The sequence below is a fragment of the Ramlibacter sp. genome (assembly GCF_036383835.1).
Taxonomy (GTDB): Bacteria; Pseudomonadota; Gammaproteobacteria; order Burkholderiales; family Burkholderiaceae_C; genus Ramlibacter.
The window spans coordinates 1-47,916 of record NZ_DASVNN010000016.1 but is presented as its reverse complement, the minus strand read 5'-3'; the positions used below and the strand labels follow the sequence as shown (position 1 = coordinate 47,916).

At 69.3% G+C, this 47,916-nt stretch carries 47 protein-coding genes, 1 tRNA gene and 1 riboswitch; of the genes, 22 read left to right on the top strand and 26 right to left on the bottom strand.

Annotation, left to right across the window (positions count from 1 at the left end; all coding sequences use genetic code 11):
- Together dnaE and VF522_RS03120 are read left to right on the top strand one after the other, a co-directional pair.
- On the top strand, positions 1 to 2,296 hold a 2,296-nt coding region (gene dnaE, locus VF522_RS03125; RefSeq protein WP_330906758.1), incomplete at its 5' end, for a DNA polymerase III subunit alpha.
- A gap of 7 nt (positions 2,297 to 2,303) precedes the next feature.
- Positions 2,304 to 3,074 (top strand): PIG-L deacetylase family protein, encoded by a 771-nt coding sequence (locus tag VF522_RS03120; protein WP_330906757.1) that lies wholly within the window; start codon positions 2,304 to 2,306, stop codon positions 3,072 to 3,074.
- A gap of 17 nt (positions 3,075 to 3,091) precedes the next feature.
- Here the strand turns inward: VF522_RS03120 and VF522_RS03115 are convergent, their stop codons facing one another.
- From VF522_RS03115 to ribD, 14 genes are all read right to left on the bottom strand, one after another.
- On the bottom strand, positions 3,092 to 4,090 hold the full coding sequence (locus tag VF522_RS03115) for a Bug family tripartite tricarboxylate transporter substrate binding protein (protein WP_330906756.1): 999 nt from the start codon (positions 4,088 to 4,090) through the stop codon (positions 3,092 to 3,094).
- Complete coding sequence (locus VF522_RS03110; RefSeq protein ID WP_330906755.1) at positions 4,087 to 4,965, bottom strand: TauD/TfdA family dioxygenase; 879 nt, start codon at positions 4,963 to 4,965, stop codon at positions 4,087 to 4,089. The genes VF522_RS03115 and VF522_RS03110 overlap by 4 nt, the downstream gene beginning before the upstream one ends.
- Positions 4,966 to 4,975: 10 nt before the next feature.
- The gene (locus tag VF522_RS03105) at positions 4,976 to 6,106 is read right to left on the bottom strand and encodes an ABC transporter substrate-binding protein (RefSeq protein ID WP_330906754.1); all 1,131 of its coding nucleotides are present in this window, start codon (positions 6,104 to 6,106) and stop codon (positions 4,976 to 4,978) included.
- 271 nt (positions 6,107 to 6,377) lie between these two features.
- Positions 6,378 to 7,091 carry a TauD/TfdA family dioxygenase gene (locus VF522_RS03100; protein WP_330906753.1) on the bottom strand — a complete coding sequence of 238 codons (714 nt, stop codon included), beginning with the start codon at positions 7,089 to 7,091 and terminating at the stop codon, positions 6,378 to 6,380.
- A gap of 115 nt (positions 7,092 to 7,206) precedes the next feature.
- Positions 7,207 to 8,103: a cell envelope integrity protein TolA gene (locus VF522_RS03095; RefSeq protein ID WP_330906752.1), complete on the bottom strand. Its 897-nt coding sequence runs from the start codon at positions 8,101 to 8,103 to the stop codon at positions 7,207 to 7,209.
- Between the two features lie 5 nt (positions 8,104 to 8,108).
- A complete protein-coding gene (locus VF522_RS03090) occupies positions 8,109 to 8,534 on the bottom strand; it encodes a biopolymer transporter ExbD (RefSeq protein ID WP_330906751.1) in 426 nt (141 codons plus the stop codon).
- A 1-nt stretch (position 8,535) separates the two neighbouring features.
- Positions 8,536 to 9,228, bottom strand: a complete 693-nt coding sequence (gene tolQ, locus VF522_RS03085; protein WP_330906750.1) for a protein TolQ — start codon at positions 9,226 to 9,228, stop codon at positions 8,536 to 8,538.
- A gap of 2 nt (positions 9,229 to 9,230) precedes the next feature.
- Positions 9,231 to 9,647 carry a tol-pal system-associated acyl-CoA thioesterase gene (gene ybgC / locus VF522_RS03080; RefSeq protein WP_330906749.1) on the bottom strand — a complete coding sequence of 139 codons (417 nt, stop codon included), beginning with the start codon at positions 9,645 to 9,647 and terminating at the stop codon, positions 9,231 to 9,233.
- On the bottom strand, positions 9,644 to 10,828 hold the full coding sequence (locus VF522_RS03075) for a pyridoxal phosphate-dependent aminotransferase (protein WP_330906748.1): 1,185 nt from the start codon (positions 10,826 to 10,828) through the stop codon (positions 9,644 to 9,646). Before VF522_RS03075 ends, ybgC begins: the two co-directional genes overlap by 4 nt.
- Positions 10,825 to 11,301 (bottom strand): transcription antitermination factor NusB, encoded by a 477-nt coding sequence (gene nusB, locus VF522_RS03070; RefSeq protein WP_330906747.1) that lies wholly within the window; start codon positions 11,299 to 11,301, stop codon positions 10,825 to 10,827. Before nusB ends, VF522_RS03075 begins: the two co-directional genes overlap by 4 nt.
- Positions 11,298 to 11,762 (bottom strand): 6,7-dimethyl-8-ribityllumazine synthase, encoded by a 465-nt coding sequence (gene ribH, locus VF522_RS03065; protein WP_330906746.1) that lies wholly within the window; start codon positions 11,760 to 11,762, stop codon positions 11,298 to 11,300. The genes nusB and ribH overlap by 4 nt, the downstream gene beginning before the upstream one ends.
- Before the next feature lie 12 nt (positions 11,763 to 11,774).
- Entirely contained in the window at positions 11,775 to 12,908 is a 1,134-nt protein-coding gene (gene ribBA, locus VF522_RS03060) for a bifunctional 3,4-dihydroxy-2-butanone-4-phosphate synthase/GTP cyclohydrolase II (RefSeq protein ID WP_330906745.1), read from the bottom strand.
- The gene (locus VF522_RS03055; RefSeq protein WP_330906744.1) at positions 12,905 to 13,534 is read right to left on the bottom strand and encodes a riboflavin synthase; all 630 of its coding nucleotides are present in this window, start codon (positions 13,532 to 13,534) and stop codon (positions 12,905 to 12,907) included. Before VF522_RS03055 ends, ribBA begins: the two co-directional genes overlap by 4 nt.
- 44 nt (positions 13,535 to 13,578) lie before the next feature.
- On the bottom strand, positions 13,579 to 14,700 hold the full coding sequence (gene ribD / locus VF522_RS03050; RefSeq protein ID WP_330906743.1) for a bifunctional diaminohydroxyphosphoribosylaminopyrimidine deaminase/5-amino-6-(5-phosphoribosylamino)uracil reductase RibD: 1,122 nt from the start codon (positions 14,698 to 14,700) through the stop codon (positions 13,579 to 13,581).
- A 140-nt stretch (positions 14,701 to 14,840) separates the two neighbouring features.
- On the opposite strand from ribD, the gene VF522_RS03045 reads away from it, so the two are divergent.
- The 7 genes from VF522_RS03045 to VF522_RS03015 all read left to right on the top strand — a co-directional run bounded on the left by VF522_RS03045 (position 14,841) and on the right by VF522_RS03015 (position 23,458).
- On the top strand, positions 14,841 to 15,287 hold the full coding sequence (locus tag VF522_RS03045) for a type IV pilin protein (protein ID WP_330906742.1): 447 nt from the start codon (positions 14,841 to 14,843) through the stop codon (positions 15,285 to 15,287).
- Positions 15,288 to 15,294: 7 nt separating this feature from the next.
- Positions 15,295 to 15,750: a GspH/FimT family pseudopilin gene (locus VF522_RS03040; RefSeq protein ID WP_330906741.1), complete on the top strand. Its 456-nt coding sequence runs from the start codon at positions 15,295 to 15,297 to the stop codon at positions 15,748 to 15,750.
- The gene (pilV, locus tag VF522_RS03035) at positions 15,747 to 16,346 is read left to right on the top strand and encodes a type IV pilus modification protein PilV (RefSeq protein WP_330906740.1); all 600 of its coding nucleotides are present in this window, start codon (positions 15,747 to 15,749) and stop codon (positions 16,344 to 16,346) included. The genes VF522_RS03040 and pilV overlap by 4 nt, the downstream gene beginning before the upstream one ends.
- A 2-nt stretch (positions 16,347 to 16,348) precedes the next feature.
- Entirely contained in the window at positions 16,349 to 17,503 is a 1,155-nt protein-coding gene (locus VF522_RS03030; RefSeq protein ID WP_330906739.1) for a PilW family protein, read from the top strand.
- Positions 17,500 to 18,033, top strand: a complete 534-nt coding sequence (locus VF522_RS03025; protein ID WP_330906738.1) for a pilus assembly PilX family protein — start codon at positions 17,500 to 17,502, stop codon at positions 18,031 to 18,033. The genes VF522_RS03030 and VF522_RS03025 overlap by 4 nt, the downstream gene beginning before the upstream one ends.
- A 32-nt stretch (positions 18,034 to 18,065) precedes the next feature.
- Complete coding sequence (locus tag VF522_RS03020) at positions 18,066 to 22,790, top strand: hypothetical protein (protein ID WP_330906737.1); 4,725 nt, start codon at positions 18,066 to 18,068, stop codon at positions 22,788 to 22,790.
- A gap of 125 nt (positions 22,791 to 22,915) precedes the next feature.
- Positions 22,916 to 23,458, top strand: coding sequence for a GspH/FimT family pseudopilin (locus tag VF522_RS03015; protein ID WP_330906736.1), 543 nt, complete (start codon positions 22,916 to 22,918; stop codon positions 23,456 to 23,458).
- A 6-nt stretch (positions 23,459 to 23,464) separates the two neighbouring features.
- Here VF522_RS03015 and nrdR read toward each other — a convergent pair whose 3' ends face one another.
- The 3 genes from nrdR to VF522_RS03000 form a co-directional block, all read right to left on the bottom strand.
- Positions 23,465 to 23,914 carry a transcriptional regulator NrdR gene (gene nrdR / locus VF522_RS03010; protein ID WP_330906735.1) on the bottom strand — a complete coding sequence of 150 codons (450 nt, stop codon included), beginning with the start codon at positions 23,912 to 23,914 and terminating at the stop codon, positions 23,465 to 23,467.
- A 96-nt stretch (positions 23,915 to 24,010) separates the two neighbouring features.
- The gene (gene glyA / locus VF522_RS03005; protein WP_330906734.1) at positions 24,011 to 25,255 is read right to left on the bottom strand and encodes a serine hydroxymethyltransferase; all 1,245 of its coding nucleotides are present in this window, start codon (positions 25,253 to 25,255) and stop codon (positions 24,011 to 24,013) included.
- Positions 25,256 to 25,286: 31 nt separating this feature from the next.
- Positions 25,287 to 25,412: riboswitch (ZMP/ZTP riboswitch) on the bottom strand.
- Between the two features lie 17 nt (positions 25,413 to 25,429).
- Complete coding sequence (locus VF522_RS03000; RefSeq protein ID WP_330906733.1) at positions 25,430 to 26,227, bottom strand: lytic transglycosylase domain-containing protein; 798 nt, start codon at positions 26,225 to 26,227, stop codon at positions 25,430 to 25,432.
- A gap of 833 nt (positions 26,228 to 27,060) precedes the next feature.
- Between VF522_RS03000 and VF522_RS02995 the strand changes: the two genes are divergently transcribed.
- Entirely contained in the window at positions 27,061 to 29,841 is a 2,781-nt protein-coding gene (locus VF522_RS02995; protein WP_330906732.1) for a DUF349 domain-containing protein, read from the top strand.
- 113 nt (positions 29,842 to 29,954) lie between these two features.
- Here VF522_RS02995 and VF522_RS02990 read toward each other — a convergent pair whose 3' ends face one another.
- The 5 genes from VF522_RS02990 to VF522_RS02970 form a co-directional block, all read right to left on the bottom strand.
- On the bottom strand, positions 29,955 to 30,719 hold the full coding sequence (locus tag VF522_RS02990) for a M90 family metallopeptidase (protein ID WP_330906731.1): 765 nt from the start codon (positions 30,717 to 30,719) through the stop codon (positions 29,955 to 29,957).
- Positions 30,719 to 31,504 carry a UDP-2,3-diacylglucosamine diphosphatase gene (locus VF522_RS02985; protein WP_330906760.1) on the bottom strand — a complete coding sequence of 262 codons (786 nt, stop codon included), beginning with the start codon at positions 31,502 to 31,504 and terminating at the stop codon, positions 30,719 to 30,721. Before VF522_RS02985 ends, VF522_RS02990 begins: the two co-directional genes overlap by 1 nt.
- Positions 31,501 to 32,004: a peptidylprolyl isomerase gene (locus VF522_RS02980; RefSeq protein ID WP_330906729.1), complete on the bottom strand. Its 504-nt coding sequence runs from the start codon at positions 32,002 to 32,004 to the stop codon at positions 31,501 to 31,503. The genes VF522_RS02985 and VF522_RS02980 overlap by 4 nt, the downstream gene beginning before the upstream one ends.
- A 16-nt stretch (positions 32,005 to 32,020) precedes the next feature.
- Entirely contained in the window at positions 32,021 to 32,614 is a 594-nt protein-coding gene (locus VF522_RS02975; RefSeq protein WP_414709433.1) for a peptidylprolyl isomerase, read from the bottom strand.
- A gap of 87 nt (positions 32,615 to 32,701) precedes the next feature.
- Positions 32,702 to 33,277: a tetratricopeptide repeat protein gene (locus VF522_RS02970; RefSeq protein ID WP_330906728.1), complete on the bottom strand. Its 576-nt coding sequence runs from the start codon at positions 33,275 to 33,277 to the stop codon at positions 32,702 to 32,704.
- A 153-nt stretch (positions 33,278 to 33,430) separates the two neighbouring features.
- Between VF522_RS02970 and cysS the strand changes: the two genes are divergently transcribed.
- From cysS to VF522_RS02930, 8 genes are all read left to right on the top strand, one after another.
- A complete protein-coding gene (cysS, locus tag VF522_RS02965) occupies positions 33,431 to 34,804 on the top strand; it encodes a cysteine--tRNA ligase (protein WP_330906727.1) in 1,374 nt (457 codons plus the stop codon).
- A complete protein-coding gene (locus VF522_RS02960) occupies positions 34,801 to 35,439 on the top strand; it encodes a DNA-3-methyladenine glycosylase 2 family protein (RefSeq protein ID WP_330906726.1) in 639 nt (212 codons plus the stop codon). Before cysS ends, VF522_RS02960 begins: the two co-directional genes overlap by 4 nt.
- Before the next feature lie 39 nt (positions 35,440 to 35,478).
- Positions 35,479 to 36,456 carry an acetyl-CoA carboxylase carboxyltransferase subunit alpha gene (locus VF522_RS02955; protein ID WP_330906725.1) on the top strand — a complete coding sequence of 326 codons (978 nt, stop codon included), beginning with the start codon at positions 35,479 to 35,481 and terminating at the stop codon, positions 36,454 to 36,456.
- A 144-nt stretch (positions 36,457 to 36,600) separates the two neighbouring features.
- Positions 36,601 to 37,542: a tRNA lysidine(34) synthetase TilS gene (gene tilS, locus VF522_RS02950; protein ID WP_330906724.1), complete on the top strand. Its 942-nt coding sequence runs from the start codon at positions 36,601 to 36,603 to the stop codon at positions 37,540 to 37,542.
- Positions 37,543 to 37,648: 106 nt separating this feature from the next.
- Entirely contained in the window at positions 37,649 to 38,917 is a 1,269-nt protein-coding gene (locus VF522_RS02945; protein WP_330906723.1) for an aspartate kinase, read from the top strand.
- Between the two features lie 99 nt (positions 38,918 to 39,016).
- A tRNA-Ser gene (locus VF522_RS02940) sits at positions 39,017 to 39,110 on the top strand.
- Positions 39,111 to 39,160: 50 nt separating this feature from the next.
- Positions 39,161 to 39,340 (top strand): hypothetical protein, encoded by a 180-nt coding sequence (locus VF522_RS02935; protein WP_330906722.1) that lies wholly within the window; start codon positions 39,161 to 39,163, stop codon positions 39,338 to 39,340.
- A 16-nt stretch (positions 39,341 to 39,356) separates the two neighbouring features.
- Complete coding sequence (locus VF522_RS02930; protein ID WP_330906721.1) at positions 39,357 to 40,394, top strand: purine nucleoside permease; 1,038 nt, start codon at positions 39,357 to 39,359, stop codon at positions 40,392 to 40,394.
- Between the two features lie 77 nt (positions 40,395 to 40,471).
- Here VF522_RS02930 and VF522_RS02925 read toward each other — a convergent pair whose 3' ends face one another.
- From VF522_RS02925 to VF522_RS02910, 4 genes are all read right to left on the bottom strand, one after another.
- Positions 40,472 to 40,645, bottom strand: a complete 174-nt coding sequence (locus tag VF522_RS02925; protein ID WP_330906720.1) for a hypothetical protein — start codon at positions 40,643 to 40,645, stop codon at positions 40,472 to 40,474.
- A gap of 174 nt (positions 40,646 to 40,819) precedes the next feature.
- Positions 40,820 to 41,251 (bottom strand): RNA-binding S4 domain-containing protein, encoded by a 432-nt coding sequence (locus VF522_RS02920; RefSeq protein WP_330906719.1) that lies wholly within the window; start codon positions 41,249 to 41,251, stop codon positions 40,820 to 40,822.
- Positions 41,252 to 42,664 (bottom strand): sensor histidine kinase, encoded by a 1,413-nt coding sequence (locus VF522_RS02915; protein WP_330906718.1) that lies wholly within the window; start codon positions 42,662 to 42,664, stop codon positions 41,252 to 41,254. It abuts the gene before it with no gap.
- Positions 42,661 to 43,347, bottom strand: coding sequence for a response regulator transcription factor (locus VF522_RS02910; RefSeq protein WP_330906717.1), 687 nt, complete (start codon positions 43,345 to 43,347; stop codon positions 42,661 to 42,663). The genes VF522_RS02915 and VF522_RS02910 overlap by 4 nt, the downstream gene beginning before the upstream one ends.
- 103 nt (positions 43,348 to 43,450) lie before the next feature.
- Between VF522_RS02910 and VF522_RS02905 the strand changes: the two genes are divergently transcribed.
- From VF522_RS02905 to VF522_RS02890, 4 genes are all read left to right on the top strand, one after another.
- On the top strand, positions 43,451 to 44,410 hold the full coding sequence (locus VF522_RS02905; RefSeq protein WP_330906716.1) for a Bug family tripartite tricarboxylate transporter substrate binding protein: 960 nt from the start codon (positions 43,451 to 43,453) through the stop codon (positions 44,408 to 44,410).
- Positions 44,411 to 44,471: 61 nt separating this feature from the next.
- Positions 44,472 to 44,996, top strand: a complete 525-nt coding sequence (locus tag VF522_RS02900; RefSeq protein ID WP_414709432.1) for a tripartite tricarboxylate transporter TctB family protein — start codon at positions 44,472 to 44,474, stop codon at positions 44,994 to 44,996.
- A 4-nt stretch (positions 44,997 to 45,000) separates the two neighbouring features.
- The gene (locus tag VF522_RS02895) at positions 45,001 to 46,512 is read left to right on the top strand and encodes a tripartite tricarboxylate transporter permease (protein WP_330906714.1); all 1,512 of its coding nucleotides are present in this window, start codon (positions 45,001 to 45,003) and stop codon (positions 46,510 to 46,512) included.
- 126 nt (positions 46,513 to 46,638) lie between these two features.
- Positions 46,639 to 47,916, top strand: a 1,278-nt coding sequence (locus VF522_RS02890) for a sigma-54 interaction domain-containing protein (protein WP_330906713.1), incomplete at its 3' end; no start/stop codon positions are given.

The window sequence follows — 47,916 nt, the reverse complement described above, 5'->3', positions numbered from 1 at the left end:
TCTGAATCCGGAACGGGTTTCGATGCCCGACTTCGACATCGACTTCTGTCAGCACGGCCGCGATCGTGTGATTCAGTACGTGAAGGACAAATACGGCGCCGACGCCGTCTCGCAGATCGCGACCTTCGGCTCGATGGCCGCGAAGGCGGCGGTGCGCGACGTCGGCCGCGTGCTCGACATGAGCTACACCTTCTGCGACGGCATCAGCAAGCTGATCCCGAACAAGCCCGGCACGCACATCACGATCGCCGACGCCCTGGAGCAGGAGCCGATCCTCAAGGAGCGCTACGAGCGGGAAGACGAGGTCAAGACGCTGCTCGATCTCGCGCAGAAGCTCGAAGGCATGACGCGCAACATCGGCATGCACGCGGGCGGCGTGCTGATCGCGCCGGGCAAGCTCACCGATTTCACGCCGCTGTACCAGCAGCCGGGCAGCGACTCCGCCGTCAGCCAGTACGACAAGGACGACGTCGAAGCCGCCGGCCTGGTGAAGTTCGACTTCCTGGGCCTGGCCACGCTGACCATCCTGGAGCTCGCGCGCGAGTTCATCGTCAAGCGCCACCCGGGCCAGGAAGGCTTCGCCTTCGAGAAGATCCCGCTGGACGATGCGCACACCTACCGGCTGTTCACCGACGGCAAGACCGAGGCGGTGTTCCAGTTCGAATCCCGCGGCATGCAGGGCATGCTGCGCGACGCGAAGCCCTCGCGGCTGGAGGACCTGATCGCGCTGAACGCGCTGTACCGGCCGGGCCCGATGGACCTGATCCCCAGCTTCGTGGCCCGCAAGCACGGCCGCGAGACGGTGGAATATCCGCATCCCGCGGTGGCCGACATGCTCAGCGAGACCTACGGCATCATGGTCTACCAGGAACAGGTGATGCAGACCGCGCAGATCCTGGGGGGCTACTCGCTCGGTGGCGCCGACCTCCTGCGCCGCGCCATGGGCAAGAAGAAGGCCGAGGAGATGGCCGAGCACCGGGAGCGCTTCCGCGCCGGTGCCGACAAGACGCACGGCATCCCCCAGGAGAAGGCCGACGAGATCTTCGACCTGATGGAGAAGTTCGCGGGCTACGGCTTCAACAAGTCGCACGCCGCCGCCTACTCCCTGCTGGCCTACCACACGGGCTGGCTGAAGGTGCACTACACGGCGGAGTTCTACTGCGCCAACCTGACCATCGAAATGGACAACACCGACAAGCTGAAGGTGTTGTTCGAGGACGCGGTCAACAAGTTCGGCATGACCTTCGAGGCGCCGGACATCAACCGCGGCACCTACCGCTTCGAGCCGATCTCCAACAAGGCCATCCGCTACGGCCTGGGCGCGGTCAAGGGCACCGGCCAGTCGGCGGTCGAGGCGATCGTGGCGGCGCGGGAACAGGGCGCATTTACCAGCCTGTACGACTTCTGCTGCCGCGTGGACCGCGCGCGCATCAACAAGCGCACGGTGGAGGCGCTGATCAAGGCCGGCGCCTTCGATTCGCTGCACATGAATCGCGCCGCGCTGGTGGCGTCGATCGACCGCGCCTTCGACTTCGCGGCCACCACCGAGGCCAACGCCAACCAGGGCGGCCTGTTCGACATGGGCGACTCGCATGCGGCCAGCACGCAGGAACCCGATCTCGTGGAAGTCATGCCCTGGGGCGTGAAGGAGCGCCTGTCCAACGAGAAGACGGCGATCGGCTTCTACCTCTCGGGCCACCTGTTCGACGAGGTGGAGCGCGAGGTGCGCCGCTTCTGCAAGCGCCGGATCGAGGAACTGGTGGACACGCGCGAGCCGCTGATGCTGGTGGGCATCGTCAACGACCTGCGCGTGATCAACGGTCAGCGCGGCAAGCTGGCGCTGTTCAAGCTGGACGACAAGAGCGGCGTGATCGAGGCGGCGGCGGACGAATCCGTGTACAGCCCGCACCGCTCCTGGTTCAAGGACGACGAGCTGATCGTGGTGCAGGCCAAGCTGCAGCCGGACCGCTTCTCCGGCGGCTTCCGCCTCAACATCCAGCAGATCTGGGACCTGGCGACGGCGCGCTGCCGCTTCGGCAAGTACCTGAAGGTGGCCGTCAACGGCACGGCGCCGGACATCCAGCGGCTGGTGCGCGACTTCCCGCCGAGGAAGGAACAGACGGAGCAGGGCGAGCTGCTGCGCGGGCTGGGCGTGCGGCTGCTGGTGCAGCGCGAATCCGCCACGGCGGAACTGCAGCTGGGGGAACAGGCGAAGTTCTACCCGACCGACGCGGCGCTCGCGAGCTGGATGGCGCAGGCCCATGGCGGGCTGGCCCAGATCGTCTACGAGAGCTGATCGCGCGATGCGCCCTGCGCCCGCGCTGTTCATCCAGCCGCATTACGACGACGTGGCCTTGTCCTGCGGCGGCACGGCCGCGCGTTTCGCGTCGCTGGGCCTGCAGCCGCGCATCGTGACCGTGTTCGCGAGCGAGGTGCTCGATGCGATGGTCGGGCCCTTCGCCGAATGGAAGCACGAGCGCTGGGGCCTGGAGGATGCCGAGGCGGTCGCCGCCGCGCGGCGGGAGGAGGACGCGTGCGCGTCCGCCGTCCTCGGCTGCGACGTGCGCTGGCTGGGCCTGCCCGACGCGATCTACCGCGGCGATCGCTATGCCAGCGACGCGGACCTGTACGGCGGCCTGCATGCGGAGGAACTCGCTTTCGCGGAGCATCTCTGCGAAGAGCTCATGCACCTGCCGGAATGGCGCCCGGGCAACCAGGTCTTCGTGCCGCTGGCCGTGGGTGCGCACGTGGACCACCAGATCGCCTTCGAAACGGGGCGGGTGCTCGCGCGGCGCGGCGTGGAGGTGTGGGCTTACGAAGACCTGCCTTACGCCATCCACACGCCGCAAGGCGTGGCGCGCAGGCTGGAGCAGGTGGGCGATGCAGTGGAACCCGCCATCGCCGCGCCGGTCGCGGAGTCGATGGACACCAAGCTGGAATCGGTGGCCTGCTACGCCAGCCAGCTGCCGGTGATCTTCCGCTTCCGGCCCGACTTCCGGGCCGCATTGGCCGACCACGCGAGCGCGGTCGGCGCGGGCGAGCCGGCGGAAAGGATGTGGCGGGTGCGCGGGTGAAGCCGCGCGGCGGCCGCTCAGGCGTCCAGCCGCAGCTTCGACTCCGCGATCACCCGCTTCCACTGGTTGAAGTCGGCGGCCATCTGGCGGGCGAAGAGCTCGGGCGAGCTCCTGACCGGCGTCGAGCCGGAGTTGATGAGGCGCCTCGTCACGTCCTCGGAGGCGAGCACCTCCTTCAGCGCGGCATCGAGCTTCGCGATGATCGGCGCGGGCGTCTTTGCGGGCGCGACCAGGCCCACCCAGTTGTTGATGTCCAGGCCCTTGAGCTCGGGGAAGGGCAGCTCGGCGAGCGCCGGCACGTTCGGCAGCGCGGGCGTGCGCTTCGCGCTGGTCACCGCCAGGCCCCTCAGCGTGCCGGCCCGGACGTCGCCCGAAGTGGTCGGCACGGCCGCCAGCATGAGCGGGATCTGCCGTCCCAGCACCTGCGCGCGGGCGTCGCCGCCGCCGCGATAAGGGATGTGCGTCGCGAAGAAGTTCAGCCGCAGCTTGAGCAGCTCCATGGTCAGGTGCGCGGTGCTGGCCACGCCCGAGGTGCCGAAGTCGATGGTGCCCCTGCCCGTGCGCAGGTTCTCCTTGCACAGGCGCACCAGCTCGCCGAAGTCGCGCGCCGGGAAGCTGGGATGCGCGGAGATCAGGACCGCCGAATCCACGACCTTGGCGATCGGCGCGAAGTCCGCGAGGGGGTCGAAGCCGGCCGAGGGGTTCGCGGCGGGGATGGTCACGTGCGTGCCGTCGAAGGCGGTCAGCAGCGTGTAGCCGTCCGCCGGGCCGGACGCGACCATCCGCGTGGCGATCGCGCCGCCCGCGCCCGTGCGGTTCTCCACCACCACGGATTGCCCCAGCACCTCGCCCAGGCGCGGCGCGATGTTGCGCGCGGTCTGGTCGGCGATGCCGCCCGGCGCCAGGCCTACGACCAGCCGGATCGGCTTGTTCGGGTAGTCGTCGGCGCGCACCGTGGGGGCTGCGGCGACGGACGAGGCGAGCAGGCCCCGGGTGAAGTTGCGGCGGGTGATCATGCGGCTTCCTGGTGGATGGGGGAGGTGAGGACGTACCGCCCCTTGATCTGCGAGCGGTGCAGCGTGCGGACCTGGTCCGGCGGGAAGGCGTCGCGCCGGTGCATGGTGGTGAGGTTGTTCCACAGCACCACGTCGCCCAGCCGCCACTGGTGGCGCAGCGTCACCGCTTCGGCGGTGGCGTAGCCCCAGATCACGTCCAGCAGGCGATCCGATTCGGCCAGCGGCAGGCCCGGGATCCATGCATTGCGCCGCCGCCCCAGGTAGAGCGTGTGCTCGCCGGTCTCCGGCTGCACGATGACGACCGGATGCGGCGTGCCCGCCGAACGGGTGGGATCGTCGTTCGCGACCATGCCCTTGCGCAGGTTGCCGCCGCTGTCGTAGGTGCCGTCGTGCTTGATCGTGAGCGTGCGCGCGAGCGCGGCCAGGTCGGCGGGCATGCTGCGCAGCGCCGCGGGCATGCCGGCGAACCAGGTGTCGCCGCCGCTGCGCGGCAGCTCGATCGCCCACAGCATCGAAGCGTGCGGCGGCCGTTCCAGGTAGGACATGTCGGTGTGCCAGGCCGCTTCGCCGTCGCCCAGCGCGCCGACCGGCTCGCCGGCGGCGTCCTTGCGGTTGGACACCACGTAGAGGTTCGGGTGGCCGGGCACGCTCTTGCGCCCGGCGCCCTGGTTGGGCGGCGGATCGAGCTCGCCCAGCATCGCCGAGAAGCGCTCGAAGCCGGCATCGGTGAGCTGCTGGTCCCGCATCACGATCACGTGGTGCCGCTTCCAGATGTCGTACAGCTGCTGGAATTCGGGCGCGGTGATGCGTGCGAGGTCCACGCCGTCGATGCGGGCCCCCAGCGCGGGCGTGAGGGGGGTGTGGCGAAGCGTCATGCCTGTCCTTTCAAACCAGTCCGGCGTTGCGCGAGGCGAGCGAGAGGTCGACGAAGCGCGATCCGGCGCGCTCGCTGCGGCTGAAGCGCAGGTTCGTGTAGCCGAGGTCCAGCCCGTTCACGCGCGCCATGCCCTCGATCAGCGCGGCGCGGCCGTCGCCGCGCGCCTGGCGCAGGCCCTCGGCGAGCGCCAGCCCGGTGATGAACCCCTCCAGCGAGACGGGGGTGACGGCGATCTTCATCTCCCGCGCGTGCGTGAGGAAGTCGCGCACCACCATGTATTTCTCCCTGGTGTACTCGGGCACCACCACGCTGAAGCCCACGCCCGCCGCGCTGGAGCCCAGCTCGGCCAGCAGCTTCTCCCGGTCGACGAAGGAGATCACCATCTTCGGCAGCACCAGCGTGCGCGGTGCGTACTCGCGCAGGAAGGTGGTGAGCGGCGCGTTGTTCGCCAGGATGATCAGCATCTCCGGCGGGTTGCTCTCCAGCGCCTTGAGCGCGCTCGCGTTGAGCGCCGGACCCTTGCGGTCGACGCCTGCCGTCACGGTGAGCTGGCCGCCATGGCGTGCCAGGATCTTCTCCAGCAGCGGCACGTTGGTGGCGCGCGCGTCCTCGAGGTGCACGAAGCCGAAGCGCTGCACGCCGAGCAGGCGGTAGTGCCGCACGATCGCCTCGAGCTCGCGCTCGTAGCTCGCCCGCGTGGTGAAGGTGGTCGGCGCCTTGTCCCCGTACAGCAGCGGCGTGCCGGAGAAGGCACCCACGAGCGCGATCCCTTCCTTCGCGGCGAGGAGCGCGCCTGCTTCGGAGCAGGGGCGGGTGGTGAATCCGGTGAGGCCGACCACCTGGCGGGCGGACACGAGCTGCTCCACGTTCGTCTCGGTCTTCGCCTTGTCGCCCTGGTCGTCGAGCGTCAGCAGCTGCAGGGGCCGGCCCTGCACGCCGCCGGCGCGGTTGACGGCGTGGATCGCGGCCTGGAGGCCGTCGCGCATCGCGGTGCCGAAGCCTGCCTGCGGCCCGGTGAGCGCGGCGGACTGTCCCACCACGATCGGCGAGGCCGCCGCCGCATCGCGCACGATGGCCGGGCCGATGCCGGCCGCGAGTGACAGGCCGGCGCTGCGCGCCAGGAAAATGCGTCGCTGCATGTTCGTTCTCCCTCCCCTTTTTTATTTGCGCGCCGGTGCTCCCGCACCCCCTCGGCCGCGCCCGCAAGTGTCCGGATGAGTCAGGGCCGTTGCCTAGGGGGATTTGGAGGGCTGGGCCTCAACTTACCAATGCTTGCAAATAACGCTATCGAATCGGGAGCGGTGCGATGAAGCAGGTGGCCGCTTGCGACTGGACGTTAGGCGCGTCGCTTAGGGCTGGCTCAGCGGCATCCCGAATGCGGTTGCAACACGAACGGCCTGCCGTTCCGCGCTAGGCGGCTTCCTGCTGGATCGGCGACGTCAGCGTGTAGCGGCACTTCAGCCGCCAGCCTTCCAGCACGCGCGCCGCGCCCGCCGGCACCGCCTCGTGCCGGTGCAGCATGGTGAGGTTGTTCCACAGCACCACGTCGCCCGGCTGCCAGCGGTGCCGCCAGGTCACCGCGTCCGCGGTGGCGTAGCTCCACACGATGTTCAGCAGGCGCTCCGATTCCTGCTCGGACACGCCCAGCACGCGCGCGCCGCGCCGCTGTCCGAGGTACAGGGTCGGCTCGCCGGTCTCGGGCTGCATCACGACCAGGGGATGCACCTGGGGGCCGTGCTGCAAGGCCATCCAGCGCAGGCGCGCGACGAGGTCCGGCGGCATGAAGTGCAGCGCCGCGGGCAGGCACGACAGCCACAGGGCGCCGCCCGCGGGCGGTGCTTCCACGTTGTGCAGCAGGCAGCCGAAGGAGGGCCGCTCGGACGTGGACTGGTCCGCGTTCCAGAGCGTCTCGGCCGGCGCGACGCCGGGCAGCGCCTCGCCGTCGCCGAGCGAGGCCACGAACTGGCGCAGCGCCTGCCGGTCCGCGCGCGGGCGGCGCAGCACGAGCACCTGCTTCTGCTGCCAGAGTTCGTAAAGCCGGCGCAGCTCGGGCCGCGTGAGCTGCGTGACATCCAGGTCCTCGACGAGCGCGCCGAAGGCCGGTGTGATGGGCTGATAGTGCATGGTGCTCCCTGCCGCGCGCTCGCCGGCGCGCTCGGGGGCAGTGTCGGCCAGCTCGGCGGCGGCGGGGAAGAGGTGAGGTCCCTAAGCGGACCCCTGTCAGAAATGACAGGGCGACCTAATCCTTGGGGCGAAAAATCAGATCGCCGGGGTCGCGAGGTACGCGTCCGTCCACGTCCTTGGGGAGTACCTCGGTCTTGTCCAAAGCCCGGAGCACCGCGTCATCCCACCCCTTATTTCCACTGGATTTCTTGATTCGCCGCCCGACAATCGTTCCGTCAGGAGCGAGTCGCACTTCCACGATTGCTTCGGGGTTGCCCGCGACGCTCTCGCTAAATACGATGTTGGGCCTCACGCGGGCGTTCACGCGTGCGCCCCAGGACTTCGATGTCCCAGAAGATTGCGCTGCGCTGCCAGTGGATGTCGGCGAGCCAGTCCCCGCCATCGCCATGTTGCGCTTGATCGTCTCTTCCCGCAGCTTCTCGCGAACCTTCGTCTCGCGCGCTTCCTTCGCTTCCTGCTCCTTGTGCTTCTTCTCGTCTTCCTTTTTCTTCGCCTCGGCGAGCAGTTTCTTCTCCTGCTCCTTCTTCTTCGCGAGTTCCTCCTCGCGCTTCTTCTGCGCTTCCAGCTTGCGGCGCTGCTCCTCGCGTTCCTCGGCCACGCGCTTCTTCTCGAGATCGCGCTTCTGCTTCTCGCGCTCCAGCGCGATCTCGGCATCGCGGTTGACGGGCGGTTCCGGCTTGGCCACCGGCTCGGGCTTCGGCTCGGGCTTCGGTTCCGGCTTGACGACGGGCTGCGGCGGTGGCTGGGGCACTTCCCGCGGCGCCGCCTGCTGCGGCATCGCCGACCACAGCTCCGCCTCGGCCACGGAGTTGTCGGCTTCCCGCTGCCACTTCAGGCCGTGCATGAGCGCCAGCACCAGCAGGGCGTGCGCGAGCACCGCCAGGGCGGCGGCGCGCAGCAGCGCCGGCTCCGGCGGCGGGGCGAACTCGGGGCGGTCGGCGCCGGCGTGCATGGTTCCTACGGCGCGAGCTGCACGGAGAGGCCGACGCGCTGCACGCCATTGCGCTGCAGGGTGTCCATCACCTTCACCACCGTCTCGTACTTCACGTTGCGGTCGGCGCTGATCACCACCGCGATGCTGCCTTGCGGCTTGCCCGTCTGCGCGGCGAGGATGGCGGGGGCGATGTCCTTCAGGGTCGTCGGCACGGTCTTGTCGCCGGCCTTGAACTCGAGGCGTTCATCCTTGTTCACCACCACCTGCACGACGGCGTCCGGCTGCTTGGCCGCCTTGCCCACGCTGGGCAGGTCGATCAGGCTGGGCGTGATCAGAGGCGCCGTCACCATGAAGATGATCAGCAGCACCAGCATCACGTCGATGAACGGGACCATGTTGATCTCGTTCATCGTGCGGCGGCCGCGGCCGCGGTGGGCCACTCCGGGCATGTCAGTGGCCGGACGCGGAATGCGCGCCCAGGTTGCGCTGCAGGATGTTGGAGAACTCCTCGATGAAGGTCTCCAGCCGGATCGCGACGCGGTCGATGTCGCGGGCGAAGCGGTTGTAGGCCACCACCGCCGGGATCGCCGCGAACAGGCCCAGCGCGGTCGCGACCAGGGCTTCGGCGATGCCGGGCGCCACCGTCGCGAGCGTCACCTGCTGCAGCGCGCCCAGGCCGGTGAAGGCATGCATGATGCCCCACACCGTGCCGAACAGGCCCACGTAGGGCGACACCGAGCCCACCGAGGCGAGGAAGGACAGGTGCGTCTCCACCGCGTCCAGCTCGCGCTGGAAGCTTGCGCGCATGGCGCGGCGGGCGCCATCGAGCAGGTGGCCGGCGTCGCTGATGCGGCGCTCGCGCAGCTTCTGGTACTCGCGCATGCCGGAGGCGAAGATGCGTTCCATGGGGCCGGCCAGCTTGGCGTTCTGCGCGGCGGCCGCGAACAGGTCGTTGAGGCTGGTGCCGGACCAGAACTCGCGCTCGAAGTCCTCGTTGAGCGCGTTGACGCGGCGCAGGGCGAACAGCTTGCGGAAGATGGCCGCCCAGCTCGTGATGGACACGAGCAGCAGCAGCAGCATCACCAGCTGCACGACCCAGCTGGCCCCCAGCACCAGTTGCAGGATGGAGAGGTCTTGGTTCATTCCTAGGTATTCAGCACGTCCAGCACGGCTGCGGGAATGCGGCCGGGCCTCAGGGTGGCGGCATCCACCCAGCCGATGCGGATGGTGCCCTCGCAGAGTAAAGCGCCGGTGTCTGCCCGCAGCGCCTGCTGGGCAATTATCAAGGACGCGCGCCCCGAGGCTTCGAGCCGCGCCGTAACGAGAAGTTCGTCGTCCAGGCGGGCCGGCGCGAGATAGCGCACCGAGGTCTCGCTGACGATGAACATGCCGCCGGCGCTTTCGCGCAGGCCGCTCTGCATCACGCCCAGCGAGCGCAGCCACTCGGTGCGCGCGCGCTCGAAGAACTTCAGGTAGTTGGCGTAGAAGACGATGCCGCCGGCGTCGGTGTCTTCCCAGTAGACGCGCACCGGCCAGGTGAAGACCGGACCGTGCCCCGTCATCCCAGGAGTTTCCCCAGGCGCGCCGCCGCTTCCTGCAACTGCGCCATCGAGTTCGCGGTGGAAAAGCGGATGAAGCGGCTGGTCTCGGCGTGGCCGAAATCGCGCCCCGGCGTCACGGCCACGTGGGCCCGCCGCATCGCGGCGAAGGCGAAGTCCCAGCTGCCCTGCACGCCCAGGCGGCGCGCGGCTTCGCTGCAGTCGGCCCAGGCGTAGAAGGCGCCGTCGGGCATCACCGGGACCTGCAGGCCCAGGGCCCGAAGCTGCGGGATGAACCAGTCGCGGCGGGCCTTGAATTCCAGGCGGCGGCGCTCGTATTCCGCGATGCTCTGTGCCTCGAAGCAGGCGAGCGCCGCGTGCTGCGCCACCGTGCTCGGGCAGATGAACAGGTTCTGCGCCAGCCGCTCGATGGCGGGCACCAGCGCTTCCGGCACGACCATCCAGCCCAGGCGCCAGCCGGTCATGTTGAAGTACTTCGAGAAGCTGTTGATGCTCACCACCTGGTCGTCGAGCGCCAGGGCGGTGTGGCCGAAGGTGTCCTCGTACGACAGGCCCAGGTAGATCTCGTCCAGCAGCGTGATGCCGCCCTGGCCCTGCACGAAGGCGTGGATGCGGCGCAGTTCGTCCGGGTGGATGGAGGTGCCGGTGGGATTGGAGGGCGAGGCCAGGAGCACGCCGCGGGTCTTCGCGCCCCAGTGCTCTTCGACCTTGGCGGCGCTGAGCTGGTAGCGCTCGGCGGCCGTGGTGGGGACCAGCACGGCGTCGCCCTCGGCGGCGCTCACGAAATGCCGGTTGCAGGGATAGCTCGGGTCCGGCATCAGGATCTCGTCGCCGGCCTCGATCAGCGCCAGGCAGGCGAGCTGCAGCGCCGCCGAGGCGCCGGCCGTCACCACGATGCGCCGCGCGGGCACGTCGACGCCGAAGCGCTGGGCGTACCAGCCGCTGATGCGCTCGCGCAGCGCGGGCAGGCCGGTGGCGTCGGTGTACTGGGTGCGGCCGTCGCGGATCGCGCGTTCGGCGGCTTCCTGCACCAGCGGCGGCGCGGTGAAGTCCGGCTCGCCGATGTTCAGGAAGATCATCGGGTTGGCCGTGCCGGCGACTTCGCGTGCCAGCTGCGAGGCGGCTTTCGCCACCTCCATCACGTAGAAGGGTTCGATGCGCTCCGCTCTGCGCGATACCTTCACGGTCGCGCCTTCCCGGTCGCCCGATCGGCCTCCACTTCGACGCTGCGCAGCTTGGGCGCCAGGCCGTTCAGCACGCCGTTGACGTACTTGTGGCCGTCGGTGCCGCCGAACTCCTTGGCGAGTTCGATGCATTCGTTGAGGACCACGCGCCAGGGCACGTCGGCCGCATGCAGGAATTCGTAGGTGCCGATCCACATCACGGCGCGCTCGATGGGGGAGATCTCCTCCAGCTTGCGATCGAGCAGCGGCAGGATCAGCGCGTCGAGCTCCGCCGACTCGCGGATGCAGCCGTGGAGCAGGGCGTCGTAGTGCACCGAGTCGGCCTTGTGGAAGCCCGAGAGGCCGCGGGTGAACTGGTCGATGGATTCGGCGTCCTGCCGGCCCACGAGGTGCTGGTACAGGGCCTGGACGGCGAACTCGCGCGCGCGGCTGCGCGGCGGCTTGGCCGACGTCTTGCGGGGCGTGGCGGTCATTCGAGCGATTCCAGCAGGTTGGCCATCTCGATGGCGGCCTTCGCCGCGTCGCGGCCTTTCTCGTCCTGGCGGGCCACGGCCTGCGCCTCGTTCTCGGTGGTGAGGATCGCGTTGGCGATCGGCAGCTGGTAGTCCAGCGACACGCGCGTGACGCCGGCGGCCGACTCGTTGGCCACCAGCTCGAAGTGGTAGGTCTCGCCGCGGATCACGCAGCCCAGCGCGACCAGCGCGTCGTAGCCGCCCTTTTCCGCCATCGCCTGCAGCGCGACCGGCACTTCCAGCGCCCCCGGCACCTGCACGTGGTCGATGTGCTTTTCCTGCACGCCGTGGGCCAGCAGCTCCTCCCAGCACGCCTTGGCCAGCGCGTTGGTGATCTCCTGGTTGAAGCGGGCCTGCACGATGCCGATCACCAATTCCTTGCCGTCCAGCCGGTCGGCCGTGCCCTTGTTCGCGCCAAACATTCGTGTTCCTTGTTATGCGTCCGGGCGGGGCGTGTAGCCCGCCACTTCGAGGCCGTAGCCCGTCATGCTGGGCATGCGCCGGGGCGTGCCCATGAGGTTCATCCTGCGCACGCCGCAGTCGCGCAGGATCTGCGCGCCCACGCCGTAGGTGCGCAGGTCCATGCGTCCGCGCTCGGGCGCGTGCGATGCGCGTGCCGTGCCTTCGAATTGCGCGAGCAGCTGCTCGGCGCTCTCGCCGCAATTGAGCAGCACGGCGACGCCGCGGCCGGTGGCCGCGATGTGCCTGAGGCTGGCGTCGAGGCTCCAGGAGTGCATCGGGCGGGCCAGCTCCAGCGCGTCGAGCACCGACAGCGGCTCGTGCACGCGCACCGGCACCACGTCGCCGTCCTGCCACTCGCCCTTCACCAGCGCCAGGTGCAGCTCCTGGCTCGGCTTGTCGCGCCAGGCATGCGCCACGAACTCGCCGTATGCCGTCACCAGCGGACGCGAGCCGATCTTCTCCACCAGCGTCTCGTTGCGGCTGCGCCAGGCGATCAGGTCGGCGATGGTGCCGATCTTCAGGCCGTGCTCCGCGGCGAACAGCTGCAGGTCCGGCAGCCGCGCCATCGTGCCGTCGTCCTTCATGATCTCGCAGATCACGGCGGCGGGCGTGTAGCCCGCCAGCCCGGCGAGGTCGCAGCCCGCCTCGGTATGGCCGGCGCGCATCAGCACGCCGCCATCCACCGCCTGCAGGGGAAAGATGTGGCCCGGCTGCACGAGGTCCTGCGCCTTGGCGTTGCGCGCCACGGCGGCCTGCACGGTGCGGGACCGGTCGGCGGCGGAGATGCCGGTGGTCACGCCCTCGGCCGCTTCGATGGAGACGGTGAAGGCCGTGCCCATCTTGGTGCCGTTGCGGGCCACCATGGGCGGCAGCTGCAGCCGCTCGCAGCGTTCGCGCGTCAGCGTCAGGCAGATGAGCCCGCGGCCGAAGCGGGCCATGAAGTTGATCGCATCCGGCGTCACGTGGTCGGCCGCCAGCACGAGGTCGCCCTCGTTCTCGCGGTCCTCCTCGTCCACCAGGATGACCATGCGGCCCTGGCGGATCTCCTCCACGATCTCCTCGACCGAGGAGACGGGAACCGGGGTGAGCGGCGCTCTGGCGTTCATGCGTTGACCTTTCCGGCGCTCAGCATGCGCTCGACGTAGCGGGCGATCAGGTCGATCTCCAGGTTGACCCGGCTGCCCGCCTTCAGGGCGTGCAGCGCTGTGTTCTGCACCGTGTGCGGGATGAGGTTGATGCTCAGTTCGGTGCCCTGCGCCGAATCGGCGATGGTGTTGACGGTGAGGCTCACGCCGTTGACGGTGATGGAGCCCTTGTACGCGAGGTACTTGCCCAGCGCCTGCGGGGCGAGGACGCGCAGTTCCCAGCTCTCCCCGACCGGCTCCATCTTCGTCACCGTGCCGACGCCGTCGACGTGGCCCGAGACCAGGTGGCCGCCCAGGCGGTCCTGCGGGCGCAGCGCCTTCTCGAGGTTCACGGGGCCGAAATCGGCCAGGCCGGCGGTCTTGTCCAGCGATTCGGCGGAGATGTCGATCGTGAAGCGGCCGGCGTTCGCGTCGAGCGAAGTGACCGTCATGCAGGCGCCGTTGAGGGCGATGGAGTCGCCGAGTCCGACATCGTCCAGGTAGCCGGCCGGGGCGGTGATGGCCAGCCGCTTGCCGTGCTGCGAGGAAGATCCGAGGTCGTCGATGGCGGCGATACGCCCGACGCCGGTGATGATGCCGGTGAACATCCCGCCATTTTGGCAGGTTCGTGCGGCCTGCTCTCCCGGATGGGTCAATCGGCCTGGAAGTCGGCCCGCCCGGGGATGCGCGCGAGGATGCGCAAGTCGGGTCCCACGCGCGACACTTCCGCGAACTCCAGTCCGGCCGCCCCGGTGAGCTCCTCGAGCGGGCCGATGTTGACCATGCCCTGGCCGGCGCCCAGCAGCTTCGGCGCCAGGTAGACCAGCAATTCGTCGACCTGCCCCTCGCGCAGCAGCGACCCGTTCAGCTTGAAACCGGCCTCCACGTGCAGCTCGTTGACGCCCCGGCCGGCCAGGTCCTTCATCAACGCGGCCAGGTCCACCTTGCCGCCCGCACCCGGCAGGTGGAGCACCGTCGCCCCGCATGCCTCCAGCGCCGCCTGCGCCTGCGGATGGTCCTCGGCGGCGTAGAGCCAGACCGGCCGCTGCGGCACCCGGAAGAGGGCGGCGGACGGGGGCGTCTGCAGGCGGCTGTCGACCACCACCAGCGGCGGCTGGATGCCGACCGGCGCCAGGCGCACGTCCAGCCGCGGATCGTCTTCCAGCACGGTGCCGATGCCGGTGAGCACGGCGCCCGCGCGGGCGCGCCAGGCGTGGCCGTCGGCGCGCGCCGCCTCGCCGGTGATCCACTGGCTGCGGCCGTTGGCGAGCGCGGTCTGGCCGTCCAGCGAGGCGGCGACCTTCATCCGCACCCAGGGCCGGCCGCGGACCATGCGGCTCAGGAAGCCGAGGTTCAGCTCGCGCGCTTCCGCTGCGCCCGGGCCGACCTCCACCGCCACGCCCGCGGCGCGCAGGCGCGCGAAGCCCTGGCCGCCCACCAGCGGATTGGGATCGGCGAGGGAGGCGACGACCCGGGCGATGCCTGCCGCGACGAGGGCGTCGCAGCACGGGCCGGTGCGGCCATGGTGGGCGCAGGGCTCCAGCGTCACGTAGGCGGTGGCACCGCGCACGTCCTCGCCGCGGGCGGCGGCATCCTGCAGAGCCACGATCTCGGCGTGCGCCTGCCCCGCCGGTTGCGTATGGCCTTCGCCGAGCACGCGCGCTCCGTCCGCGCTCACCAGGACGCAGCCGACGCGGGGGTTCGGCTCGGTGCGGCCGACGGCGCGGCGGGCCAGTTCCAGCGCCCGGAAAACATGCGGCTCAGACACGCTCATCCCCGCATTCTCATCCACTCGGCAGCCGCAGAGCCATTCGCGCAGTCGATCCGACCGGTTGTCAGGGGTCGGGTGGCATGCCACCGGGGGGTCCGATAAGGTCGCGGCCAATGAACAAAAGTGGGTCTCAGGAGAACGCCTTGGAACGCAAGCAGCGGGGCTTCACGCTCATCGAACTGATGGTCACCGTGGCCATCATCGGCATCCTCGCGGCCGTGGCGTACCCGTCGTACACCAGCCACGTCGCGAAGTCGAAACGGACGGCGGCCCAGGCCGTGATGCAGGCGATCGCGAGCCGGCAGGAGATGTACATCCTGAACGCCCGGACGTACTACCCCGCGGTGAGCGGCAGCGTGACCAACGCGGACACGATCATGGCCAACCTGGGCGTCAACATCCCCGCCGACGTGACGCGCAACTACGACCTGACGGTCACCTCCAGCAACGCCACCGGCGCGCCGCCGAGCCACTCGGTCACCGCGGCGCCGAAGAGCCCCCAGTCGAGCCAGGACGCGGGCTGCGGCACGCTGACCCTGCGCAGCACGGGCGCCAAGGAAGCGACCGGCAGCGCCGGGACGTGCTGGTGACGGGAGCATGACCATGCGGACCCAGCGCGGCTTCACGCTGATCGAACTGATGATGGTGGTGATGGTGGCGGCCGTCATGGCCGGCATCGCCGTGCCCTCGTTCCGCGAGTTCATGGCGGCCCAGCGGGTCAAGAACACGGCCTTCGACTTCGCCGCGGCGCTGCTCCTGGCGCGCAGCGAGGCCGTCAAGCGCAACACTTCGATCAGCGTGGCGCAGACCGGCGCCAACTGGCAGGGCTGGACGGTGGCCGCAGGCGGCACGACGCTGGTCACGCGGGAGGCCCCCACCCAGGTGACCATCACCCCGAACGACGTGGCCTTCACCAGCGTCCCCTTCCAGGGCAACGGGCGCGTCCCGAACACGATGCGCTTCCAGTTCAGCGCTGCCGATACCCAGACCGTGCGCTGCGTGACCATCGGCGTCAGCGGCGTGCCCAACACCACCACGACGAGTTGCTCATGAGCAGGAAGACCCCCAGGCGCGTGTCGTCCCAGCTGGGCGCCAGCCTGATCGAAGTGCTGGTGTCGATGGTCATCCTGATGATCGGCCTGCTGGGCCTCATCGGCGTGATGATCGAGAGCCAGCGGGCGCAGCTCGAGTCGTACCAGCGCGCGCAGGCGCTGCTGCTGGTGCAGGACATGGCCGCCCGCATCGGCGGCAACCGGATGGCGTCGGAATGCTATTCGCAGGCGGCCGGCGTGATGTTCGGGACCGACCACGGCACCGTCGCGGCCGTCACCCCGGGCTGCGCGAGCGGAACCGTCGCCGAGAAGGCGGCCCGCGAGGACCGCGCGACGCGCGACCTGCGGGAATGGCAGGACCTCCTCCTGGGCAGCACGGAACAGATCGGCGGCAGCAACGTGGGTTCCATGCTGGGCGCGCGCGGCTGCATCGCCAAGGACGCCACCACCGGCGTCTTCATGGTCAGCGTCGCCTGGCAGGGGGGCCAGACCCTGGGAGGCCCGCCCGCGGCCATCACCTGCGGCTCCGGCCAGTACGGCGACGAGACCAAGCGCCGCGCCGTCGGGCTCACCCTCATTCCCCCGGTATCGAGCTGAGCATGCGCACCTCGCACTTCCACCTCGTCCCGCGCCGCCTCCAGCGCGGCATCACGATCGTCGAGTTCATGGTCTCCATCGCGATCGGCATGATCGTGGTGGCCGCGCTCGCCACCCTGATCGCGGACCAGAGCAGCAACCGGGCCGAGGTCGACCGGGCCGGCCGGCTGATCGAAAGCGGCCGGTATTCGGCGCGCGTCCTGGCCGACGAACTGCAGATGGCGGGCTACTGGGGTGAAATCTCCCTGTCGCCCGCCGCGCCCGCGGCCTGGGCGGATCCTTGCGGGGCGAATCCGGCCGTGCCGACGCAGGCCGAGCAGGTGGCCGCCATGGGCCTGCACATCACCGGCTTCGACGTGCCGGGCACCGCGGCGCGCCCCGGGTACAACGGAACGGCGGCGCTGCCGGCGCTTGCGGGGGGCGGCAACGTCACGCTGTCCTGCCTGCCGAACCTGAAGCCCGGCACCGATGTCCTGGTGGTGCGGCACGCCGACTCCAACTCCACGCCGTACGAAAACGGCTCCGGCGTCCCGGTCGTGGGCACGCTCGGAGCGGCCGCGAACGGCAACCGCCTTTTCACGCAGGCGGGGTTGAATCCCACGACCAGCCTGTTCGAGACCCGCTTCGACCTGGGCGCCAACGCCGCGACGGCCTTCGAGCTGAAGCGCAAGGACAAGGTCACCATGGCCACCGTGCGCAGGTTCGTCACGCGCATCTATTACGTGAGCACCTGCAGCGTCTGCAGCGGCACGCCGGATGCGATCCCGAGCCTCAAGATGCTCGAACTGGACAAGGGCGGCGCGACCGCCGGCGAACTCGCCTGGGCCGACCCGGTCACGATTTCCGAGGGCGTCGAGAACCTGCAGGTCGAGTACGGATTCGACGCGGCGGCCACCAAGGACGGCGCGCCCGACGGCGCCGACATCGCCGCCTCGTCCCTGACGGCGGTCGGCGACTGGGCGGCGGTGGTCAGCGTGAAGCTGTTCATCCTGGCCCGCAGCATCGAGCGCTCCCCGGGATTCACCGACGCCAAGAGCTATCCGCTCGGCCTGGCGGGGGCCATGGTGCCGGCCGCGGGCGAAGAGGCCAAGTACAAGCGCCACGTGTTCTCGCAATCGGTGCGGCTCGTGAACCCCAGCTTCCGGAGGTCCCTGTGAATCGCGGCCGCCAGTCCGGCATCACGCTGGTCATCGCCCTCGTCATGCTCATCGTGCTGAGCCTGCTGGTGGTCTCGGCCATCCGGTTCGGCAACATCAACCTGAAGATCACCGGCAACGTCCAGTCCGAGGCGGAAGCCATGGTCGCGGCCCAGCTCGCGGTGGAAAAGACGATCAAGACCATGATCGATACGCCCAACATGAGCACCGTCGCGGCCCAGCCCACCCTGACGGTGTCCGCGGGCGGGCAGGACTATTCCGTGAACGTGGCCAAGCCCGCGTGCCTGTTCAACAAGAACATCAGCAACACGGAGCTGAACCCCACCGATCCCAAGGACCTGCCGTGCTTCGAAGGCGCGGACAGCGAAAAGATCATCACGTCCGAGAACAAGCTGACTTCCACCCCCACGGCCTGCAAGAACCAGCAATGGGACGTGCAGGCAAGCGTGAACGACGCCCGGAGTGGCGCGAGGACCACCGTTCTGCAGGGCGTTGCAACGCGCGTCGGCGCCGAAGTGCAATGCCCCTAATCACACAGGCGCGAGAGGGCGCTGGATCCACCATGACCAAAATCCGAAGCTTCATCCAATCGGTCCTGTTGCTGGCGGCGTTGGGAGCCGTGGCCTACTCGTCCGAGCTGCGCGCCGAAGACATCGACATCTACTTCGAGAATTCCGCCGGCGACGCCCTGCCGAAGGTGCTGTTCATCATCGACAACAGCTCCAACGTGGGATCGACCTTCGGCGGCGGAGGCTGCGCGGCTTATGCGGACGGGACGGGTGCGCCGTCGCTGGGGACGAACACCGCCGGCGGCATCATCCAGTGCGCCCTGGTCGACACCATCAGCACGCTGCCGAACAACACCCTGCAGGTGGGCATCCTGGCCGGCAGCGCGAACAACTTCGCGACGTCGAAGGGGTGCGTCGGCAGCAGCGGCGGGTGCCTGCTGGTGCCCTTCACCACCCTTGCCAAGACCACGGGCACCGGCGCCGTGGATACCAAGACGCCCCTGATCAACTTCATCAAGAGCTGGAAGAAGGAGAACAGCGGCGAGACGCCGACCTCCTTCCCGTTCACGGTGACGAGCGCGGAAGCGGGCGGCATGATGCAGGAGGCCTACGCGTACTTCTACGCGCGGACCGGCCTGTCGGGGCGCACGTACGGCACGGCCCACATCCAGGGCTGCCAGAAGAACTTCATCATCTACATCGGCAACACCGACAAGAGCCCGGCGAACGAGACTCCCTCCGGCACGGCGCTGACCACGGCCGGCGCCAACACGATCCGCTACGGGACGAGCGGCACGCTGGCCGACAAGATCACCAAGACGCAGGTGTTCGACCCCCCGATCTGCCCGGGCCGGATCGACACGGCGGTGGCGGCATCCAACTCCAACGACTGGTCCTCCAACTGGGCCGACGAGTGGGCGCGCTTCCTGCAGTTCAAGGACGGCGGCACCGAGGCGCAGCTGGGCAAGCAGAACATCACGACCTACACCATCGGCATCATCGACAACGGCAGCAACCAGTGCACGGCGGCCTATCCGGCGCTGCTGCAGTCGATGGCGACGGTCAGCGGCGGCCAGGCGTACCGCGTGGGCGACGCGGGCGCCGTCAAGGAGGCCGTGGCGTCGGCCCTGAACGAGGCGCAGGCGACCAACAGCGTCTTCTCGTCCGCTTCGCTCCCCGTATCGGTGAACGCCGAGGGCAGCTACCTCAACCAGATCTTCCTGGGCATGTTCCGGCCGGACGGCACCGGCGCCCCGCGCTGGCTGGGCAACCTGAAGCAGTACCAGCTGGTGCGCAACAACGCCGGCACCCTGGTGATGGGCGACGTCAACAGCCGTGCGGCCATCAACAGCTCGACCGGCTTCCTCTCGCCCAACGCCATCAGCTTCTGGACTTACCGGGACGACGCAGTCCTGCCCGACAGCGCCGGTGGCTTCTTCGCCAACGACCCGAAGGGCGAGCCGGCGAGCGGCTTCGACAGCGCCGACGGCGAGGTCGTCGAGAAGGGCGGCGTCGCGCAGCAACTGCGCAAGCAGAACCTGAGCGCCACTTTCGCGGGCGCGAGCGGGACCACGGCCAACCCCCGCCGCGTGTACACGTATTGCCCCGACCAGGCGGCGACGTGCGAGCGCAACCTGACGAACGCGCTGAACGATTTCGCGACCAGCAACGCCAACATCGTGGCCGCCGACTTCGGCTCGTCGTTGACGGTGCCCGTCGAGTCCATCACGCGCACGGGGGCGGTCGCGACCATCACGACGCGGGGCGCGCACGGATTCCGGTCGGGTTCGATCGTCACCGTCCGCGGTGCCGACCAGGCGGCCTACAACCAGACGGCGGCGGTGGAGCCGGTCAGCGGTTTCCCCAACAAGTTCACCATGGCCGTGCGCGACTGGCCGGTCTCCCCGTCCCAGGGCAGCTACACCATCAGCGTGCCCGGTTCCGGCGGCAGCAAGACGATCACCAGCATCAGCCGCGCCGCCACCGGGGGCTCCCGCGAGATCGTGACCGTCACCACCGCCGACGTCCACGGGTTCGCGGTCGGCCAGCTGGTGTCCGTCACCGGAAACACGGGCGCGGACTACAACCGGAGCTGGACGATCGAGACGGTCACGTCGAACCAGTTCACGTTCACGGTCGACATCGCCCCCGTCTCGCCTCCGCGGAACACCTACGCCGTGGCGCACGCCTCCACCACGCCCTTGAGCATCTCCGGCATCAAGGCGGACGCCGCCGGCTACAAGGTGACGGTCACCGGCACGCATGACTTCCACGTGGGCGAGACGGTGACCATCGTCGGCGTCAAGGGCGGCGACAAGGACCTCTACAACGTCAGCCACAGGGTCACGGAAATCCTGAGCGACGGCAAGACCATCCGGATCGGGGTCGTCACCGGCGCCCGGGACGTCGGTGCGGGCGGCACGATCGCGGCCTCTTCGACGGCCCAGGCCGCGACCATCAGCCGGACGACGACGGTCGTGAGCGGCGCGACGGCGAGCGTCGGCGTCGCCTCGCAGAACTGGTTCCGGAACGGCGAGAACGTGATCATCTCCAGCACCGGCACGAACAACAACGAATCCGCTTACGCGGGGACGTTCCGGATCACCTGCACCAGCCCCTGCACGACCTTCACGATCCCGATCGCGGTGACGCCTTCGATGGGCGGCACCGGCGGCGGGGTGACGCTGGCCGATACGGCCCAGCCGCCCGTCACGGTCGGCGCCAACGCGTTCAATCGCAACGGCGGGACCACCGTCACGGCGACCTTGCCCGCGGGCAGCACGTTCGCGAACGGCCAGACCGTGGTGATCAGCCCGAGCGGAACGCCCCAGGAAAACGAGGCCGCCTACGTCAACCAATGGCAGATCACGTGCGTCGGCGCGTCGCCGTGCTCGACGTTCACGTTCGGCCCGATCGTCCTGAACCCGCCCCTGTCCGCCACGGGCAACATGCAGGCCTTCAGCGGCAACACCGCCCCCGACCGGGACGCGATGATCCGCTGGCTGCGCGGCGAGGACAACCACGGCGACGAGCTGGGGCCGACTCCCAACCCCGACACGATCACGGTTCGCCCCTCCGTGCACGGCGACGTGCTCCACTCGCGGCCGCTGGTGATCAACTACGGCGACTCGCGCGGCATCGTGGTGTTCTACGGTTCGAACGACGGCGTGTACCGCGCCGTGAACGGGCGGCAGTCGGACCCCACGACGAACAGCGGCGTCACGGTTCCGGCGGGCGGGGAGTTCTGGGGCCTGATCCTGCAGGAGCACTTCGGCCTCATCAACCGCTACCGCACGAACCTGCCGGAAGTGAAGTACCCCGGGACCTTCTCGTCCCTGGCCGAGCCCAAGACCTACTTCGTCGACGGGCCGACCGGCGTGTACCAGAAGATCGACGATCGCGGCGTCATCACGCGGGCCATCATCTACCTGACGATGCGCCGTGGCGGCCGCTTCATGTATGCGATCGACGTCACCCAGCCGGCCGCTCCCCAGGTCCTGTGGCGCATTTCGGACCAGGCGGCGAAGTCGGACCAGCCCGGGTTCGGCGAGCTCGGCCTCACGTGGTCGCGCCCGCGCGTCACCCTGCTGCAGAACCTGACCACGACGGAAACCGTGCCGGCTTCGGGCGGCAATCCGGCGACCACGCGCCAGGTCCCGTTGCCCGTGCTGGTCTTCGGCGCAGGCTACGACGAAGCGCAGGACAGGGAGCCGCCGGTGGCCGACACGATGGGCCGCGGCATCTTCGTGCTCAATGCGCTGACCGGCGAGAAGATCTTCAGCGCGAGCGTGTCCTGCCCGCCCTCGACGGCGGCCTGCCGCGAGGTCGCGGACATGAAGTACGCCACCCCGGCGGACATCACGTTCGTCGACCGTGACCTGAACGGCCTCACCGACAAGCTGTACTGGGGCGACCTCGGCGGCAACCTGTGGCGCGCGGACGTGGCCGATGCCAGCGTGAGCAACTGGCGCATCACGAAAGTGGCGGCGCTCGGCTGCAATGCCGGCGAATGCGCTTCCGGGACGACGCCGCGGAAGTTCTTCTACCCGCCGTCGGTGCTGACGATCCGCCCGGCCGGGGACCCCACCGGGTACGACATGCTGTCGATCGCGTCGGGTGACCGCGAGCACCCGCTGCGGAGCGACCTCACGAATTCGGCCTTCCTCACGAACGACCGCTTCTTCATGATCAAGGATTACGGGGTCACGGTGAACAGCACCGACCTGAACACGCGCAACGTGGTCCCGAACTCCCTGTTCAACGCCACGTACACGGCGTGGGCGTCGGGCGCGACCGGCTACACGGACGCCGGCTTCTACCTCAACTTCATCGGCACGGCCTGGAACGAGACGACCAACCAGCCCGATTCTTCGATGACGCCGACGCGCGGCGAGAAGGCGGTGAATGCGCCGGTGGCGGTGAACGGCCAGGTGTTCTTCGCGACGAACCAGCCCAAGCAGCCGGACGGCACCTGTGCGGCGAACCTGGGCACGGCGCGCGCCTACGCGGTGAACCCATTCACCGGCGCGCAGGTGCAGAACGAGCTGAAGGGCGGCGGCCTGCCGCCGAGCGCGGTGAGCGGCCTGATCACGATCACCGGCACGGACAGCAACGGCAACCCCACTTCGACGCAGGAGAAGTTCTGCATCGGCTGCGGCGTGTCGGGCGAGCAGCTGGGAGGCAACAACAGCACGCCGTGTTCCTCCGCCCTGGAGAACTGCAACAGCGCATTGCCCATCCCGAAGAACCTCAAGCGCACGTACTGGTACAAGAAGTAGCGCCGCCTCCGACGGTCGCGCCCGCTGTTTAGTGAACTGCGCGACACGACGAAGTCCCAATCGGGCCACCCCTCGGGTGGCCCGATTTGCTTTTGGCGGCCGGCGCCGCGGCCTAGATTGGCCGCATGCGCCAGCTGCAAGGTTTCACGCTCGTCGAAGCACTGTCCGTCCTCGCGGTCACGGCGGTCCTGGCCTCCGTGGCGGTGCCCTCGATGAAGGACCTGGTCGACTCCACGCGCGTGACCGCGGCCTCCAACGAGCTCCTGGGCGACCTCCTGCTCACGCGCAGCGAGGCCATGAAGCGGCGCACGCGGGTGGCGATCTGCAAGTCGGCCGAGGGGCAGTGGTGCACTGCCACCGGCGGCTGGCAGCAGGGCTGGATCGTGTTCGAGGACGCCAACGGCGACGGCGTGCGCGGAGCGGAGGAGCCGCTGGTGCGCCGGCAGCAGGCGCTGTCCGGCAACCTGCGCCTGACCGGCACGGCGCCGGTGGCCAGGTACGTGAGCTATGCGCCCAATGGGGCCACGAAGACGGTGGGCGGCGGCTTCCAGGCCGGCACGCTCACGGTGTGCGCCGCGTCGGCGGGCCCGGCGGGCGCGCGACAGATCATCCTGAATGCGAGCGGACGGCCCCGCACCACGAAGGTGGAGCTGCCTTCCTGCGGCTGAGGCGCGTCAGCGGCGGATCTCGTCGACGACGCTCTTGAAGTCGTCGACGTCCTCGAAACTGCGGTAGACGCTCGCGAAGCGGACATAGGCCACCTTGTCCAGCTTCTTCAGCTCGCGCATCACCAGCTCGCCGATGCGCGAGCTCGGGATCTCGCGCACGCCGAGGTTCAGCAGCTTCTCCTCGATGCGTTCCACCGCACCGTCGATCTGCTCGGTGCTGACCGGGCGCTTGCGCAGCGCGAGGTTGAACGAGGCCAGCAGCTTGGCGCGTTCGTACTCGATGCGCCGGCCGTCCTTCTTCACCACCGCGGGGAAGGTGACGTCCGGCCGCTCGTAGGTGGTGAACCGCTTCTCGCAGCTGGCGCACTGGCGGCGCCGGCGGATGAAGTCGCCGTCCTCGGCCATGCGCGTTTCCACCACCTGGGTGTCGCCGTGGCCGCAGAACGGGCACTTCATGGCGCCGAGCGCCGCGCCGGGCCGCCCCAAGCAAGCGAGAGCCCCCTCGGGGGGCAGGGAGGACGCGAAGCGCCGACCGTGGGGGCTGTCATTTTTTTATTTGTAGACGGGGAAGCGGCGGGTCAGGGCGTTGACCTGCTCGCGCACCTTCGCGATGTTGGCGGCGTCGCGGGGGTGGTCCAGCACGTCGGCCACCAGGTTGGCGGTCAGGCGCGCTTCCTCTTCCTTGAAGCCGCGGGTGGTCATCGCCGGGGTGCCGACGCGCACGCCGCTGGTGACCATCGGCTTCTCGGGATCGTTGGGGATCGCGTTCTTGTTGATGGTCATGTGGGCGTCGCCCAGCACGGCCTCGGCTTCCTTGCCGGTGATGCCCTTGGAGCGCAGGTCGACCAGCATCACGTGGCTCTGCGTGCCGCCGCTGACGATGCGCAGGCCGCGCTGGGTCAGCGTCTCGGCGACGACCTGGGCGTTCTTCACCACCTGCTGCTGGTAGGTCTTGAACTCGGGCGACAGCGCTTCCTTGAAGGCCACCGCCTTGGCGGCGATCACGTGCATCAGCGGGCCGCCCTGCAGGCCGGGGAAGATGGCGCTGTTGATCGCCTTCTCGTGCTCGGGCTTCATCAGGATGAAGCCGCCGCGCGGGCCGCGCAGGCTCTTGTGGGTGGTGGAGGTCACCACGTCGGCGTGCGGCACCGGGTTGGGGTAGACGCCCGCGGCGATCAGGCCGGCGTAGTGGGCCATGTCGACCATGAAGATGGCGCCGACGTCCTTGGCCACCTTGGCGAAGCGCGCGAAATCGATGTGCAGCGAATAGGCGGAAGCGCCGGCGATGATCAGCTTCGGCTTGCTCTCGCGGGCCTTGCGCTCCATCGCGTCGTAGTCGATCGCTTCTTCCTTGTTCAGGCCGTAGCTCACCACGTTGAACCACTTGCCGCTCATGTTCAGCGGCATGCCGTGGGTGAGGTGGCCGCCTTCGGCCAGGCTCATGCCCATGATGGTGTCGCCGGGCTTGAGGAAGGCGAGGAAGACGGCTTCGTTGGCCTGCGCGCCGGAGTGCGGCTGCACGTTCGCGGCGGGCGCGCCGAACAGCTGCTTGATGCGGTCGATCGCCAGCTGCTCGGCGACGTCGACGTTCTCGCAACCGCCGTAGTAGCGCTTGCCGGGATAGCCCTCGGCGTACTTGTTGGTGAGCTGGGTGCCCTGGGCGGCCATGACGGCCGGCGAGGCGTAGTTCTCGCTGGCGATCAGCTCGATGTGCTCTTCCTGGCGGCGGTTCTCGGCCTGGATCGCGGCCCAGAGTTCGGGATCGGTCTGTTCGATGAGGATGTTGCGGTCGTACATGGCAGTCGTGCGTGTTCCCTGTCCCGAAGACAAGGGCTGCCCAGGCGAACGGCGGAACGCGGAAGCCTCGGAGGAGCCGCGGTACGCTCCCCAGTGGTTGAAGTGGCCCACGTCAGCGCCCCGTGCAGGGCGCCTATCGCCAGTCGCGTACGCCGCTAGTTTACCCGCTCCCCGTCAGACGGCCGGGGCGGGTTCCTCGAGCTTGACCGGCACGGGGTCCACGGTGCGCAGCGGCTGCGGCGTGATCAGCGGCACGGCACGGCCGGTGGCGACGTCCTTCAGGCGGCCGTACTCGGCCAGCACCTTGCCGCCGTAGCCGCCGTCGTCCGGATGCAGGGCGGCGCCGACATAGAACTTCAGGCCCGCTTCCACCGAGCCGGCGCGCTGGATGCACTCCTGCAGCACCTTGGCGCCGACGCGCAGGTTGGTCACCGGGTCGAAGGCGGCCAGCTTGCCGCCGAAGTTCTCGTACTTGTCGCTGTGGATGCCCGTCATGACCTGCATCAGGCCCTGGGCGCCCACCGGGCTCTGGGCGAAGGGGTTGAAGCTGGACTCGATGGCCATCACCGACAGCAGCAGCAGGGGATCGATCCGGGTCCGCTCGCCCACCTCGTAGGCTTCGGCCACCAGCGCCGACAGCGGCTCCGGCGCGACGCGGTACTTCTTGGACAGCCAGTAGGCCACCGCGGCCTGCTGCTTGGGCAGGTCCTTCGGGTTGAGGGCCGTGGCCCGGTCGATCGCATCGAGTTCCGGCACGAGGCCGAGCGACTGCGACTGGCGCGCATGCAGCCAGGTCATCAGCTGGGATTCGCCCGCCTGGCGCAGGTCGGGCCGGGCCAGCAGGGTCAGCATGGAAAACACCACCGCCAGCCCCACTACCGCGAAGCCGTTGTGCGTGATCTCGAAAAGGCCCTGGGCAACGTCGCCGACGAAGGTCTGCACGCCGCGGGCCAGTTTTCCTAGCGCTGTCATAGCACTTCCTTTCTACGCGTGGATCCAGGGGGTACCGCTTGCGCGGTGGAAGCACCCTCGGCTCCTCGTTTGGATTGGTACGCCGTCGGTCCGGGGCCTCGCCTGGAGGTGTGTTCCGGTCCCGACTCGCCGGGTTCGGCAGCGGGTTGTCTGGTCGTTCCCCTGGGTTGGTTTGGGGACGAGGCGGATTCTAGGGAGCCGCTTAATGCCAGGTCAAGGATGTTTGGACTCTTTCATATATCTCAGATTGCATGTACGCCGCTCAATTTAAGGCTGAGCCAAGCCAAAGTTCCGTAGTCACTGTCCTCCGCGCTCTGTCAGTCATGCCTGACAGCGGCCCCGTTGCTATCGATTTGGAAGCGCGCGGAAGAGCAGCCGTGCTCGGTCGCCGCTCGTCGGGCGGGTGGAGTTGGGGCCGCCGTCCGTCAGGAACCTGCAGGAAAGGCGGCATCCGCGGCTTGCGCGGCTGGGCTACCTGTAATCGGCGATCGCGGCTTCATTGAAAAGTCGGATTTGAAATGGGCCCCGGCCTCACCTACCTTGACGGGGTCCGAGCGATCGGGCATCAGCCGGTAGGGCCACATTCCGTGGCAGCCCCGGCCCCACTTGGAAGCAATCTTTGCTTCCGGCGCGACGCAGACCGCGGTCCGTGTCGCGAACCCAGACGGCAACGACATCGGGTCGCACCGTCCAGCCCGGCAGGCAGCTTCAGGCTCCTGGCCGGGCTTCCTCTTTCCGGGCCCGGCCATTGTTCCTGCCGGTCCCGATTCGCGGCGAGAATACGGCCCTTGCCCCCGCGCCCGGGGGCTTTCCTTTCCTTCGAACGAAAATTTGTGAGCAGCTTGAAGACCCACGACACCCAGGCGCTGGACGCGCTGACCGGGGGCGCCTTTTCCGCCCCCACTTCGGGTGAACGCGCAGCGCGCGTGCGCGAATGGCTCGCCGCCGAGCCCAGCACCGAGCAGATGCAGGAGGTGTTCCGCGAACTGAGCGCGCGCGACAAGGGCGCGGCCCGCCTGCTGCGCGAGAAACTGGACGAGATCAAGCGCGCCAGGGGCCAGGAGGCGATCGCCGCCGAATGGGCCGAGAAGGCCCGCGCGCTGCTGGGGCAGCCGCGCCTGAACATCGCCGATGCGATGGCCTGGCAGCGCGATGCCGCCAAGGCCGGCGCGCCCCTCAGCCGCGAGCCGCTCGCGGGCGTGAAGACGCAGCTCGCCGAGCGCATCAAGGGCATCGAGGACCTGCAGAACCGCGTGCAGGTGCAGCGCGAGGCAGCCGTGCTGCTGGCCCAGCGCATCGAGGTGCTCTCCACCAAGTCGTGGAAGGACGCGCAGGCCGCGGTCGACGCACTGCGCACCGACGTGCCCGAGTGGCAGTCGCAGGCGCAGGCGCTGGTCGACGATGCCAACTGGGTCAGCGTGGACACGAAGTTCCCGCCCTTGCTGGAGGCCTCGCGCGGGCAGCTGCAGGTGGTGTGGGATGCCTTCCAGAGCGCGCTGGCCCAGGCCATCGCCGCCGCCGCCGATGCGAATGCGCCGCTGCCGCCGGTGCCGGTGTGGGCCGACGAACTGCGCCAGGCGCGCGGCCTGCCCGTGGAAGCGGCCGCGCCGGCGAAGCCCCCCAAGCCGAAGGTCGATCCCGAACAGCGCGCTGCCGCCACCAAGGCGGTGGGCGACGTGCTGGCGAAGCTGGAACAGGAGATCGCGCAGGGCCACGGCAAGGCGAGCGCGGGCGCGGCCAACGCGCTGCGCAATGCATTGAAGGAACACGGCAAGCTGGTCGACGACAAGCTGGAGCAGCAGGCGCACGCCGCGCTCGCGGCGGCCACCGAGCTGGAAGGCTGGCAGCGCTGGCGCGCCGACCAGCTGCGCCAGGAACTGGTCGCGAAGGCTGAAGCCCTGTTCGAGACCGTGCCCGCGCCGTCGCCCGCACCCGCACCCGCACCCGCCCCCACAGCGGCCGCGACGCCGGCGGAAGTGGATGCCGAAGCGGCCGAGAGCGCGGAGGCCCCCGCGGCCGCCCCGGCACCCGCGCCGTCGCCCGCGCCCTTGCGCAAGCCGCGCTTCGGCGGCCGCAAGATGCAGGAGACGCTGCGCGGCCTGCGCGAGCAGTGGAAGCAGGTCGACCAGGGCGGCCCGCCGAATCACGCGCTGTGGAAGCGCTTCGACGAAGCCTGCAACGAGGCCTACAAGGTGGTGCAGGAGTGGCTGGACAAGGTCAAGGCCGAAGCCGCCGAGAACCGCGCCGCCCGCCTGGCCCTGGTCGCCGAGGTGAAGGCCTGGGCACAGGCCCATGCGGATGCGGACAACGGCGACTGGAAGGGGTTCAACCGCTCCATCCACCAGTTCTCGGATCGCTGGCGTGAAGCCGGCCACCTGAGCGAGAAGGCTTTCGCGGAGTTGCAGCCGCAATGGAAGGAAGCGATCTCCCAGGCCGCCGCGCCGCTGGAGCGCGCGCAGAAGGCGAGCATCGAGCGCCGCAACGCGCTGATCGAAGAGGCGAAGGGCCTGGGCGAAGCGCCCATGCTGCGCATCGATGCCGTCAAGGCGCTGCAGCAGCGGTGGCAGGGCGAGGCGCAGTCGGTGCCGCTGGATCGCAAGCAGGAACAGAAGCTGTGGGATGCGTTCCGCAAGCCGATCGACGAGGCGTTCAACCGCAAGACGGCGGAGCGCGAGAAGGCTGCCGCCGCGATGAGCGGCCGCGACCGCGCCGTGCTCGAAGCGTCGAAGGCCGTGGAAGAAGCGACGGCCAGCGGCGACGCGCACAAGATCCGCGCCGCGATGGCGTCGCTGGAGCAGGCGCTGCGTGCCCGCGACGAAGCCGGCGGCGAGCCGGCTCCGGCCGCTGCGGCTGCGGCTGCTGCCGCCGCTCCGGCGGGCGCGCCTGCGGATGAAGCGGTGCCTGCGAGCGAGGGCGCGGAGGCGGCGACGCCGGCCCCGGTGCCTGCGAAGGCGGCTCCCAAGCCGGTGGTCGCGAGGCGCGGCGACGACCGCCCCGGCCAGAAGCGCACCGAAGTGGCGGCACCGGCCGGGCGCGGCGGCCGCTTCGGCGATGCGCGCCGTCCCGGCGGGCCGGGTGGTCCGGGCGACCGCGATGCGCGTGACGACAAGCGCGGCTTCGGCCGCGACCGCGACGACCGCCGCGACGACCGCGGCCCGCGCCTGGGGGACACCGCCTTCCGCGCCCAGCGCGACGCGCTGGAGCACGCGCAGGCGACGCTGCGCAAGCTTGCCGCGCAGGCGCACGGCGAGGCCCTCACGCAGCTGATGACCGCCTGGGAGCAGCGCACGGCCGACCAGGTGCCGAGCCACCAGGAACTCGGCAAGGTCGTCAGCCCGCAGGTGCGCCAGGGCTGGACGCAGGCGCTGACGCAGGGTTCGGGCGGCGACGCTTCCGAATCGCTGCTGCGCCTGGAGATCGCGGCCGACGTGCCCACGCCCGCCGACCAGATCGCCGCGCGCCGGCAGATGCAGCTGCAGCTGCTGACCAAGCGCCACGAAGCGGGGCCGCAGGAAACCTGGGGTGCCGACGTCGCGAAGGTGCTGGGGACGTCGTACGACGCGAACACGGCGCGCAGGTTGCAGAACGCGTTGAAGGCCTTGCTGCGACGGTAGGTCGCCGTCACCCTCGCGGAGGCGGGGGCCCAGGGCATTCGGGAAGCGGCGCATTGCGCCGCTTTTCTTTTGGGACGCCCTGGTTCCCCGCCTGCGCGGGGATGACGGATGGTTCAGTGCTTCGGCAAATAGAAACCGTCGAACAAGACAGTCAGGTCCGGAAATTCCTGCGTGAACCGATCCCGGTTCACGAAATACGCCTCGCACGCCACCGCGAAGAACTCGTCGATGGCCGTCGCGCCGTAATCGTCGAGCCACGGCGGCGGTTCGCCGAAGCGCTCCGCCTTGATCACGTCCTCGCGGAAGCGCCGGTACTCGCGTTCGAGCGCCTCCAGCCAGCGCCGGCGCGCCGCGCGCGAGGGCAGGGGCGGGCAGCCGTCGGTCGCGCCGTCGCGCAGGTCGATCTTGTGGACGAATTCGTGGATCACGACGTTGAAGCCGGTCTCGGCGGAGGCGCCGGCTTCCTTCACGTCGTGCCAGTTCAGCATCACCGGGCCACCCTCCATCGCCTCGCCGGCCAGCACCTCGTCCCAGTCGTGCACCACGCCGGCCTCGTCCATCGTGCTGCGGCGGGCGACCACTTCGTCCGCATGCACCACGATGCCCACGAAGTCGTCGTACCAGGCCAGGCCCAGGCGCAGGTGCAGGACGGGCAACACGGCCTGCGCCGCGATCGCCAGCGCCATTTCATCCGTGATGACGAGGCCGCCGGCGCCGTGGAATTCCTTGCGCGCGAGGAATTCGGCCGATAGCTCGCGCAGGCGCTGCCGGTCCCGTGGATCGCGCTGGCCGAGGAAGGGATAGCGCTCCAGCGTCGCGGCCCAGAGCGCATCGGGGATCGCCGGCGCGCGCCGGCGCCGGCGCAGCCAGTCCCACATCAGGCGAGGCCCACGCGCTCCGTGGCACCGGAGGCGGCGATGCGCAGCGCCTGCAGCCGCGGCGGGCTGGCCTGGGCCTCCCAGTCGCTCAGCACGATGCGCCAGTGCAGCGCATCGAGCGCGTGCTCGGCGGGCTTGTGGGTGTGGCCGTGCACGAGGGCCGTGGCCGCGGCCTCGCGCAGCCAGGCGAGCGCCATGGGCGTGTCGACGTCGGCATAGGCGCGCTCGCTGCGCTTCATTTCCTCGCTGTCGGCGCGCATGCCGCGGGCGATGGCGCGGCGCTTGTCGATCGGCAGCGCGAGGAAATCCTGCTGCCACTGCGGCGCGCGCACCATTTCGCGGAAGGCCATGTATTCGGTGTCGGCGATGCACAGCGCGTCGCCGTGCGACAGCAGCCAGCGGCGCGCGCCGAACACCAGCACGGTGGGGTCGGCGAGCAGCTGCATGCCGGTGGCCTGCGCGAGCCGCGCGCCGACCAGGAAGTCGCGGTTGCCCGCGAGGAAGAAGACGGGCAGGCGTTGCGCGGTCGCCTTCAGCACCGCGGCGCAATCGGCCTCGAAGCCCGGCGCGTCGAGCGCGTCGTCGCCGATCCAGACCTCGAACAGGTCACCCAGGATGAAGAGGGCGTCGGCCCGCGTGCCGGCCATGTAGCGCCGCCAGGCCTCGAAGGTGGCGGGCTCGCTGGCCTGCAGGTGCAGGTCGGAGATGCATTCGACGGTGCGCCACCCCGGCGCGGCGCGCAGTTCCTGCGCCGCGGGCCGGGACGACGTGCCTTCAGAGCTCAGACCGCGACCGCTTTTTCGAGCACCACGTCCGTGCGCGGCACGTCGCCGTGGCCGCCGCGGTTGCCCGTGGGCACGCCCTTGATGCGGTCGACGACGTCCGTGCCGCCCACCACCTTGCCGAACACGGCGTAGCCCCAGCCCTGCGCGCTGGGAGCGGTGTGGTTCAGGAAGGCGTTGTCGGCCACGTTGATGAAGAACTGCGCCGATGCGGAGTGCGGCTGGTTGGTGCGCGCCATCGCCACGGTGTACTTGTCGTTCTTCAGGCCGTTGTTGGCCTCGTTCTCGATCTGCGCGTCGGTGGGCTTCTGCGTCATGCCGGGGGCGAAGCCGCCGCCCTGGATCATGAAGCCGTCGATCACGCGATGGAAGACGGTGCCGTCGTAGTGGCCCTTCTTCACGTAGTTCAGGAAGTTGGCGACCGTCTTGGGCGCCTTCTGCTCGTCGAGTTCCAGCGTGACGACGCCGTAGCCGGCGATGTGGAGTTCCACCTTCGGATTCATGGGAGGCCCTTGTCGGTTATTTGAGGAGCGTCGCGGACCGGATCACCACCGGCGCGAGCGGGACGTTCTGGTGCATGCCGGCATTGCCGGTCGCAACGCCCTTGATCTTTTCGACCACGTCCATGCCTTTCACCACCTTGCCGAAGACGGTGTAGCCCGGCTGGTCGGGAGCGGCCTTGGGATCGAGGAACTCGTTGTTCGCCACGTTGATGAAGAACTGCGCGGTCGCCGAGTTCGGGTCGCCGGTGCGCGCCATCGCCACGGTGCCGGTCTCGTTCTTCAGGCCCTTGGCGAACGCCGCGCGGCCTTCGTGCACGACCGGCGCCCGCGTGGGCTTCTCGGCCATCCTCGGGTCCATGCCGCCGCCCTGGATCATGAAGCCGTCGATGACGCGATGGAACACCGTGCCGTCGTAGTGCTTGTCGCGCACGTACTGCAGGAAGTTCTCGGCCGTCTTCGGCGCCTTGTCCGGGTAGACCTCGATCACGATGTCGCCGGCGCTGGTGGCAAGCTGCACGCGGGGGGATTTGGGGTTCTGGGCCCAGGCCGTTCCGGCCAGGCAGGCAAGGGCGATCGCCAGGCTCGCAGCCCGGCGCGTGGTCAACGACATCAGCCGATCACTCCTTCGTAGAAGATCTTCACGGTGCCCCGCGGCGTGCGCCGGGGGCGGCTTCGCGCAAGGTTACCACCGCGGACGTCATCGCGAAGCTGGACCTGGCGACGCGGCCGGGGCGGCACTTCCGCGGCTGTCCGGCGCGAACACTTCGCGGATTCGCGCCAGCTTCGGCTGCACGGCGGCGTTGCCGGCATCGAGCCGCAGCGCGCGGCCGTAGGCCTGGCTGGCGAGCTTGGCGTAGACGTCGCCGAGGTTCTCGTGCGCGGTGGCGTAGCCGGGGTTGGCGCGGATCGCCATCTCGAGCGCGGCGCGCGCCTTGTCGAACTGCGCCTGGCCCGCGTAGAGCACGGCCAGGTTGTTGTACGGCTCGGGCAGCTCGGGGTAATCCTCGGTCAGCTTCTGGAACGCGGCGATCGCCTCGCCGGTGCGGCCCGCCTCGGTGAGCACGACGCCCCGGAGGAAGCGCATCTGCGGATCCTTGGGCTTGCCGGCGAGGTACTGGTCGGCCTTGTTCAGGGCGTCCTGCGGCTTGCCGTTCCGCAGCAGCTGGTTGACGTCGCCATACTCGTCGGCGCGCGCGATCCCGCCGGCCAGCAGGGCCGCCGAGACGGCGGCGAGGGCCAGGGATTTCGACAGGTTCTTGCGCGCGAACTTCATGTGGTTTCTTCTCCCGGCACCCGTGGCCAGCCCCGTCCGGGGGGCTATATACTGCGTGCCGATTGTAGTCGCGGGGCCGCGCCGCGGCTTGCCTCGCCACCAGAACAACTCCTTGCCCGCGGCCCCCGAGCCCGCGGCGCACACCTGATTCCAATGAGCCTTCGCATCTACAACACGCTGACGCGTGCGCTGGAGGATTTTTCCCCGCTCGAGCCGGGGCACGTCCGGATGTACGTGTGCGGCATCACCGTCTACGACCTGTGCCACGTGGGGCACGCGCGCGCCAACGTCGCCTTCGACATCGTGCAGCGCTGGCTGAAGGCGAGCGGCTTGCGCCTGACCTTCGTGCGAAACATCACGGACATCGAGGACAAGATCATTCGCCGGTCGGTGGAAAACGGGGAGACTGTGCGGTCCCTGACCGACCGGATGATCGCCGAGATGTATCGGGACTTCGACGCTCTGGACATCGAGCGTCCCACGCACGACCCGCGCGCCACCGACTACGTGCCGCAGATGCTGGACATCGTGCGCACGCTGGAGGACAAGGGCCTCGCCTACCGCGCCGGCGGCGACGTCAACTACGCGGTGCGCCGCTTCCCCGGCTACGGCAAGCTCTCGGGCAAGTCGCTCGACGAACTCCACGCGGGCGAACGCGTCGCGGTGCTCGAAGGCAAGGAAGACCCGCTGGACTTCGTCCTGTGGAAGTCCGCCAAGGCGGACGAGCCGCGGGACGCCCAGTGGGACAGCCGCTACGGCCGCGGCCGTCCGGGCTGGCACATCGAGTGCTCCGCGATGGCGTGCGCGCTGCTCGGGAACACCTTCGACATCCACGGCGGCGGCGCCGACCTGCAGTTCCCGCACCACGAGAACGAGATCGCGCAGAGCGAGGGCGCCAACGGCGTGCCGCTCGCGAAGCTGTGGATGCACAACGGCTTCGTCAACATCGACAACGAGAAGATGTCGAAGTCGCTGGGCAACTTCTTCACCATCCGCGAGGTGCTGCAGAAGTTCGACGCCGAGACGCTGCGCTTCTTCATCGTGCGCGCGCACTACCGCAGCCCGCTGAACTACAGCGACGTGCACCTCGACGACGCGCGCGGCGCGCTGCGGCGGCTCTATACGGCGCTCGACGCCGTGCCGCCGGCGGACGTGCGCATAGCCTGGAACGAACCCCATGCGGCCCGGTTCAAGGCGGCGATGGACAACGACTTCGGTACGCCCGAAGCGGTGGCCGTGCTGTTCGAACTGGCGGCGGAAGCCAACCGCACCAGGTCGCCGCAGGTGTCCGGCCTGCTGAAGGCGCTGGCCGGCACCATCGGCCTGCTCCAGCGCGATCCCAGGGCCTTCCTGCGCGCCGGCGCCGCGCTCGACGACGCCACGATCCAGGACAGGATAGCTGCGCGCGCGGCGGCGAAGAAGGCGAAGGACTTCGCCGAGGCCGACCGCATCCGGCAGGAACTGCTGGCGCAGGGCATCGTGCTCAAGGACTCGGCCACGGGCACCACCTGGGAAGCCAAGCCATGAGTGCCGACGACGGCTGCGTCACCCCCGAATACTGGGACGAGGCGCGCAAGTACCTCACGCGGCGGGACCGCGTGATGAAGCGGCTGATTCCGCAGTACGGCGAGGCCTGCCTGCAGTCGCGCGGCGAGGCCTTCACCACGCTCGCGCGCAGCATCGTGGGCCAGCAGATCTCGGTGAAGGCCGCGCAGAGCGTGTGGGACAAGTTCGCCGCGCTGCCGCGCCGCATGACGCCCGCCAACGTGCTGAAGCTGAAGGTGGACGACATGCGCGCCGCCGGCCTGTCGGCGCGCAAGATCGAGTACCTCGTGGACCTCGCCCTGCATTTCGATTCGGGCGCGGTCCACGTCGACGCCTGGCGCGGCATGCAGGACGAGGACATCATCGCGGAGCTCGTCGGCATCCGCGGCATCGGCCGGTGGACGGCGGAGATGTTCCTCATCTTCCACCTGATGCGGCCCAATGTGTTGCCACTGGACGACGTCGGGCTCATCACCGGCATCAGCAAGAATTATTTCTCGGGCGATCCGGTCTCCCGGAGCGACGCACGGGAGGTGGCCGCCGCCTGGAACCCGTATTGCTCGGTGGCGACTTGGTATATTTGGCGATCGCTCGACCCGCTGCCCGTGGCCTACTGACCCGGGCACGAAAGCGGGCGGCAACCTGAGGAGCAAAGCTTGGCGAAACGAACTTTCCTGGACTTCGAACAGCCCATCGCGGAGCTGGAAACGAAGATCGAGGAACTGCGCTACGTGCAGACCGAGTCCGCCGTCGACATCTCCGAGGAGATCGAGCAGCTGGGCAAGAAGAGCCAGCAGCTGACCAAGGACATCTACAGCCAGCTCTCGCCGTGGCAGATCACCAAGATCGCGCGGCACCCGGAACGGCCGTACACCATGGACTACCTCAACGAGATCTTCACCGATTTCGTCGAGATGCATGGCGACCGCCACTTCGCGGACGACCAGTCCATCGTGGGCGGCCTGGCGCGGTTCAACGGCAATGCGTGCGTCGTCATCGGCCACCAGAAGGGCCGCGACACCAGGGAGCGCGCCGCGCGCAACTTCGGCATGAGCCGTCCCGAGGGCTACCGCAAGGCGCTGCGCCTGATGAAGACGGCCGAGAAGTTCAAGCTTCCCGTCTTCACCTTCGTCGACACGCCCGGCGCGTATCCGGGCATCGACGCCGAGGAGCGCAGCCAGTCGGAAGCCATCGGCCGCAACATCTACGAGATGGCGCAGCTGGAAGTGCCGATCATCACCACCATCATCGGCGAGGGCGGCTCCGGCGGCGCGCTGGCGATCTCCGTGGCCGACCAGGTGCTGATGCTGCAGTACGCGATCTATTCGGTGATCTCGCCGGAAGGCTGCGCCTCCATTCTCTGGAAGACCTCCGAGAAGGCGCAGGACGCGGCCGATGCGATGGGCATCACGGCCCACCGCCTGAAGGCCCTCGGCCTGGTCGACAAGATCGTCAACGAGCCCGTCGGCGGCGGCCACCGCGACCACAAGCAGATGGCCGCCTTCCTCAAGCGCGCGCTGAACGATGCCTGGCGCCAGTTGAGCGACCTCAAGGTCCGCGAACTGCTGGAGCGGCGCTACGAGCGGCTGCAAAGCTATGGCCGCTTCTCCGACACCAAGGCCGACGCTGCGTAACGGCCCACCCCCGAAGCGGCCTGCGGCCGCCTCCCCCTCAAGGGGGCGCCACCAGCGGCCCGGCAAAGCCGGTTCCGCGGTGGCCCGCGGTTGGCGCGTGCGGACCCATGCGCCATGCCCTGTGGGCCGTCACGAGGGGCTCAGATGAATCCGGCGGCGGCAGCGCTCGCCGGGTTGCAGTTGCCGCTGCCACTCGCGGTGGCTTACAGCGGCGGCGCCGATTCCACCGTCCTCCTCCTTGCCGCGGCGCAACGCTGGCCGGGGCAGGTATGCGCCATCCACGTCCATCACGGACTGCAGGAGGCGGCCGATGCATTCGAAGCGCATTGCCGCGGCGTCTGCACGGAGCTCGGCGTGCCGCTCGACGTGCGGCGTGTCGCGGCGCGCAACGCGCCGGGCGAGAGCCCGGAGGATGCGGCGCGGCAGGCGCGCTACCAGGCCCTGGCGCGCGCGGCACGCGATGCCGGCGCGCAGGCCGTGCTGCTGGGGCAGCACGCCGACGACCAGGTGGAGACGCTGCTGCTGGCCCTGAGCCGCGGCGCGGGATTGCCCGGCCTCGCCGCGATGCCGCCGGTATTCCAGCGCGAAGGCATGCTGTTCGTGCGGCCGCTGCTGGCGTTGTCGGCCCGCGCGATCCGCGAATGGATCGCGGAGCAGGGCGTGGCCGCGATCGAGGACCCGACCAACGAGGACACCGCCTTCACGCGCAACCGCATCCGGCATCAGCTGCTGCCGGCGCTGGAGCAGGCCTTCCCGCAATACCGCGAGACCTTCGCGCGGTCCTCGCGCCATGCGGCGCAGGCGCAGGAGCTGCTGGAGACGGTGGCGGTGGAAGACCTCGCGCGCATGGGCGGCGTGCCGGCGATCACCGCGCTGCAGCACCTGCCGCGCGCGCGGCAGGCGAACGTGCTGCGCCACTGGTTGCGCAGCGCGCACGCGGCGAGCGCGAGCGCGGCGCAACTGGAAGAGTTGCTGGACCAGGTGGCGGATTGCACGACGCGCGGCCACAGGATCCGGATCAAGGTGGGGAACGGGTTCGTGGAACGGCAGGGCGAGCGGCTGGCGTACGGCGCGCTTCCCACGTGAGGAGCCACTGACACCGTAGGTATAATCCCGAGGTTCTGCGCGCACGGCCCGTTGATCCAGCGGGCCTTTTTCATCCGGGCGGCGCAGCTTTCACTTCCCCAGACCGATGGCATTGATCGTTCACAAATACGGCGGCACGTCGATGGGCTCGACCGAGCGCATCCGCAACGTCGCCAAGCGCGTCGCCAAGTGGCATCGCGCGGGCCACCAGATGGTCGTGGTGCCCAGCGCCATGAGCGGCGAAACCAACCGCCTGCTGGGCCTCGCCAAGGACCTGCAGCCGGCCAAGGCCGACGACGCGGTGCTGCGCGAACTCGACATGCTCGCCTCCACCGGCGAGCAGGTCTCCGTGGGCCTGCTGGCCCTCGCGCTGCAGGCCGAAGGCGTGCCCGCGGTCAGCTACGCCGGCTGGCAGGTGCCCGTGCGCACCAACAGCGCGTACACCAAGGCCCGCATCGACTCGATCGACGACGTGCGCGTGCGCAAGGACCTCGATGCGGGCAAGGTGGTGGTGGTCACCGGCTTCCAGGGCATCGACGACCTGGGCCACATCACCACGCTGGGCCGCGGCGGCAGCGACACCTCCGCGGTGGCCGTGGCCGCGGCGCTGAAGGCGGCCGAGTGCCTGATCTATACCGACGTGGACGGCGTGTACACGACCGATCCGCGCGTGGTGCCCGAGGCGCGCCGCCTCAGCACCGTGAGCTTCGAGGAAATGCTGGAGATGGCCTCCATGGGGTCCAAGGTCCTGCAGATCCGTTCGGTCGAATTCGCGGGCAAGTACCAGGTTCCGCTGCGCGTGCTGTCCAGCTTCACCCCGTGGGACATCCCCATCGCGGAGGAAGCGGTTTCCGGCACGCTGATCACTTTTGAGGAAGACGAGAAGATGGAACAAGCCGTTGTCTCCGGCATCGCTTTCAACCGCGACGAAGCCAAGATTTCGATCCTGGGCGTGCCCGACCGGCCCGGCATCGCGTACCAGATCCTCGGCGCCGTGGCGGACGCCAACATCGAGGTGGACGTGATCATCCAGAACGTCTCCCACGACGGCAAGACGGACTTCAGCTTCACCGTGCACCGCAACGACTACGCGCGCGCGGTCGACGTGCTGAAGACGAAGGTCGTTCCCTCGCTGGGCACCGACCGCATCGAAGGCGACACCAGGATCTGCAAGGTGTCGATCGTCGGCATCGGCATGCGCAGCCACGTGGGCATCGCCTCCAAGATGTTCCGCGCGCTGTCCGAAGAGGGCATCAACATCCAGATGATCTCCACCAGCGAGATCAAGACCTCCGTCGTGATCGACGAGAAGTACATGGAGCTGGCGGTGCGGGCACTGCACCGCGCGTTCGACCTGGACCAGCCGGCCGCGTAAAGCGCCGCGAAGCGGCGCATGCGCGGCCGTCCCGGCGCAGGCCGGGACCTCGCAAAACCCGCTGGGCCTGCCTGGAGTTCAGGTATCATCCCAACCTTCGGAGCGATGACCGAGAGGCCGAAGGTGCTCCCCTGCTAAGGGAGTATGCGGGCCAAAACCTGCATCGAGGGTTCGAATCCCTCTCGCTCCGCCAAACAGGCCGCCTCCGGGCGGCTTTCTTTTTTCCAGGACCGGACGCGCGCCATGCCCACGGATCTCGCCAGCCTCCTCCTGCTCGTGCTCACCTCGGTGGTCACCTTCACCGTCGCGCGCTACCTCTCGCGCAACTGGCGCAGGAAGCGCAAGGAAAAAGAAGAGCAGGCGCGGCGGGTCGGCGAGAGCCGGCAGATGCGCCGCGCGCGCGAGCGGCGCCAGCGCAAGTAACTCTCCAGGAGTGCTCATGAAACTCTTCTCTTCGTCGCGCAGCGCAGCGGCCGCCCTTTTGCTGGTCGCAGGCCTGCTCGCAGCCTGCTCGACGGTCACGCCCGCCACGCCGGCAGCCAGGACCTCGCCCATTCCCGTGAAGGTGTTCGTCGGCGCGATGTTCGAGATCGGCCAGAACACCGGCGACCGCGCCGGCGAGTTCCAGCACTGGTACGAGCGTTACTGGAAGGGCGCCGCGCCCATCACGGTGCCCGGCGCGTTGAACCCGGTGTACTGCAATGCGGAGGGCGTGTGCGGCTCGGTGCTCGGGATGGGCAAGGTGAACTCCTCGTCGTCCATGCAGGCCATCCTGCAGAACCGGAACTTCGATTTCGCGCACGCGTATTACGTCATCTCCGGCGTGGCCGGCACGCCGCCCTCCCGCGGAACGATCGGCGAGGTGAACTGGGCCACCTGGCTCGTCGACTACGACCTGGGCCACCGGTGGGCGCCGGAAGAGAACAAGCCGGGCGAGCCGACCTTCATGCCGCGCAAGGGCTACGAGGAATTCCGCCGCTTCAAGCTGAACCCGGCGCTCGTCGACTGGACCATGAAGCTCTCCGCCGGCACGGCGCTGAAGGACTCGGAGGCGGCGCGCCGGTACCGGCTGCGCTATCCCGATGCGGCCGCGCGGCGCGCCCCCTTCGTGGGCACCGGCACCCACATGACGGGAGACACCTTCTTCCACGGCCCGGGCATGTCGAAGCAGGCCCAGTACATCGCCAGGCTTTATGGCGCGGACGACTACGTGATCACCGAAATGGAGGCGGCCGCCGTCACCCTGGTGATCAAGCGCTCGCACGGCACGGACCGCGTGATGAGCCTGCGCGGCGCGGTGAACTTCGACCAGGGCAACCCGGGCGAAACCACCCTGCAGCACCTGGATCCTGCCCCGGGCGAGACTGCCGGCGGCTTCGCCGAAACGGTGGAGAACATCGCGCTGGTCGGCACGCGGGTGGTGGACCACATCGTGGCGAACTGGGCACAGTGGAAGACCGGGGTCCCCGCGCGCTGAACCGGCAAGCCGGCCCCGGCCGGGGAAAATGGAAAGGCCGCCCGAAGGCGGCCTTTCTCTCCCTGAACGCGTCCTTGTTATCCCTGTGCGGCGGGCTTGTCGCCCGTCCTGCCGCGTGCGTGGCGGCGCGGCCCCGCGGCTTCCGGCCTGCGCGAATCGCGGGACTGCAACGCCAGCCCGTACGAATTCGCCGTGACCGCCAGGATGGCGGGCACCCGCTGCAGGATCGCCACCGTTCTCGTATCGCTCATTCTTCTTTTCCCTGTACTGCTACTGCTTCTTCGCTTGCTTCGTGTGACTGCAGTGCACGCAGTATGGGTGAGCCCCAGGGGGGCGCCATGACAGAGCCGGACACGACGTGAGGTCAGCGGTATCTGACATGCGCTACGCCCGCGCGTTGTGCAGTGCGGGAAAGTTCCGTGCGGCTAGCGCTTGGGCGGATCGCTCTCGTCGTCGATGGACGCGCTCCAGCGGTCGCCCCAGCCGCGCGCGGCGTCGAGGTCGCGCCGGCCGCGCTTGGTCGGGCGGCCATGCTCGATCGTCAACGCGGGCTCGCTCGCATAGCGGCGCTGCTCCGCGGCGCGCGCGCGTTCCTGGATGCTTTCCGGCGTTTCCTCGTAGAGCTGCTGCGCCACGGGCGCGGGCCCGCGCACCCCGGACAGGCCCTTGACGATCACGGTGCGGGTGATGCCCTCGCGGCGCAGCGCCACGGTGTCGCCGACCTTCACCTCGCGGGCGGGCTTGGCGTCCGCGCCGTTGACGGCGACGCGGCCCTTGTCGATCTCGTCCACCGCCAGGCTGCGCGTCTTGTAGAAGCGCGCGGCCCACAGCCACTTGTCGATCCGCATCCTGTCCATTCAGGTCGGATTGTCCGCCAGCGGCAGGCGGACGGTCGCATCCAGCCCGGCCGTGCGGTGGTCCTTTTCACGGTTTTCGAGCTGTATCGTGCCGCCCAGCGCACGCACGATCTCGTGGCAGATCGCCAGGCCCAGCCCGGAGCCGCTGCGCACGTCCCCGGCCGAGAAGGGCTGGAACAGCCGCGGCTGAAGCTCTGCCGAAATGCCCGGGCCGCTGTCGCTCACCACCAGCGCGGCGGCCTGCGCATCGGCCAGCACGCGCACCGACAGCGTGCCGCCGGCGGGCGTGTGCTTCACCGCGTTGTGCAGCAGGTTGCGCGCGAGCTCGCGCAGCATCCACTCGTGGGCGTTGACGGCCGCGGGCGCCGTCTCGATGTCGAAGTCGATGTCCTTGTCCGCGATCAGCGGCGCGAGTTCCAGGGCCACGTTGCGCACCGCTTCCGAGAGATCGCTGACCTGGATGTCGGCCTGCTGGCGCAGCTGCTCCACCTTCGCGAGCGACAGCATCTGGTTGGCGAGCACGGTGGCGCGTTCGACCGTGTCCTCGATCTCGTGCAGCGCCTGCCGCGGCTCGACGTCGCCGCGCAGCGCCGACTGCACCTGGGTCTTCAGCACCGCCAGCGGCGTGCGCAGCTGGTGCGAGGTGTCGCGCACGAAGCGCTTCTGGTTCTCCAGCAGGTGGGCCAGCCGCGACATCACCTCGTTGGTGGCATCCACCAGCGGCAGCAGCTCGCGCGGCGCGTCCGCCGCGGGCAGCGCGGTGAGGTCCCCTTCGGGACGCGCCTGCAGCTCCCGGCTCAGGCGCCGCACCGGCCGCGTGGCCCGCTGCACGACGTACAGCACCACCATCGCGATCACCACCACCAGCAGGACCTGCTGCCACAGGAAGTCGATGAGGATCCGCCGCGTGAGGCGCCGCCGCAGCTCCAGCGTCTCCGCCACCTGGATCACGGCCATGCCTCGGCCGGTGGGGCTGGCCACCGGCTGCAGCAGCACCGCCACCCGCACCTGGTTGTTGCGGAAGTCGGTGTCGTAGAAGTCGACCAGCGCCGCATAGGGCGGCTGCGCGGGGATGCGTCCCTGCCAGACGGGCAGGTCGCCGAAGCCGGAGATCAGCTCGCCATGCAGGTTGGACACGCGGTAGTACAGGCGCGTCTGCACGTCGGCCTCGAAGGCTTCCAGCGCGGAGTAGGGCACGATCGCGCGCAGCTGCGCATCCTCGTCGTAGCCGTGCACGTCGAGCTGTTCGCCGATCGACTTGGCCGAAGCGAGCAGGGTGCGGTCGTAGGCGGTGTTCACCGCCTGCAGCGTCTTGCGGTACAGCGAGACCGCGTTCACCAGCACGACGATCGCCACCGGCAGCAGGATGCCGGCCAGCAGGTAGGTGCGAAGCGAGACCGAGCGCAGGTTCATTCACCTGCCTTGAGCAGGTAGCCCAGGCCGCGCAGCGTCACCAGCTTCACCCCGGTGTGCGCGAGCTTCTTGCGCAGGCGGTACACGACGACCTCGATCGCTTCGTACTGCACGTCCTGCTCGCCGGGGAACACCAGCTCGAACAGCCGTTCCTTCGTCACCGCGTGGCCGGCCCGCCCGAGCAGCGCCTGCAGCAGCGCGCCTTCGCGCGGGGCCAGTTCCAGGATCTCGTCGCGCCAGTGGATCGCGCCGCTCTCGCGGTCCACGCTCAGCCCGCCGACGGAGGGCGTCGCGGGCGCGCGACCGGGCGCCGCGCGGCGGCGGTGCAGCGCGCGCAGGCGCGCTTCGAGTTCGTCGAGGTCGAAGGGCTTGGGCAGGTAGTCGTCGGCGCCCGCGTTCAGGCCGACGATGCGGTCGCCGACCGTGCCGCGGGCAGTGAGGATCAGCACCGGCGTGGGGAGGCCGCTGCGGCGCGCCTCCTCCAGCACCAGCAGGCCGTCCATGCCGGGCAGGGTGAGATCGAGCATCACGACGTCGGGCGGGCTCGCCTTCCAGCGCTCGAGCGCCTGGCGGCCGTCGCTGCACAGCTCGACCTCCATGCCCCGGTTCTGCAGGGTGCGGCGCAGGGCCGTCTGCATCGACGGATCGTCTTCGACGAGCAGCAACTTCATGTCCGGAACCATAACGCGGCCGGCACATTAGCACTTTCCCTAATGCTTTGGACAGCCAATCGACAGCGACGAGGATCACCATCCGGCCTGTTCCAACTGCAAGGAGACAAGAACCGTGCGTCGTGACGAATTCCTGAAGAGCCTGGCCGCCCTGGCCGCCGCGGGTGCGCTGCCCCTGTCGGCCCGTGCCGCCACCAACCTGAAGATGATGATCCCCGCCAACCCGGGCGGCGGCTGGGACACCACCGGCCGCGCACTGGGCAAGGCGCTGCAGGACGCCAAGGTCGCCGACAGCGTGACCTACGAGAACAAGGGCGGCGCCGCCGGCGCGCTGGGCCTGGCCCAGTTCGTCAACGGAAGCAAGGCCGACCCGAACGCGCTGATGGTCATGGGCGCCGTCATGCTGGGCGGCATCATCACCGGCAAGCCGCCGGTGAACCTGACGCAGGCCACCCCGATCGCCCGCCTGACCAGCGAGTACAACGTGTACGTCGTGCCGGCCAACTCGCCGCTGAAGACGATGGCCGACGTGGTCGCCCAGCTGAAGAAGGATCCGGGCAGCGTGAAGTGGGGCGGCGGTTCGCGCGGCTCCACCGAGCACATCGCCGCGGCCATGCTGGCCCGCGAAGTGGGCGTCGACGCCGCCAAGATCAACTACGTCGCCTTCCGTGGCGGCGGCGAGGCCACCGCGGCCATCCTGGGCGGCAACGTCACGGTGGGCGGTTCCGGCTACAGCGAGTTCTCCGAGTACATCAAGGCCGGCAAGATGCGTCCCATCGCCGTGACCTCGCCCGAGCGCCTGAAGGGCATCGCCATTCCCACGCTGAAGGAGCAGGGCATCAACGTGGTGCTGGGCAACTGGCGCGGCGTGTACGGCGCCCCCGGCATCTCCGCCGAGCAGCGCAAGCACCTGACCGATCTCGTGCTGGCGTCGCTGAAGACGAAGTCCTGGCAGGAAGCCATGGACAAGAACGACTGGACGCCCGCCGTGCTGACGGGCCCGGCGTTCGACAAGTTCGTCGACGACGAATTCGCCATGCTCCGTGCCACGATGGTGAAGGCCGGCATGGTCTGAGGCTGACGCCGTCAGCAGTACGCCCGGTTCGCCGGGCGTTTTTCTTTTCGCGTGAGGGCCCATGGAGGGCAGAACCATGACACAACCATCTTCCCGGCCCACCGCCCAGATCCTCGTGGGAGCGGCCGTGACGCTCACCGCGCTGGGGCTGGCCGCCGGCGCGCTCAAGATCCCGGGTGAAGCGGGCTACGGCGGCGTGGGCCCCAACTTCCTGCCCTGGGTGGTGTCCATCGTCCTGTTCATCTGCGGCGTGCTCATCGTGCGCGAGGCGCTCACCGGCGGCTTTCGCGACATGGGGGAGCCCTCGGGCGGCGAGCGTGCCTGGTGGCCCGGCCTCGTGTGGGTGTCCGCCGGACTGCTGGCGAACGCGGCGCTGATCACCACGATCGGATTCATCCTCAGCTGCACGCTGTGCTACCTGCTGGCGGTGCAAGGACTGCGCCGGGCGCAAGGGCAGCCGTCGGGCGCCGGCACGCTGGCGGTGGACGCGATCACCGGAGCCGCGATCTCCGCGCCGGTGTTCTGGATGTTCACGCAATTCCTGGCGATCAACCTGCCGGGCCTGACCAACACCGGCTGGATCTGATCCCATGGACATCTTCAACGCACTCCTGCAGGGCTTCGCGACCGCGGTCAGCCCGATCAACCTCGTGTGGGCCTTCGTCGGCTGCGTGCTCGGCACCGCCGTCGGCGTGCTGCCCGGCATCGGTCCCGCGGTGGCCGTGGCGATGCTGCTGCCGATCACGGCCAAGGTGGACATCACCGCGTCGATGATCTTCTTCGCCGGCATCTACTACGGTGCGATGTACGGCGGCTCCACCACCTCCATCCTGCTGAACACGCCCGGCGAGACCGCCAGCATGGTGACGGCGATGGAGGGCAACAAGATGGCCAAGAGCGGCCGCGCCGGCCAGGCGCTGGCCACCGCCGCCATCGGCTCCTTCGTCGCGGGCACCATCGCGACCGTGATCGTCACGATGTTCGCGCCGACGGTGGCGGACTTCGCGGTGAAGCTGGGCCCGCCGGAGTACTTCCTGCTGATGGTGCTGGCCTTCACCACGGTGAGCGCGGTGCTGGGGCAGAGCACGGTGCGCGGCATGACCTCGCTGTTCCTCGGCCTCGCGATCGGCTGCGTGGGCATGGACCAGATCTCGGGCCAGGCGCGCTACACCGGCGGCCAGCCGGAACTGCTGGACGGCATCGAGATCGTGCTGGTGGCCGTGGGCCTGTTCGCCGTCGCGGAAGTCCTGTACTTCGCGATGTACGAAGGCCGCGTCGTCGAGACCCAGAACATGATGAGCCGGGTCTACATGAGCAAGCGCGACTGGGCGCGCTCCATCCCGGCCTGGATCCGCGCCACCTTCATCGGCGCGCCTTTCGGCTGCATCCCTGCCGGCGGCACGGAGATCCCGACCTTCCTCAGTTATGCGGTGGAGAAGAAGCTCGCCAAGGGCGAGGACAAGGCGGAGTTCGGCACCAAGGGCGCGATCGAAGGCGTGGCGGGTCCCGAAGCGGCGAACAACGCCACGGTGACCACGGCGCTGATCCCGCTGCTGACGCTGGGCATCCCGACGTCCAACACCACGGCCATCCTGCTGGGGGCCTTCCAGAACTACGGCATCCAGCCGGGCCCGCAGCTGTTCACGACCTCGGCCGCCCTGGTGTGGGCGCTGATCGCGTCGCTGTACATCGGCAACCTGATGCTCCTGATCCTGAACCTGCCGATGGTGAAGGTGTGGGTGCAGCTGCTGAAGATCCCCAAGCCGCAGCTCTATGCCGGCATCCTGATCTTCGCCACCGTGGGCGCCTATGGCATGCGCCAGAGCGCCTTCGACCTGGTGCTGCTGTGGGGCATCGGCCTGGTCGGCGTGCTGATGCGCCGCTTCGACTTCCCGACGGCCCCGGTGGTCGTGGGCATGATCCTGGGCCCGCTCGCGGAAGCGCAGCTGCGCAACGCGGTGGCGATCGGCGAGGGCAGCCCCCACGTGTTCGTGGAACGCCCGATGTCGATCGGCCTGATCGCGATCATCGCGGCGGTGCTGCTGCTGCCGCGGATCTACAAGCGGATGCAGGCGCGGAAGGAAAGGCTCGCGACGGCGTAGAGACCGTCATCCCCGCGCAGGCGGGGATCCAGGGCGTTCAAGAAGGCGGCCAGTGGCCGCCTTTTTCCTTGGGAAGCCCTGGGTTCCCGCCTACGCGGGAATGACGGGGGCGGCTACCATCCGCCCATGAAGTCCGACCCCTCGCTGCCCCTCGACGGCCAGCGCATCCTGGAGCTCGCCGCGCGCTCCATGTTCGACCTGTTCGCGAACGCCAGCGAAGGCATGCTGCTGGTGGACCGCGACGCCCGGGTGGTCTGGATCAACGACCAGTACAAGCGCTTCCTGCCGGCGCTGGGCTTCGAACGGGTGGAGGATTTCGTCGGGCACCCCGTCTCGCAGGTGGTGCACAACACGCAGATGCACCGCGTGATCGAGACCGGCAAGCCGATCCTGATCGACCTGCTGTCCAACAAGGCGGGCACCTTCGTCGTGAGCCGCATCCCGCTGCGCGACGAAGCGGGCAAGGTGATCGGCGCGCTGGGCATCGTGCTGTTCGACCATCCGGAAACGACGCTGCAGCCCCTGATCCACAAGTTCGCCAACCTGCAGCGCGAGCTCGATGACGCCAAGCGCGAACTGGCGACGCAGCGCCGCAGCAAGTACACCCTGGCGAGCTTCGTGGGCACCAGCGCGGGCGCGGTCGAAGTGAAGCGCCAGGCGCGCAAGGCCGCGCAGTCCTCCAGCCCCGTGCTGCTGCTGGGCGAGACCGGCACCGGCAAGGAACTGCTGGCGCATGCGATCCACGCCGCGTCGGCGCGCGCGCGCGGCGCCTTCGTCAGCGTCAACATCGCCGCCGTCCCCGACACGCTGCTGGAAGCGGAGTTCTTCGGCGTGGCGCCCGGCGCCTACACCGGCGCCGACCGCAAGGGCCGCGACGGCAAGTTCAAGCTGGCCGACGGCGGCACGCTGTTCCTCGACGAGATCGGCGACATGCCGCTCGCCCTGCAGCCCAAGCTGCTGCGCGCCTTGCAGGAAGGCGAGATCGAGCCGCTCGGCTCCAACAGGCTGGTGCCCTTCGACGCGCGCGTGATCGCCGCCACCTCGCGCGACCTCGGCGCGCTGGTGCGCGAAGGCAGGTTCCGCGAGGACCTGTACTACCGGCTCAACGTGCTGCCGGTCAAGGTGCCGCCGCTGCGCGAGCGCCGTGCCGACATCCCGGCGCTGGCCGAAGTGCTGATCGAGGACATCGCCATGCGCAACGGCACCGCGCCGTTCGAGCTGGGGCCGGACGCGGTGGCGATGCTGTCGTCGCAGCGCTGGCGCGGCAACATCCGCGAACTGCGCAACGTGCTGGAGCAGGCCGCGATGCGCAGCGACTCGCCGCACATCGACGAGGCGCTGCTGGCGCAGGTGCTGCGCGACGCCGGCATCGAGCGCATGCCGCCGGCGCCGCAGCCGCTGCAG

Excerpts from the sequence above, each read along its gene's own strand:
- VF522_RS03120 (WP_330906757.1), top strand. The coding sequence starts at position 2,304 with ATGCGCCCTGCGCCCGCGCTGTTCATCCAGCCGCATTACGACGACGTG.
- VF522_RS03115 (WP_330906756.1), bottom strand. The coding sequence starts at position 4,090 with ATGATCACCCGCCGCAACTTCACCCGGGGCCTGCTCGCCTCGTCCGTC.
- VF522_RS03110 (WP_330906755.1), bottom strand. The coding sequence starts at position 4,965 with ATGACGCTTCGCCACACCCCCCTCACGCCCGCGCTGGGGGCCCGCATC.
- VF522_RS03105 (WP_330906754.1), bottom strand. The coding sequence starts at position 6,106 with ATGCAGCGACGCATTTTCCTGGCGCGCAGCGCCGGCCTGTCACTCGCG.
- VF522_RS03100 (WP_330906753.1), bottom strand. The coding sequence starts at position 7,091 with ATGCACTATCAGCCCATCACACCGGCCTTCGGCGCGCTCGTCGAGGAC.
- VF522_RS03095 (WP_330906752.1), bottom strand. The coding sequence starts at position 8,103 with ATGCACGCCGGCGCCGACCGCCCCGAGTTCGCCCCGCCGCCGGAGCCG.
- VF522_RS03090 (WP_330906751.1), bottom strand. The coding sequence starts at position 8,534 with ATGCCCGGAGTGGCCCACCGCGGCCGCGGCCGCCGCACGATGAACGAG.
- tolQ (WP_330906750.1), bottom strand. The coding sequence starts at position 9,228 with ATGAACCAAGACCTCTCCATCCTGCAACTGGTGCTGGGGGCCAGCTGG.
- ybgC (WP_330906749.1), bottom strand. The coding sequence starts at position 9,647 with ATGACGGGGCACGGTCCGGTCTTCACCTGGCCGGTGCGCGTCTACTGG.
- nusB (WP_330906747.1), bottom strand. The coding sequence starts at position 11,301 with ATGACCGCCACGCCCCGCAAGACGTCGGCCAAGCCGCCGCGCAGCCGC.
- ribH (WP_330906746.1), bottom strand. The coding sequence starts at position 11,762 with ATGTTTGGCGCGAACAAGGGCACGGCCGACCGGCTGGACGGCAAGGAA.
- ribBA (WP_330906745.1), bottom strand. The coding sequence starts at position 12,908 with ATGAACGCCAGAGCGCCGCTCACCCCGGTTCCCGTCTCCTCGGTCGAG.
- VF522_RS03055 (WP_330906744.1), bottom strand. The coding sequence starts at position 13,534 with ATGTTCACCGGCATCATCACCGGCGTCGGGCGTATCGCCGCCATCGAC.
- ribD (WP_330906743.1), bottom strand. The coding sequence starts at position 14,700 with ATGAGCGTGTCTGAGCCGCATGTTTTCCGGGCGCTGGAACTGGCCCGC.
- VF522_RS03040 (WP_330906741.1), top strand. The coding sequence starts at position 15,295 with ATGACCATGCGGACCCAGCGCGGCTTCACGCTGATCGAACTGATGATG.
- pilV (WP_330906740.1), top strand. The coding sequence starts at position 15,747 with ATGAGCAGGAAGACCCCCAGGCGCGTGTCGTCCCAGCTGGGCGCCAGC.
- VF522_RS03030 (WP_330906739.1), top strand. The coding sequence starts at position 16,349 with ATGCGCACCTCGCACTTCCACCTCGTCCCGCGCCGCCTCCAGCGCGGC.
- VF522_RS03020 (WP_330906737.1), top strand. The coding sequence starts at position 18,066 with ATGACCAAAATCCGAAGCTTCATCCAATCGGTCCTGTTGCTGGCGGCG.
- VF522_RS03015 (WP_330906736.1), top strand. The coding sequence starts at position 22,916 with ATGCGCCAGCTGCAAGGTTTCACGCTCGTCGAAGCACTGTCCGTCCTC.
- nrdR (WP_330906735.1), bottom strand. The coding sequence starts at position 23,914 with ATGAAGTGCCCGTTCTGCGGCCACGGCGACACCCAGGTGGTGGAAACG.
- glyA (WP_330906734.1), bottom strand. The coding sequence starts at position 25,255 with ATGTACGACCGCAACATCCTCATCGAACAGACCGATCCCGAACTCTGG.
- VF522_RS03000 (WP_330906733.1), bottom strand. The coding sequence starts at position 26,227 with ATGACAGCGCTAGGAAAACTGGCCCGCGGCGTGCAGACCTTCGTCGGC.
- VF522_RS02990 (WP_330906731.1), bottom strand. The coding sequence starts at position 30,719 with ATGTGGGACTGGCTGCGCCGGCGCCGGCGCGCGCCGGCGATCCCCGAT.
- VF522_RS02980 (WP_330906729.1), bottom strand. The coding sequence starts at position 32,004 with ATGAATCCGAAGGTGGAACTCCACATCGCCGGCTACGGCGTCGTCACG.
- VF522_RS02975 (WP_414709433.1), bottom strand. The coding sequence starts at position 32,614 with ATGTCGTTGACCACGCGCCGGGCTGCGAGCCTGGCGATCGCCCTTGCC.
- VF522_RS02970 (WP_330906728.1), bottom strand. The coding sequence starts at position 33,277 with ATGAAGTTCGCGCGCAAGAACCTGTCGAAATCCCTGGCCCTCGCCGCC.
- cysS (WP_330906727.1), top strand. The coding sequence starts at position 33,431 with ATGAGCCTTCGCATCTACAACACGCTGACGCGTGCGCTGGAGGATTTT.
- VF522_RS02960 (WP_330906726.1), top strand. The coding sequence starts at position 34,801 with ATGAGTGCCGACGACGGCTGCGTCACCCCCGAATACTGGGACGAGGCG.
- tilS (WP_330906724.1), top strand. The coding sequence starts at position 36,601 with ATGAATCCGGCGGCGGCAGCGCTCGCCGGGTTGCAGTTGCCGCTGCCA.
- VF522_RS02945 (WP_330906723.1), top strand. The coding sequence starts at position 37,649 with ATGGCATTGATCGTTCACAAATACGGCGGCACGTCGATGGGCTCGACC.
- VF522_RS02935 (WP_330906722.1), top strand. The coding sequence starts at position 39,161 with ATGCCCACGGATCTCGCCAGCCTCCTCCTGCTCGTGCTCACCTCGGTG.
- VF522_RS02930 (WP_330906721.1), top strand. The coding sequence starts at position 39,357 with ATGAAACTCTTCTCTTCGTCGCGCAGCGCAGCGGCCGCCCTTTTGCTG.
- VF522_RS02925 (WP_330906720.1), bottom strand. The coding sequence starts at position 40,645 with ATGAGCGATACGAGAACGGTGGCGATCCTGCAGCGGGTGCCCGCCATC.
- VF522_RS02920 (WP_330906719.1), bottom strand. The coding sequence starts at position 41,251 with ATGGACAGGATGCGGATCGACAAGTGGCTGTGGGCCGCGCGCTTCTAC.
- VF522_RS02915 (WP_330906718.1), bottom strand. The coding sequence starts at position 42,664 with ATGAACCTGCGCTCGGTCTCGCTTCGCACCTACCTGCTGGCCGGCATC.
- VF522_RS02910 (WP_330906717.1), bottom strand. The coding sequence starts at position 43,347 with ATGGTTCCGGACATGAAGTTGCTGCTCGTCGAAGACGATCCGTCGATG.
- VF522_RS02900 (WP_414709432.1), top strand. The coding sequence starts at position 44,472 with ATGGAGGGCAGAACCATGACACAACCATCTTCCCGGCCCACCGCCCAG.
- VF522_RS02895 (WP_330906714.1), top strand. The coding sequence starts at position 45,001 with ATGGACATCTTCAACGCACTCCTGCAGGGCTTCGCGACCGCGGTCAGC.